The following is a 56,893-nucleotide window of genomic DNA, read 5'->3' as shown; positions in this document are numbered from 1 at the left end:
GATCGTCCCACCCGTCGACGCCGAGATCGCCCAGGCCATCGACGCCGTCGCCGCGGGCGACATCCGTGACCTCGCCCGCAGCGATGCCTACGCGATCCAGGGCACCGAGGTCGTCGACGCGTACGTCGCCGCCACCGCCGGTCTCGTCGACGCACCCGCCCTGCCGCCGCAGGAGCAGCCGCGCGTCGTCTACACGGCCATGCACGGCGTCGGCTGGGCCACCGCCCGCCAGGTGTTCGCGGCTGCCGGGTTCGCCGAGCCCGACGTCGTCCCCGAGCAGATCGAGCCCGACGGGGCATTCCCCACCGTGGCCTTCCCGAACCCGGAGGAGCCGGGGGCCATGGACCTGGCGCTGGCGCGCGGTGTCGAGCTCGACGCCGATCTCGTCGTCGCCAACGACCCGGACGCCGACCGCCTGGCGCTCGCGATCCCCGTTCCCGCCGACGACGGCTCCCGGTCCTTCCGGCGGCTCTCGGGCAACGAGGTCGGATGGCTGCTCGGCTGGCGTGCGGCGGAGCAGGCTGCTCAGGGTCGAGCTGGGCGGGCGACGGGTGACGCCGTGGACGAGGGCACCAGGCCGACCCTCGCCGCCAGCATCGTGAGCTCCCCCGCACTCCGGCACGTGGCGGAGCGGTACGGCCTGGACTACCGCGACACCCTGACCGGCTTCAAGTGGGTCTCCAGGGTCCCGGGCCTCGTCTTCGGGTACGAGGAAGCCCTCGGGTACCTCGTCGACCCGCAGGTCATCCGCGACAAGGACGGCATCTCGGCGGCGGTCGTGCTCCTGGGTCTGGCCACCGAACTCGCCGCTCACGGCCGTACCATCGCCGACCGGTTGCAGGAGTTCGCCGACACGTTCGGTGCCGCTGGCTCGGGGCAGGTGTCCGTCCGTGTCGACGACCTCGACCGCATCGGACAGGTGATGTCCGCGCTCCGGGAGACACCGCCGGCCGATCTCGACGGCATCGGTGTCCTCGAGGTCACGGACTTCCGCGACGGCGTGGAGGGTTTCCCGCCGTCCGACATCCTGCGCTGGGACCTCGACGGCGGCGCACGGGTGATCGTGCGGCCGAGCGGTACGGAGCCGAAGGTGAAGGTCTACATCGACACGGTGTCCTCCGAGGGCCCGGACGCCGCGGCGGTCCTCGTGCAGCGGATCGCGGACGCGGTGCGCCCCCTCGTCTCCTAGTCCCCCGGACTCTCCACAACCGACGGTCCGAGGGACGGTGCTGCACCGTGCTTCCTGCACCATGGCCGCATGCACGAGCTGTCCGTCATCGCGACCCCGTCCGACCCCGAGCTCGGCCGACAACTGCGACGAGCGACGGAGCGAGGTGCGCTGACACGCCTCGCTCCCGGTCGCTTCGTCCGGACCGACCACTGGGATGCCGCGAGCGCCGACGTGCGACACCGTGCTCGGATCCGCGCCGTCTTGCCGACCACGGCGCCGGGGAATGTGGTGTCTCACTCCTCAGCGGTCGCCGTGCACGGTCTCCCCTGGCTCGGTGCGTTCCCGTCGATCGTCACGGTCACCGATCCGAAGCGCGTCAACGGTCAACGGCGGAGCACGATCCGGAAGCTCGGCGGAGCGACGCGGTTCATCACGGTGACGCGCTGGCGTCGGTCCCTCGTCACGACCCCGGCTGCCACGGGCGTCGACATCGCACTCGCCGAGGATCGACGGCACGCCATCGTCGTCCTCGATGCGCTGCTGCGGTCGGGAGTCCGGCGGCCAGAACTCACGCGAGAACTCCGCATGCGTCCGGCGTCACGCGCCCGTCGCCGTGCTGCAGACCTGATCGCCCTCGCGAGCGGGGACAGCGGGTCCCCGGGCGAGAGCGTCACGCGCCTGCTCATGCACGATCTCGGTGCGCCGATGCCGGTCCTGCAAGCACCCTTCCACGACGCCGACGGTCTCATCGGACGTGTCGACTTCTGGTTCCCGACCAGTGGCGTCATCGTCGAGTTCGACGGCGCGGTGAAGTACCGGTCGCGAGCGATGCGGCACGGTCGCTCCAGCGAGCGCGTCGTGATGGACGAGAAGCGGCGCGAGGACCGGCTCCGGAGCGTTCCGGGCGTCCGGACGGTGCTCCGTCTCGTGTGGGCCGACATCCAACCCGGCGGCACAGCACCGGAGCAACTCGCTCGGGTCGGTCTCCTCGCGCACGTGGCATGAGCTGACTGAGGTCGAACCGGGCCGCAGCGGGTTGAGCCGCGCGATGGCCCGCTCGTTGTCCACTCGGCGGTTCACAGCGGCGCAACGAACGGGAGCGACCCGGCCGCGGTCAGCCGAGCGCTCGCTCGACCGCGGCCGAGATCTCCTGCTGGTCGAAGTGGTTCCGGATGACGATGACCTCGGCGTAGGTCCGTCCGATGGCCTCCACGAACTCCTCGCTCGTCAGGATGACCTGCGCGTCAGCCGCGACGTCCCGCACCGAGGCGACGTCGGCCGCGACGACGTCGGCGTCGAGCCCGAGGTCGGCGAGCGCCCGCTCCGCGTTGACCTTGAGGATCCCGCTCGAACCGATACCCGCACCGCAGATCGTCACGATCTTCATGCCGTCACCCCCATGATCTGCCGGACCTCGTCCGGGCTCTGCGCCGCCGCCAACCGATCGGTCACGGAGGCGTCGTTGAACAGGTTCGCCAGGGCGCCGATGGAGTCGAGATGCCCTCCGACGGACGCCACGGCGAGCCCGAGCACGACCCGAACGGGGTCGTTGTGCGGATGCCCGAAGACCACCGGTGCAGCCAGGGTCACCACGGCGAGACCGTCGCGGTGCACCTCGGGACCCGGTCGGGCGTGCGCCAACGCCAGCCCGGGCGAGATCACGATGTACGGGCCGTGCTCCTCGACCATGGCGACCATCGACCGGCCGTAGGAGGGGTCCGTCGCTCCCGATGCGGCGAGCGCTCCGCCCGCGAGACCGATGGCCGCGCGCCAGTCCGCCGCCGTCTCGTGGATCACGACGGCGCTGTCAGGGAGCGGCGGGAGCGTGGCGGTCATGCCTCGGCGTGACCCGTGGTGATCGTCGCGATGATCTCCTCGCGGTCCTCGAGGGGCAGGAACGCTCCGAGCGCGGCGTTGATCTGGAACGCCGCGAGGTCGTCGAGGTCGTACCCGAACGTCGCGGCGAGGAGCGCGAGCTCCTTCGACAACGACGTGTCGCTCATCAGCCGGTTGTCGGTGTTGACCGTGACCCGGAACCCGAGCTGGTACAGCGTGTCGAACGGGTGGTCCGCCAGGTCGTCGCCCCAGGCCGCGATCGCCCCGGTCTGCAGGTTCGACGACGGCGACACCTCGAGCGGGATCTCACGGTCCCGCACCCACGACGCGATCTCGCCCAGGGCCGCGAGGGCCGAGCCGTCCGTGTCGGCGTCGGTGATCTCGACGTCCTCGAACACGCGGACGCCGTGCCCGAGCCGCAGCGCACGACCGTCGAGCAGCGCCGATCGGATGGAGTCGAGCCCCGCCGCCTCGCCGGCGTGCACGGTGACGGGCATGAACTGCGCCGCCAGGTAGTCGAACGCCGCACGGTGCCGCGATGCGGGGAAGCCGTCCTCGGCGCCCGCGATGTCGAAGCCGACGACCCCGTGGTCACGGTGCCGCACGGCGAGTTCCGCGATCTCGAGCCCGCGGTCGGCGTGGCGCATCGCGGTCACGAGCTGGCCGACGCGGATCCGCCCGCCAGCGGCGTCCACGGCTTCCTCGATGCCCTGCTGCACCGCCTCGACGGTCTGGTCGAGCGTCAGACCGCCCTGGAGGTGCTGCTCGGGCGCCCAGCGCACCTCGCCGTACACGACACCGTCAGCCACGAGGTCCTCGACGAAGTCCCGCGCGACACGCGTCAGTCCCTCGCGGCTCTGCATGACGGCGGTCGTGACGTCGAACGTCTTGAGGTACTCGACGAGCGACCCGGAGTTCGACTGGTCCGCGAACCAGCGCCCGAGGTCGTCCGGGTCGGTCGTCGGCAGGGACACCCCGGCCGCGTCGGCGAGCTCGACGATGGTCGTCGGGCGGAGGCCGCCGTCGAGGTGATCGTGCAGGGACACCTTGGGCAGGTCGTTGATCACCGCCCCGCCGTCCGGGAGCCGGTAGGTCTGGTCGGGGGCGCTCATGCCCCAAGGCTACCGGCCGATGCGCTCCCGCACGATCGAACCGCGCTCCGGCGCGGTGTCCCCGATCCCCCAGGCGCCCTCGAGCGCATCGAGGGCCCGGTCGAAGCGCGCGGGCTCGTCGGTGTGCAGCGTGAACAGGGGCTGCCCCGCGGTCACGGCGTCGCCCGGCTTCGCGTGCAGCTCGATCCCGGCGCCCGCCTGCACCGGGTCCTGCGCGCGCGCACGCCCCGCACCGAGCCTCCAGGCCGCGATGCCGAACGGCAGCGCCTGCTGCTCGCTGAGCATGCCCGAGCGCGGCGCGGTGATGACGTGGGTCTCGCGAGCCGTCGGGAGTGGCGCGGACGGTTCGCCGCCCTGCGCGGCGATCATCCGACGCCAGGTGTCCATCGCTCGTCCGTCTGCGAGCGCGGCGGCCGGGTCGGCGTCGGGCAGGCCGGCGAGCTGCAGCATCTCGGTCGCGAGCGCGAGCGTCAGCTCGACGAGGTCGGCCGGACCGCCGCCGGCGAGGACCTCGACGGACTCACGGACCTCGAGCGCGTTGCCGATGGTCCGGCCGAGGGGGACGTCCATGTCCGTGAGCAGCGCCGTGGTGGCGACGCCGGCGTCCTGCCCGAGTTCGACCATCGTGCGGGCGAGGGCCCGGGACTGCTCGATGTCCTGCAGGAACGCGCCGGACCCGAACTTGACGTCGAGGACGAGCGCGCCCGTCCCCTCGGCGATCTTCTTGCTCATGATGCTCGACGCGATGAGCGGGATGCACTCGACCGTGCCGGTGACGTCGCGGAGCGCGTACAGCTTCTTGTCCGCCGGCGCGAGTCCGGACCCGGCCGCACACACGACCGCGCCGACGTCGGCGAGGACCTCACGCATCCGGGCGTTCGACAGCGAGGCCTGCCAGCCGGGGATCGACTCGAGCTTGTCGAGGGTGCCACCGGTGTGCCCGAGTCCACGGCCGGACAGCTGCGGCACGGCGACGCCGAACGACGCGACGAGCGGGGCGAGCGGCAGGGTGGTCTTGTCGCCGACGCCACCGGTCGAGTGCTTGTCCACCGTGACCTTGCCGAGTCCGTCGAACGACATGCGTTCGCCGGACGCGATCATCGCCAGGGTGAGGTCGCGCACCTCGCGTCGGTCCATGCCGTTGAGGAAGATCGCCATGGCGAGCGCCGCCATCTGCTCGTCGGCGACGTACCCGCGGGTGTAGGCGTCGACGAGCCAGTCGATCTCGGCGGTCGACAGCGTGCCGCGGCCCCGCTTCGTGCGGATGAGGTCGACGGTGTCGAACGGCTCCACGGCGGTCACTGGTGCTCCGCCCGGTAGGTCGCGAGGGTCCGCGGCCCGAACGCGTCCGGCAGGACCTCGTCCATCGTGCGGACGCCCGACACGGTCTCGAGCAGCATCCCGTCCGCGGAGTGCTCGAAGAGCAGCTGCCGGCAGCGCCCGCAGGGCATGAGCACGGAGCCGCTGCCGTCGACGCAGGTGAACGCGACGAGCCGGCCACCGCCCGTCATGTGGAGCTGGGACACGAGCGAGCACTCGGCGCAGAGCGTCACACCGTACGAGGCGTTCTCGACGTTGCAGCCGGCGACGACGCGGCCGTCCTCGGTGATCGCGGCGGCCCCGACGGGGAACGACGAGTAGGGCACGTACGCGTGGCCCATCGCCTCGGTCGCGGCCACCCGCAGGGCGTCCCAGTCCACGTCGGCCGGGAGGGACGGGGCCGCCTCCGCCGCATGCGCGGACTGGGTGGCGGGGTCGGTTGCGGACATGGGGCGTGCCTCCCGGCGGAGCAGGTCGCGGCCGATCGCTCCCCCTGGGGGCGGCCGCGGTGGATCAGGACTTGATGTACGGCTTGCCGGACGCGGCTGGACCGCGGGACTGCCCGACGAGTCCGGCGACGGCGAAGATCGTCACGACGTACGGCAGCATGAGCAGGAACTGCGTCGGCACCGGCGAGTGGATCGCCGCGAGCAGGTTCTGCAGATTCGAGGCGAACCCGAAGAGCAGCGCGGCGAGCGTCGCCTTGATCGGGTCCCAGCGACCGAAGATGACGGCGGCGAGGGCGATGTACCCGGCGCCGGCCGTCATGTCCTTCGCGAACGGGCCCGCGTTCCCGAGGGTGAAGTACGCACCGCCGAGACCGGCGATCGCGCCCGCGAGCGAGACGTTCCAGAACCGGGTGCTGGTGACGTTGATGCCCACGGTGTCGGCCGCCTGCGGGTGCTCGCCGACGGCCCGGAGCCGGAGGCCCCAGCGAGTGGTGAACAGGCCGATCGTGACCGCGGCGACCGCGATGTACATGAGGTACACGATCACCGACTGGTGGAAGAACACCGGGCCGATGATCGGGATCGCGGAGAGTCCGGGGATCTCGATCGCCGGGAACCGCACGCCGACGTTGAGCGCCGTGTCGGTCGCGAGGACCTTGGAGTAGAGGAACCCGGTGAGGCCCGAGACGAACGCGTTGATGACGACGCCGACGATCACCTGGTCGACCAGGTACTTGATGCTGAACGCCGCGAGGATGAACGACACGAGCACCCCGGCGATCACCGCGGCGACGAGTCCGACCCACGCCGAACCGGTGATGCTCGCGACGACGGCGGACGCGAACGCACCGGCGAGGAACTGCCCCTCGATCGCGATGTTCACGACACCGACGCGCTCGGAGATGACACCGCCGAGCGAGCCGAAGATGAGCGGGGCGGACAGGCCGAGCGCGCCGACGAGCAGACCCGGGACGGGGATCGTCGAACCGGGCGAGGCCCACGTGAGGAACGCGATGACGAAGGCGATCGCGAACAGCACGGTCACCCAGGTCTGCACCTTCCGCGACCGTGCTGCCCGCCACGTGGCGTAGGCGGTCCCGATGGCGAGGAGGACGATGACGACGATGCCGGTCCCGGTCGCGGGGAGCGGCACGGCGGGCAGCTGCACGAGGTCGTGCGCCGACGCGAGCTCGAACGTGGACGTGCCGGGCTTGTGGAACACGCCGAACAGCACGAGTGCGAACAGCGTGAACACGCCGTACCCGATCGGTGCCTTCCAGCTCCGGACGGCCGTCACCGGACGGTCCGCGGCGGACGCGGCCGGCGCGGTGGCGTTGGGGGCGAGGACGCTCACGCGGCGACCGCCTTCCGCTTGGTGCGGCGAGCACCCGGCTGCGGGATCCGGAAGATCGCGCGGACGAGCGGCGGGGCCGCGATGAACAGGACGATGAGCGCCTGGATGACGCTGACGATGTCGATGGGGATGTTCTGGCTGGCCTGCACGTAGCTGCCGCCGGCCTTGAGCGCACCGAACAGCAGACCGGCCCAGAAGACGCCCCACGGCTTCGAGCGACCGAGCAGCGCGACCGTGATGGCGTCGAACCCGATGCCCGCGTCGATGCCCTGGTCGTACCCGCTGGTGACCGCGGCCTGCACCTGGTAGGCCCCGGCGATGCCGACGAGGGCCCCGGAGATCACCATGGCCCAGATCGTGATGCTGCCGACGTCCATGCCGGCGACGCGCGCCGCACGGGGGTTCTCGCCCACGGTGCGGAAGCGGAACCCCAGCGTCGACCGGCTCATGAGCCACCACGTGAACACGACGGCCGCGATGGCGATGAGGATCCCGATGTCGACACCGGTCCCCTGGCCACCGATGAGCGTCGGGAGGACCGCGGACGGCAGCGTCGGCGACGACTGCGGGTTCGCGCTCCCGGGCGCCTGGAGCAGCCCCTTCGTGCCGAGGCCGTACTCGAGCAGGTACAGCGCCACGTAGTTGAGCATGATCGTGACGATCACTTCGTGCGCGCCCGTGCGGGACTTCAGCACGCCCACGATCCCGCCCCAGATCGCACCGCCGACGATGCCCGCGACGACCGTCAGCGGGATGTGCACGATCGCCGGCATGTGGAACGAGTACCCGAACCAGGCGGCGGAGGCGGCGCCGACGAGGATCTGCCCCTGGCCGCCGATGTTGAACAGTCCGGAGCGGAACGACACCGCGACCCCGAGGCCCGCGACGATGAGCGGCGTGGCGAAGTCGATCGTCGTCCAGAGCGACGCGATGCCCGACGAGAAGGTCGACTGGCCCGGGTCGTACACCGCGCCGTCGAACATGCTGAGGAACGCGCCGCCCACGCTGTGCCCGATCGCCACGAAGGTGTCGGAGGGACGGGCGAAGAAGTAGCCCATCGCCGTCGTGACCGTCTTGTCCGTGATCGCGATGAGGATGCCGCTGGCGACGAGCGCCAGGACCACGGCCAACACCGTGACGAGGACCGAGCCGCCCAGGATCCCGCGCAGCGCCGCCGACCAGCGGTCCCCGCCGCCGCCGCCGCCGTCGGCGGTCTCGGTGGTCAGCGACGTGCCCGCCTCGAGGTCCTGCAGTCGGTCGTCGGTCTGGAGGTCCGGTTCGGCCGCCGTCGTCGGCGTCCGGGAGTCGTCGGTCATGCGGCGAGTTCCGTCCCGGCGGGGAGTTCCCCCGCCATCATGAGGCCGAGCACGTCACGCGGGGTGTCCGCCGGGACGATGCCGATGATGGTGCCGCGGTACATCACGGCGATGCGGTCGGCGAGCGCGACGACCTCGTCGAGCTCGGTCGAGACGACGATGACGGGGACGCCCTGGTCACGCGCGGCGACGATGCGCTTGTGCACGAACTCGATCGACCCGACGTCGATGCCGCGGGTGGGCTGCGCGGCGACGAACAACCGGAGGTCGCGGCTCAGCTCGCGCGCGATGACGACCTTCTGCTGGTTCCCGCCCGACAGGCGTCCGACGGCGGTGGTCCGGCTCGGCGTCCGGACGTCGAACTCGGCGATCTTGTCGTCGGCGAAACGGTCGCGCTCGGCGGACCGGATCGTGCCCGCGCTGGCGAACTCGGACGAGGACGTGCGGTCGAGGATGAGGTTGTCGGCGATCGAGAACTCGGCGACGAGGCCGTCCTCTTGTCGGTCCTCGGGGACGAAGCCCACCCCGGCGTCGAGCACCTTCTTGACGCTCGCGTCGGTGATGTCGCGGCCGTCCAGGGTGATGGTGCCCGCGTGCACGGTCTCGAGCCCGAGGATGGCCTCGGTCAGCTCGGTCTGGCCGTTGCCCTGGACGCCCGCGATCGCCAGGATCTCGCCACGTCGGACCGAGAACGACAGGTCGTCGACGAGGACGTGGCCCGCTGCGTCGGTCACCGTGAGGTCGCGGACCACGAGGGCGTCCGCCCCGGGCGTGGCCGGGGCCTTGTCGACGACGAGCTCGACGCTGCGGCCGACCATGAGCGCGGCGAGCTCGGCGTTCGACGCGGTGGGCGAGGCCTCGCCGACGACGCGACCGAGCCGCACGACCGTGATGCGGTCGGCGACCTCGCGGACCTCGCGGAGCTTGTGGGTGATGAACACGATCGCCGTGCCGGCCTCGCGCAGCTGCCGCATGATCGACATGAGCTCGTCGGTCTCCTGCGGGGTGAGGACCGCGGTCGGCTCGTCGAACACGAGTACCGAGGCGTCGCGCGACAGGGCCTTGATGATCTCGACCCGCTGCTGGACGCCGACCGGCAGGTCCTCGACCTTGGCGTCGGGGTCGACGTCGAACCCGAAGCGCTCGGAGATCTCGCGGACGCGCTTGCGGGCGCCCGCGAGGTCGAGACGGCCGCCGAAGGTCGTGGGCTCGTGTCCGAGCATGACGTTCTCGGCGACGGTGAACACCGGCACGAGCATGAAGTGCTGATGGACCATCCCGATGCCGGCGCGCATCGCGTCGCCCGGGCCGTCGAAGTGCTGCACCGTGTCGTCGAGGAGGATCTCGCCCTCGTCCGCCTGGTACAGGCCGTAGAGGACGTTCATGAGCGTGGACTTGCCCGCGCCGTTCTCACCGAGCAAGCAGTGGATCTCGCCCGGCTCGACGGTGAGCGAGATGTGGTCGTTCGCGACGAGGGCGCCGAAGCGCTTGGTGATGCCGCGGAGCTCGAGCTTCATGGGCCGGATTCTATTTCTCTCGGGAGTCGCGCAGGGGTGGGCGCGGGTCCGCTGGTGGAGGGCGGCGCCGCCGCGGTGGTCCCGTGGTGGGCGCACGAACGCGGGCGGACGGCCGGAGCCGCCCGCCCGCGACGGGGTGTTACTTGACGTTCGACTGGGTCGCGACCTTGATCTTGCCGCTGATGATCCCGGCCTTGATCGTCTTCAGCTCGCCGGCGAGCGAGGAGTCGACCTTGGACGAGTAGTCGTGGAACGGGGCGAGCCCGACGCCGTCGTTCTTCAGCGTGCCGACGTACGGGGCGTTCGAGTACTTGCCCTTGCCCGCGGTCTCGACGACCGAGGTCGTGGCCTGTCGGATGCCCTTGAGGACGCTCGTCAGGGCGATGCTCTTGTAGCGCGGGTCCGCGGTGTAGAGGTCGCTGTCGGCGCCGATGAGGACGCTGCCGTTCTTGGCGTCGTTGATCGCCTCGGCCGCGGACTGGTAGATCGGGCCACCGACGGGGAAGATCACGTCGGCGTTCTGGTCGAGGAGCGACTGCGCCACCGACTTGGCCTGCGTTCCGGCCGAGAAGCCACCCGTGAACGAACCCTGCTGCGTCTTCTCGTTCCAGCCGACGACCTTGACGTCCTTGCCGTGCTGCTGGTTGTAGTACTGGACGCCGTCGTAGAAGCCGTCCATGTAGATGGTCACGGTCGGGAGCTTCTGGCCGCCGAAGGTGCCGACCACGCCGGTCTTCGAGTAGCTGGCCGCCGCGTACCCGCCGAGGAACGCCGCCTGCGAGGTGTCGAACGTGATCGGCTTGATGTTCTTCGACTGCAGGGTGTCGTCGATGATCGCGAAGTTCGTCTTGGCGTTCGACGCGGCGTTCGACTTCGTCGCGGCCTCGAGGTTGAAGCCGACCGTCACGATCAGGCTGCACTTCTGGCTGAGGAGGGTGCGGATGTTCGGGTTGTAGTCGTTCGAGTCGGTCGACTGCACCGTCTTCGGGGTGACGCCGAGCGACTTTGCCGCGTCCTGCAGGCCGTCGTAGCCGAGCTGGTTGAACGAGTGGTCGTCGAAGCCGCCGTTGTCCGAGACCATGCACGGCAGGAAGTCCGACTTCGAGCCCGACGCACTGGACGACGACGGGGCGGCCGAACAGCCGGCGAGCATCGTCACGGTGCCCAGCAGGGCCAGGCCGCCGAGCGCGAGCTTACGGGTGCTGAATGTCACGGGGTGTCCTCCACAGGGGTGCAGCCCGGCTCTGCACACCGGGCGATCGGAAGGACAGTACACGACGGTCCGGCCGGTGCAGGACCGCTCCGGCCGGGGGCTGGGCACCGTTGCCCGATCGCGACGAACCTGTAACGCGCTCGTAACGCTGGTACCCCGGACGCGGGCACCGGGGTACCAGCGCGGACTCCGACGCGGCGTGGCTACAGCACGTCGTCGCGGCCGCTGATCTTGAGCGCGTCGACGACGCCCTTGACCCGCTGCGCGTTGGCGCTCGTCGTGACGAGCAGCGCGTCCGGGGTGTCCACGACCACGATGTCGTCGACGCCGATGAGCGAGATGAGCCGGTCGCTGTGGCTGACCACGATGCCGCTCGACGAGTCCGCGAGGATGCGGGCGTTGTCCCCGAGGACGGCGAGGTTGTGCGGTCGGCCGCCGGACTGCAGCTTGGCGAGCGAGGCGAAGTCGCCGACGTCGTCCCAGTCGAAGTCCCCGGGCACGACCGCCATGCGCCCGGCCGCCGCGGCGGGCTCGGCGACGGTGTAGTCGATCGCGATCTTCTTGAGTCGCGGCCACACCTGGTCGACGACGGCCCCGCGCGAGGACGTGTCCCACGCGGCGGCGAGCTCCTCGATCCCGGCGAGGAGTTCCGGTTCGCTCCGCCCGATCTCCTCGAGCAGTCGGTCCGCCCGGGCGATGAACATCCCCGCGTTCCACATGTAGGAGCCGTCTGCGACGTACGCGGTCGCCGTCTCGAGGTCGGGCTTCTCGACGAACGACTGGACGGCGTGGACGTCCTTCGCCGAGTCGACGTGGATCCGCTCCCCCGCGTGGATGTAGCCGAAGCCGATCGCCGGCTCGGTCGGGGTGATGCCGATCGTCGTGATGTACCCGGCCTCGGCCGCGACCACGGCCTCCCGGACGGATCGGCGGAACCCGCGGACGTCACCGATCACGTGGTCGGCCGCGAACGAGCCGATGACGACGTCGGGCTCGCGGCGGCGCAGGATCGCGGCGGCGAGGCCGATCGCGGCGGTCGAGTCCTTCGGTTCGCTCTCGAGCACGACGTTGTGGTCGGCGAGACCGGGGAGCTGGCGTTCGACGGCGGCGCGGTGCGCACGGCCGGTGACGACCATGATGCGTTGGTCACCGCTCAGCGGGGCGAGGCGGTCCCAGGTCGACCGGAGCAGGGACGCGCCCGTGCCGGTCAGGTCGTGGAGGAACTTCGGCGCGTCCGCCCGGGACAACGGCCAGAGTCGGGAGCCGATGCCACCGGCGGGGATGATGGCGTAGAAGCGCTCGAGGTCGTCGGTCATCCGGTCACCATATCGGCGGGGGCGGCACGAGCGGCAGGGGCACCGGCCGCCGGTCCGGGAGGCGCGGCCCCCGTCCCCGGATCGCCACGGCCCGTTCACGTGGTCACCCCCGGACGGCATGGCACGAGGAGGTCGGTGCCCGGCCGTAGGATGGTCCGTGTTCCACACGAACACGAACGGCAACGGCCGCCGATCGGCGGCCGAGCATCCCACGGGAGGGCGCGCTCATGGCCGAGCAGACCGCTGTGCACGACGAACCCGGTGGCGCGACGGCAGTCGCGGCGCCGGTCGGTCCCACGTCGGCACCGACACCGCGACCACCGCGGGCCCCGTCGGGCACGCTCTACCGCGGCGGCGCCGGCATGTGGTCGTGGGTGCTGCACCGCATCACGGGCGTCGCGATCTACTTCTTCCTGCTCGTGCACATCCTGGACACGGCCCTCGTCCGACTCTCGCCCGCCGCGTACGACGCCGTCATCGGCACGTACAAGACGCCGATCATGAACCTCGGCGAGACCGGCCTCGTGATGGCGATCGTCTTCCACGCGATCAACGGCCTGCGCATCGTCGCGGTCGACTTCTGGAGCAAGGGACCGCAGTACCAGCGGCTCATGTTCTGGATCGTGGTCGGGATCTGGGTGGTGCTGATCGCGGGCTTCCTGCCGACCCAGATCATGAACCTCGTGGCCGACCTGCACTGAGCGGAGGAGATCCGATGACCACCGAGACCGTCGAGGCCCCGCGTTCCGCCCCGGCCGCCCGCCGCACCACCAACTGGGAGAAATGGGGCTGGATCTACATGCGCGCGTCGGGGATCGTCCTCGTCGTGCTCATCTTCGGGCACCTGTTCATCAACATGGTCGCCGGGGGTGGCGTCAAGCAGATCGACTTCGCCTTCGTCGCCGGCAAGTGGGCGAGTCCGCTCTGGCAGGTGTGGGACACGCTCATGCTGTGGCTCGCGCTCATCCACGGCTCGAACGGCATGCGCACGATCATCAACGACTACGTCGGGCGACCGGCCGTGCGGCGCACCCTGCTCGGCGCCGTGCTCGTCGCGTGCGTCGTGCTGATCGCGCTCGGCACGCTCGTCTGCTGGACGTTCGACCCGTGCCCCGCGGGTGCCGCGGCCGCCGACCTGCCGTCGTTCTGCCCCGCGCACTGAGCTCCGCCCTCCTGACCACACTCGAGAGAAGTCCGTGACCGACACCACCGCTGCACCCACGAGCTCCGTCGTCGACGGGGTCCACCACCACCAGTTCGACATCGTCATCATCGGCGCGGGAGGCGCCGGCATGCGAGCGGCGATCGAGGCCGGCCCGCAGGCGAACACGGCCGTGATCTCGAAGCTGTACCCGACGCGATCCCACACGGGCGCGGCGCAGGGCGGCATGGCAGCGGCGCTCGCCAACGTGGAAGAGGACTCCTGGGAGTGGCACACGTTCGACACGATCAAGGGCGGTGACTACCTGGTCGACCAGGACGCCGCCGAGATCCTGGCGAAGGAGGCCATCGACGCGGTCATCGACCTCGAGAACATGGGGCTGCCCTTCAACCGGACGCCCGAGGGCAAGATCGACCAGCGTCGGTTCGGCGGCCACACGCGCGACCACGGCAAGGCGCCGGTGCGCCGCGCCTGCTACGCGGCGGACCGCACGGGCCACATGATCCTGCAGACGCTGTTCCAGAACTGCGTCAAGCTGGGCGTCAACTTCTTCAACGAGTTCTACGCCCTCGACCTCGTCATGGCCGAGGTCACGGGCGATGACGGCGTCACCCGCGAGCAGCCGGTCGGCGTCGTCGCGTTCGAGCTCGCGACGGGCGAGCTCCACGTGTTCCACGCCAAGGCGTTGATCTTCGCGACCGGCGGGTTCGGCAAGATCTACAAGACGACCTCGAACGCCCACACCCTCACCGGCGACGGTGTCGGCATCGTGTGGCGTTCCGGCCTGCCGCTCGAGGACATGGAGTTCTTCCAGTTCCACCCGACGGGCCTGGCGGGCCTCGGCATCCTGCTCACGGAGGGCGCCCGCGGTGAGGGCGCGATCCTCCGCAACGCCTCCGGCGAGCGTTTCATGGAGCGCTACGCACCGACCATCAAGGACCTCGCGCCCCGCGACATCGTCGCAAGGTGCATGGTGCAAGAGGTCGCGGAGGGCCGCGGAGCCGGCCCGAACAAGGACTACGTCCTGCTCGACTGCACGCACCTGGGGGCCGAGGTCCTCGAGACCAAGCTCCCGGACATCACCGAGTTCGCGCGCACGTACCTCGGTGTCGACCCGGTGACGGAGCCCGTGCCGGTGATGCCGACCGCGCACTACGCCATGGGGGGCATCCCGACGAACACGAACGCCGAGGTCCTGCGGGACAACGACACCGTGGTGCCGGGCCTCTACGCCGCCGGCGAGTGTGCCTGCGTGTCCGTGCACGGGTCGAACCGGCTCGGCACGAACTCGTTGCTCGACATCAACGTGTTCGGCAAGCGGAGCGGCAACAACGCGGCGGCGTACGTGCAGACCGCGGAGTTCGTCCCGCTCCCCGAGGACCCGGCGGGCAACGTGCGCCGCATGCTCGAGCAGCTGCGGGCCTCCACGGGCACCGAGCGCGTGGCGAGCCTCCGCAAGGAGTTGCAGGACGAGATGGACAAGAACGCCCAGGTGTTCCGCACGGACGAGTCGCTCGCCAAGGTGACGGCGACCATCCACGAGCTGCGCGAGCGGTACCTGCAGGTCTCCGTCCAGGACAAGGGCAAGCGGTTCAACACCGACCTGCTCGAGGCCGTCGAGCTCGGGTTCCTGCTCGACCTCGCCGAGGTCGTCGTGTTCTCCGCCCGGAACCGCAAGGAGTCCCGTGGCGGCCACATGCGCGACGACTACCCGAAGCGCGACGACGAGAACTACATGCAGCACACCATGGCGTACCTGACGGGCGATCCGCACTCCTCGCTCGCCGACGACCACATCACACTCGACTGGAAGCCCGTGGTCATCACCCGGTACCAGCCGATGGAGAGGAAGTACTGAGATGACCGACACGCTGGTCAGCGACGCCCCCGCGAGCCGCACCGAGGACCGCACCGCGCCTCCCGGCTCGTTCCCGGTGACCCTCATGGTCCGCCGGTTCGACCCGGACGTCGACACCGAGCCGCACTGGCAGGAGTTCGGCGTGATGATGCTGCCGACGGACCGGATCCTCGACGCCCTGCATCAGGTGAAGTGGGAGCAGGACGGTTCGCTGACCTTCCGCCGGTCGTGTGCACACGGTGTCTGCGGCTCGGACGCCATGCGCATCAACGGCCGGAACCGGCTCGCCTGCAAGACGCTGATCAAGGACCTCGACGTGTCGAAGCCGATCTACGTCGAGGCGATCAAGGGCCTGCCGCTCGAGAAGGACCTCGTCGTCGACATGGAGCCGTTCTTCGCCTCCTACCGCGAGGTCCAGCCGTTCCTGCAGTCGAAGTCCGCCCCGCAGAAGGGCAAGGAGCGCGTGCAGTCCGTCGCCGAGCGTGAGCGCTTCGACGACACGACGAAGTGCATCCTGTGCGCGGCGTGCACGTCCTCGTGCCCGGTGTTCTGGACCGACGGGCAGTACTTCGGTCCGGCCGCGATCGTCAACGCGCACCGGTTCATCTTCGACTCCCGCGACGACGAGGCGAAGGTCCGTCTCGACATCCTCAACGACAAGGAGGGCGTGTGGCGCTGCCGCACGACCTTCAACTGCACCGACGCCTGCCCGCGGGGCATCCAGGTCACCAAGGCGATCGCAGAGGTCAAGCAGGCACTCGTCCGAGGCCGCGCCTAGGACCGCTCGGTAGGCTCCGACCATGACCTTCGCGGACGTCCGCCCCACGCTCGATCAGCTCGGCTACACCGACCGGTACGTGGTGCTCCCCGGGGAGCACCCGCTCGACGAGCCGGTCGAGGGAGCCCTGCGGATCGTGCCGGTCGACGCCGCGTCGGCGCACGGGCAGGACTGGGCCCTCGAGGTCGTCGACTACGGCAACCCCCGCCGATTGGCCGTGGCCCGCAGTGAGGACGACGCGGTCGAGATGCTCCGGCGGTTCCTCAACCGTCCGTTCCCGCCGGCCCGCGACGTCCGGCAGTCCGAACTCGACGCCCTCCGCGATCGTGCGGGCGCCACGTACCCGCAGCTCGCCGCGCAGGCGCACGGCGCGGGCAACGCGGGCCTGACGATCCAGATCCCAGCCGGGATCCCCGTCGACCGCGTCGGCGGTCCCGACGGTTACCTGCTGCACCCCCTGGACACACCGCTCCCCGCTCGGTCACTGCCGCCGCACGCGATGCAGCGCCCGGACGTGCACCGCTACGTGACGGACCGGCCGTTCCTCGTGAACGTCCGGCTCGTGCAGCCCTGGTTCGACCAGCCCGGCGGTGCGTTGCGGTTCGCGATCGCCGATCCCGGGGTGACGGTGCGCGACCTCGTGGTCGATGGTTCGCTCGTCCGACTCCGGGTCGTCTGACCGCGACCGCCCCGCCGACCGCACCGAGGCGACCTGCTCAGGGGACGAGTGCGAGCTTGCCGCCCGGGTGGCCTTCCTGCAGGAACCGCAGCGCCTCGACGGCGTCGGCGAGCGGCCATGTCCGGGCGACCGGCACGACGAGCTCCCCCGACGCCGCCATGTCCACGAGCTGCTGCCGCACCGAGTCCCGGAAGGCGGCACTCTCGGGCTGCGCACCGCCCACGGCCCGGAAGCCGTCCTGCTGGGCACGACCGTGCGCCGCGATGGTCACGATGCGGTCGCGGTCGGCCACGAGCTCGAGCGACACGTCGACCGCCTCGTCGGTGCCGACACAGTCGATGGCCGCCGCGACACCCTCCGGTGCGAGCGCGCGCACCCGGTCGGCCAACCCCTCGCCGTACGCCACGGGCTCGCCGCCGAACCGCCGTACCGTCTCGGCGTTCGCCTCCGACGCGGTGCCGATCAGGCGGACGCCCCGCTGTCGCGCCTGCTGGAGCACGCTGACCCCGACCGCTCCGGACGCACCGTGCACGAGCACCGTGTCGCCCTCGCCCGGGTGGACGACCCGCAGCACGTCGGCCGCCGTCGTCCCGGCGAGGAACAGGTTCGCCGCCGCGGCATCGTCGAGGGTGTCCGGCGCCGCGAACACATCGTGCGCCGGGACGGTGATGTCCGTCGCGTAGCCGCCGTCGACCCGGAACGCGATGACGCGGTCGCCGGTGCTCCCACCGCCGGACGCGATCGTCGTCCCCGGTCCGATGGCGCTGATGACGCCCGCGACCTCGTACCCGATCCCCATCGGCAACTGGGAGCGGTCGGCGTTCGGACCGCCCTGGGTGTGCTTGTAGTCGGCGGGGTTGACGCCGGCAGCCCGGACGCTGATCGTCACCTCACCCGCGCGGGGCTCCGGCACGGTCGTCTCCACGAACTCGAACACCTCGACGCCGCCGAACTCCGGCGCGATCCACCGCTTGGCCATCCCGGTCCACTCCCGTCCGGTGTCGTCCGTCGGCACCGTCCGCGCCATCCAACGCCCGACGGCTGCACGGCACCCCGGAGCCGGCCTGGAAGCGGGGCGGTCGGCGACCGCCACGGCGCGCTGGGCGCAGACGACACGACGGCCGCCGGCCCGGGAGGGACGGCGGCCGTCGAGCTGGCTCGGTGCGGGCCTGCGTCGGTGCGGGATACGGCTCCGCGTCAGGCGCGGACCGCGGCCACGCGGTCGGTGAACGGTGCGAGGAACGGGTGTCCGGCCTCCAGACCGGTGATCTGCTGCGCGGCGTCCGTGTCCGAGGCATCCGATCGGAGCAGGGCCTGGAGTTCGACACTCTGCTCGTCGTCCGGGACGTCGAAGCGGAGCGCGGCGCCCATGGCGTCGAGCAGCGCGGTCGGCTCGACGCCCTCCTCGGCGAGGGCAGCCCCGGGCGACACGAAGCGCTCGTCGCGCGAGAGCTTGCGGAGCGGCTGCCGCCCGACCCGCGTCACCGTGTCGGGCAGGTGCGGGTTCTCGAAGCGGGCGATGATGGCCGTCACGTAGGCGCGGTGCACCTCGGGGTCGAGCTCGTGCCGACGGACGAGCAGGTCGCTCGTCTCGCCGAGCACGGACTCGAGGGCCGACCGGACCGCGGGGATCGCGATCGCGTCCGAGATCTTGTCCGCACCGGCGAGGTACCCGTGGTAGGCCACGGTCGCGTGCCCGGTGTTGACGGTGAAGAGCTTCCGCTCGATCGACGCGGCGAGCCCGTCGACGTAGTGCGCTCCGGGGATCGTGGGCTCCGTGCCGGCGAACGGCGTGCGGTCGATCGCCCACTCGAAGTAGGTCTCGACGGTGACGTCGAGGCCCGCGTCGGCCGGCTGTGCCGGGACGATGCGGTCGACGGCGGTGTTCGCGAACACCGCCTTGGCGAGCGCCGCGTCCCGCTCGCCCTCGGGCAGTGCGTCGACGATGAACTCGCGGAGGCGGTCGGTCGCGTTGATCGCGTTCTCGCACGCCATCACGGCGAGCGGCGCTGCCTCCGGGTCGCGCTCGACGAGGCCGCGCGCGATGACCGGGGCGATGAACCGGAGCACGGTGGGCCCGACGGCGCAGGTGACGACGTCGGCCGCGGCCACCTCGGCGACCACGCCGGCCTCGTCCTGAGCGCTGTTCACCGCGCGGAAGCCCGTCACGACGTGGTCCTGCGCACCGGCGCCGACCTCGTGCACCGTGTACGAGTCGGCGGCCGCGAGCGCGTCGATGAGCGGCGCGGCGACGTCGGCGAAGACGACCTCGTACCCGGCCTCGTGGAGCAGGAGCCCGACGAAGCCGCGCCCGATGTTGCCGGCACCGAAGTGGAGGGCGACGCTCACTCGTTCACCTCGCCGAGGATCGCCATGATCGCCCCGGCGTCGGGTGCCTCGGTGAGCGCCTGCACCTGGTCCTCGTCCGAGAACACGATCGCGATCTTCGACAGGATGTCGAGGTGCTCGTTGTTGACGCCGGCGATGCCGACGACGAATCGCACCTCGTTGCCGTCCCAGTCGATGGGCGACGCGTAGCGGATGAACGACAGCGCGGACGTCTTGATGGCGTCCTTCGCCTCGTTCGTGCCGTGCGGGATCGCCAGGAAGTTGCCCATGTAGGTGGACACGCTCTTCTCGCGCTCGAGCATGGCGGGGTAGTAGTCCCCCGTGACCGCACCGGCGGCCTCGAGGATGTCGGCCGCCTCCTTCATCGCCTCCGTCTTGGTCGGAGCGGTGTCCTCGGTGTGGATCCGGATCTGGCTCTCCTGCAGGACGGGCATCGGTGGTTCTCCTTGTTCGTGGCTGTGGGGCGGGGGAACGCGTCGTCCGCGTTCCCCCGCCCCGTGGGTGTGGTGCCGTGTGGTGCGGTTACTGCTGCTTCAGCTGGTCGACGACCTGGTCGTACTGGGGCGCGTTCATGAAGTTACCGACCGACACGTGCTGCGCGTTCGGGTTCTTCTGCTTCGCCCGGTCGGTGAGCTCCTCCTGGGTGATGATGAGGTCCTCGTCACCCGAGAGGTTCGCGATCGCCTTGTTGACGACCGTGACGCCCTCGATACCGGCCTTCTTGATCTTGTTCCGCAGGACACTCGCGCCCATGGCACTCGAGCCCATGCCGGCGTCGCAGGCGAACACGACGTTCTGGACGCGCGTGGCGGTGGCGGTGCCCGTCGCGGAACCGACGCCGCCGAAGGACGACTCGGTCTCCTCCTCGTTCGCCGGGGCGTTCGAGCCGAAGATGCCCGCGGTCGCCGCGTTGACGTCGCGGCCCTTGTTCGCCTGCATGCGGGCGAGGGCGTCGCTCATGTCGCCACCACCGGCGGCCAGGTCCCGCTTGCGGGTCGAGATGAGGAAGAAGGACGCGACGGCGCCGGACACGAGCGCCGACAGGACGACGGAGAGGATGACGCCGACGTAGCTGTCCCGCGAGGTGTTGAAGAGCACCGCGAGGATCGAACCGGGCGAGGCCGGGGCGACGAGACCGGACCCGAACGTGACGTTCGTGGCGACACCGGTCGCACCACCGAGGATGACGGCGATGAACAGGATCGGCTTCTGCAGCACGTACGGGAAGTAGATCTCGTGGATGCCACCGAAGAACTGGATGAGGATCGCGCCGGGAGCCGTCGACCGCGCGACGCCGACACCGAAGAAGGTGAAGGCGAGGAGGATGCCGAGACCGGGGCCGGGGTTCGCCTCGAGGAGGAACAGGATCGACTTGCCGGACTGCTGGACCTGCTGCGCGCCGAGCTGGTCGAGCACGCCGTGGTTGATCGCGTTGTTGAGGAAGAAGACCTTCGCCGGCTCGATGATGACGCTCGCGAGCGGCAGCAGGTGCGCGTGCACCAGCCACTCGACGGCGGCACCGAGGCCGTCCGCGATGCGGAGGAAGATCCAGGACAGCCAGAAGAAGCCGACCATGAACAACCCGAAGCCGAGGATGCCGGCCGCGTAGTTGTTCACGAGCATCTCGAAGCCCGGCTTGATCTTGCCGTCCCAGATGCGGTCCACCTGCTTGATGAGGTACGCGCCGAGCGGGCCGCAGATCATCGCGCCGAGGATCATCGTCGTGCCCGACGCGCCGAGGATGACGCCCATGGTGAAGATCGAGCCGACGACCGCACCGCGGATGTCGTAGACCATCCGGCCACCCTGGATCGCGATCGCGAGCGGGATGAGGTAGGTGAGGATCGGGCCGACCACGCCGACGTTCGCGACGCCGTGCGTGGTGCCGAAGCCGCCGAGGACGCCGACGGGAGTCCAGCCGGTCTGGATGAAGAAGGCGGTGATGATGCCCCACGCGATGAAGATCGCGATGTTCGGCATCACCATGCCGGAGAGGAAGGCGCCGAACTTCTGGACGGCGACCCGACCGCCGCCCCGCTTCTGTGCGGGGGCGCCGGTCGCTGCGACGGACGTCGTTGTCATGTGCGTTCTTTCTGGTGTGGGTTCGTGGGAACGGATCGGAGGGAACGGGACGGGGAGGTCAGGCGACGTGCGCCGACGTCGCAGCGGCACGTGCGGCCGCGGCGGACGGGGCGGCGAGCGCGGCCCGGGCCATCTCGCGCGCCTGCTCGAGGGTGTGCTGGCCGAGTTCGGCGCGCACGTCCGCGAGGGCGGCGGGGGTCATGGAGAGCGTGGTGGCGCCGAGACCGACGAGGACGACGGCGAGCAGCGGGTCGGCCGCGGCCTCGCCGCAGATCCCCACGGCCTTGCCCGCGTCGCGCCCGGCAGCACCGAGCTGGGCGACGAGGCGCAACACCGCGGGGTGCCACGGGTCCTGGTAGGAGGCGACGGACCCGAGCAGACGGTCCGCGGCGAGCGTGTACTGCGTCAGGTCGTTCGTGCCGATGGAGACGAAGTCCGCCTGCTGGAACACCTGCTCGGCGAGGAGCGCGAGCGACGGCACCTCGGCCATGACACCCGCGGTCCGGACACCGAGCTCGCGGGCCAGGGACACGAAGTACGCGGTCTCCTCGGCGTCCGCCACCATCGGCGCCATCACCCAGAGGTCCGCCTCGGTCTCGGCGTCGGCCTGGACGAGCGCGGTGAGCTGGTCACGGAGGACCGCCTCGTGGTGTCGCAGCGCCCGGAGGCCACGGCGACCGAGCGCGGGGTTCTCCTCGTCCTGGTCGGTCAGGAACGACAGCGGCTTGTCCGCCCCCGCGTCGAGCGCGCGGACGACGACCTTCTTGCCGGGGAACGCGGACAGCAGCTGCACGTAGGCCTGACGCTGCGCCTCCACGGTCGGTGCGGTCGGCGAGTCGAGGAACAGGAACTCGGTGCGGAACAGGCCGACGCCCTCGGCACCGAGCGCGACGGCGCCCGCGGCATCGGCGGGGTTGCCGAGGTTCGCCAGGAGCGGCACGAGCGTGCCGTCGGCGAGCGCGCCGGGGGTGACCGGTCGGTCGGCCGCGGCGAGACGCTCGGCGATCCGGGCCTCCGTCGCGGTGACGAGGTCGGGATCGGGGTCGGTGACGACCACGCCGGCGGCGGCGTCGACGACGACCGTCTGGCCGTCGACGAGGTCCGCGGCGCCCTCGACGCCGACGATCGCCGTGATGCCCTTCGCCCGGGCGAGGATCGCGGTGTGCGAGGTGGGGCCGCCGTCGCTCGTGACGAGCGCGAGCACCTTGTCGAGGTCGAGCAGGGCGGTGTCCGCCGGGGCGAGGTCGCGCGCGACCAGGACGAACGGGGTGTCCGAGTCGGGCACGCCCGGTGCGGGCACCCCACGGAGCTTCGCGATGATGCGCTGGGACACGTCGCCGAGGTCGGCCGCCCGCTCCCCCATGTAGCCGCCCATCGCGGCGAGGATGTCCTGGAACGCGGCGAACGCGTCGTGCACGGCGCGCTCCGCGTTCGCGCCACCGCTGATCCGGGTGTGGACGTCGTCGAGCAGCGTCGGGTCCTGCGCCATGAGCGCCTGGGCCTCGAGCACGGCCTGGGCGTCGCCACCGGCGAGCGCGCCGCGCTTCGTCAGGTCGTCGGCGACCGCGGCCACGGCCTCGTGCACGGCGGCGTCCGCGGCCTCGACCGGACCGTCGAGCGGTGCCGACGACGGAGCGCCGAGGGGCTCGGGCATGCGCAGCACGGGTCCGAGCGCGACGCCGCGGCCCACCCCGGTTCCGGGCAGTTCGGACATTCGAGACTCCTTCATCTCATCGCGCAGATCAGGCGGTGCGGTGGGGCTGGACGACGGCGCACGGGCGGCGCGCTGCGACGACCATACATCGATTCGGATTGACAAACAAACAAATCCGGGGATAAAAATGCAGAAACAGATGCCCGTTTGCGTCTGACTCCCCCCGCCCCGGCCAACCGGGCCCCGGGGACGTCGGTCGATGCCCGTTTCGCCCACTCCGAGGTCCGATGTACGCACCAGAACGTCACCAGCGCATCGTCGAGCAGGCGCGCGCGCAGGGGCGGGTCGACGTCAAGGACCTCGCCGAACTCCTCGCGGTCACGCCCGAGACGATCCGCCGCGACCTCACGAGCCTCGAACGGCGCGGCCTCGTCCGGCGCGCGCACGGCGGCGCGATCCCGGTCGAGCGGATCACGATCCACGCGGGCGTGGGCGACCGCGGCGGCATCAACACGGCCGAGAAGATGGTGATCGCCGAGGCCGCGCTCGACGAACTGCCCGAGGGCGGCTCGATCATCATCGACGCGGGCACCTCGACCATCTGCCTCGCCGAGATGCTGCCGACCGACCGCGGGCTCACCGTCGTGACGCACTCGCTGCCGGTGGCGATGGCGGTCGCCAACCGGCCCGGGATCGACCTGCACTTCCTCGGCGGGAACATCCGGAGCGACTCCCTCGCGGGCGTCGGCACGTGGACCCACCAGCTCGTCGGCATGGTGAGCGTCGACGTCGCCTTCCTCAGCATCAACGGCATCACACCCGAGCGGGGCCTGACGACGCACAACATGGCGGAGGCCGCCGTGAAGACCGCGCTCATCAAGGCCGCGCGGCGGAGCATCCTGCTCGCCGACCACTCGAAGTTCGGCCGCGAGGAGTTCGGGCGCGTGGCACCGCTCGCCGCGATCGACACGATCATCACCGACCCCGCGGTCAACCTCGACCTCGTGCGCGAGGTCGAGGCCGCCGGCACCGAGGTCTTCTGGCCCGGACGGGACTGACCCGTCGGCCGCGACCGTCCACGGCCACACCGGCCGCGCTCGCTACCATGAGGGCGCATCCACCCGGACCACGCGTCCGATCGAGACAGGAGTTCCGATGTCCGAAGCCACCCGCACCGTCACCGTCGCCAGCGGATCGGGGCTGCACGCGCGGCCCGCTTCGCTGTTCGTGCAGAACGTCACGGCGTCCGGTCACCAGGTCACGATCGCCAAGGGCGACAAGTCGGCCAACGCGGGCAGCATCCTCGGTCTCCTCGGGCTCGGCGTCGAGAACGGCGACGAGGTCACGCTCACGGTCACGGGCGACGACGCCGACGCGACCGCCGACGCACTCGTGACCTTCCTGCAGACCGACCACGACGCGGCCTGACCGCGGCCGCGCGGGCCGCGTCGCGCCACCTGCCGGCCGGGAGGCCCGTGGTGGCGCCGCCACGGACCTCCCGGCAGGGGCGCGCGTCCGGGACGGGCCCCGTCGGAGGCCGCCGCTAGGGTTGGACGCATGACCCGCCTGCGTCTCGCGACCGTCAACGTCAACGGCATCCGCGCCGCGTTCCGCAAGGGCATGGGCGACTGGCTGCAGGGGCGGGACGTCGACGTGCTCGCCCTGCAAGAGGTCCGTGCGTCCACCGACGACCTCCAGGAGCTCCTCGGCGAGGACTGGAACGTCGTGCACGACCCCGCGACGGCGAAGGGCCGCGCGGGCGTGGCGATCGCCTCGCGCGACCGGGCCCGGATCCACCGTGTCGAGCTCGGCCCGGACGACTTCGACTCGGCGGGCCGGTGGCTCGAGGCCGACTACGAGGTCGGCGACGCGGTCGTCACGGTGGTGAGCACCTACGTGCACTCCGGCGAGGCCGACACCCCCAAGCAGGACGAGAAGTGGCGCTTCCTCGACGCGATGGAGCAGCGCCTCCCGGCCCTGCAGCGGCACAACGAGCTCGCGGTCGTCGTCGGCGACCTCAACGTCGGGCACGACGAGCGCGACATCAAGAACTGGAAGGGCAACGTGAAGCGGGCCGGCTTCCTGCCCCGCGAGCGCGCCTACTTCGACCGCTTCCTCGGCGCCGCCGGCGAGCAGGTGGACTGCGTCGACGGCACCACCGGCACCGGGCTCGGATGGGTCGACGTCGGACGGGAGCAGGCCGGCGACGTCCCCGGCCCCTACACGTGGTGGTCGTGGCGCGGCCAGGCGTTCGACAACGACTCCGGTTGGCGCATCGACTACCAGATGGCGACGCCCGCGCTCGCGGCGAAGGTCACGGCGTACGCGGTGGACCGCGCGGCCGCGTACGACCAGCGATGGTCCGACCACACCCCCGTGGTCGTCGACTACGAGGTCTGACCCCCGACTCCCCGGCCCCTCGGCCGCCCACGCAAGGACACCTGCACCATGACGAAGACCCGCTTGTTCTCCGGCATCCAGCCGTCCGCCGGATCGCTCCACCTCGGCAACTACATCGGCGCGCTCATGCAGTGGCGGGACCTGCAGACCACGTACGACGCCATCTACTGCGTCGTCGACATGCACGCGATCACCTCGCCCCAGGACCCGGCCGCCCTGCGCGAGAACACCCGTCGCACGGCCGCGCAGTACATCGCGGCCGGGATCGACCCCGAGCAGTCCACGCTGTTCGTGCAGTCGCACGTCCCCGCGCACGCCGAACTCGCCTGGGTGCTCAACACCATCACCGGCTTCGGCGAGGCGAGCCGGATGACCCAGTTCAAGGACAAGGCCGCACGGCAGGGCACCGAGTCGGCGTCCGTCGGCCTGTTCACGTACCCGATGCTCATGGCCGCCGACATCCTGCTCTACGGGTCCGCGATCGTGCCGGTCGGCGACGACCAGCGCCAGCACGTCGAGCTGACGCGGGACCTCGCGGGCCGCTTCAACTCGCGCTTCGGCGACACGTTCGTCGTGCCCGAGGCCCACATCCTGGCCGAGACCGCACGGATCTACGACCTGCAGACGCCGACGAGCAAGATGAGCAAGTCGGCGGCGACCGACGCGGGTCTCATCCAGTTGCTCGACGACCCGAAGCGCACCGCCAAGAAGATCCGATCGGCCGTCACGGACACCGAGCGCGACGTCCGCGCCGACCGCGAGCACAAGCCGGGCGTGACCAACCTGCTCACGATCCTGTCGGCGTTCACGCGGACCCCGGTCCCGGAGCTCGAGCAGGCCTTCGTGGGCAAGGGTTACGGCGATCTCAAGGGCTCCGTGGCGGACGCCGTCGTGGCCGAGCTCGAGCCGGTCCGCGCGCGGACCCTCGAGCTGCTCGACGACCCGGCCGAGCTCGACCGTCTCCTCGCCGTCGGGGCGGACCGGGCGGAGTCGATCGCCGAGACCACGCTCGCCACCGTCTACGACCGCGTCGGCTTCGTGCCGCGGCACCGCTGACCCGTCCCCGCCGGACGTGCTCCCCGTCACGCTGCGGTCCCCCGTCGCCCGCCTCGACATGCCGACGCGGGCGGACGCACCCGCGATCACCGAGGCATGCCAGGACGCCGAGATCGCGCGCTGGACGACGATCCCGATGCCGTACGGGCCGCGTGACGCCCATGCCTTCGTCGACGCCCTGGTCGGCCCGGGCTGGGCGTCCGACCGCGAGTACACGTGGGCGATCCGCCGGCCGTCGAGCACGTGGCTCGAGGGCGTCGTGGCGTTCCGGCCCGCGCACCGCGACATCGGCTTCTGGCTCGCGCCCTCGGCGCGCGGGCACGGACTCATGGCCGAGGCCGTGCGGCTCGTGACCGGGTGGGCGTTCGAGCAGGGCCACGAGGACGTGTACTGGGAGTGCTTCGTCGGCAACCGGGCGTCGGCCGCGGTGGCGCGACGGGCGGGGTTCGCCTACACCGGGACCGGTCCCGGGCTCATCCCCGGCCGTGACGGCACCCCCGTGACCTGCTGGAAGGGACTGCTCCGAGCGGACGGCCGATCGGCCTCGGACCTGCCATGGCCCGCGGCCGCGCTCGACGCCTGACGCCCGGCCGGCGGCCGGGAGCCTCGCTATGCTCGACCGGGTGAGCACCGCGCCCTCCGGACCCGTCTCCCCGGCCGAGGAGCGGGCCATGCGCCGCGCGCTCGAACTCGCGGCCGAGGGCCCGCGCGTCGGCGACCACGCGCGCGTCGGCGCCGTCGTCCTGGCGCCGGACGGCTCCGTGCTCGCCGAGGGACACCACCGTGGTGCGGGCACGCCCCACGCCGAGGTCGACGCACTGTCGGCGCTCCCGCCGGGCGCGGCCCGTGGTGCGACGATGGTGGTCACGCTCGAGCCGTGCGACCACGTCGGCCGCACCGGACCGTGCTCGGTCGCTCTGCTCGACGCCGGGGTGACCCGCGTCGTGTACGCGATCGACGACCCGGGCGAGCACGCGCACGGCGGTGCCGCGCGCCTCCGCGCCGCGGGCGTCGACGTCGTGTCCGGGCTCCTCGCGGACGAGGCCGAGTCGTTCCTCGAGCGCTGGCTGCTCTCGGTCCGACTCGGCCGGCCCTGGGTGACGGTGAAGTGGGCCATGAGCCTCGACGGCCGAGCCGCGGCGGCGGACGGCTCGAGCAAGTGGATCACCGGGGCGGCCGCGCGGCAGCACGTCCACGAGCAGCGTGCGGACCACGATGCGCTGCTCGTCGGTACCGGTACCGTGCTCGCCGACGATCCGAGCCTCACCGCGCGGGGCGACGCGGGCGAGCTCATGCCGGTGCAGCCCCTGCCCGTCGTGGTCGGTGACCGCGCGGTGCCGGACGACGCCGCACTGCGTCGCCATCCCCGCGGCTTCCGCGCGGTTCCGGGCCACGACCTCGAGGCAGTGCTGCGCTCCCTCCGCCCCCTCGGGGTGCACACCGTCTTCGCGGAGGGCGGTCCGACGGTCGCGAGCGCCCTCATCCGGCACGGCCTCGCCGACGAACTGCTGGTGTACACGGCGCCGGTCCTGCTCGGCGGTCCACGGACGGCCCTCGACGACCTCGGCGTGGGAAGCATGGACGACCGCCTGCGGTTGACCATCGCATCGTCCACGGAACTCGGCCCGGACCTGCTGTTCCGGGCCCGCATCGACCGGAGCACCACATGAGCGACGCGCTGACCTCCCCCACACCGGGCAGTCCCGTGCGGTTCGAGGTCGCCACCACCGTCCCGACCGTCCACGGCCGGTTCGAGATGCGCGCGTACCGGGACCTCGTGACCGGGGCAGACCACGTCGCCGTCATCGCGCGCGACCGCACCGGGAACGCCCCGACCGACGGAGCGCTCGTTCGGGTGCACTCGGAGTGCCTGACCGGCGAGGCCTTCGGGTCGCTCAAGTGCGAGTGCGGCCCGCAGCTCGACGCCGCGCTCGACACCATCGCCGCCGAGGGCGGGGTCGTGGTCTACCTGCGGGGGCAGGAGGGCCGCGGCATCGGGCTCATCGACAAGCTCCGCGCCTACCGGCTGCAGGAGGACGGGCTCGACACGCTCGACGCGAACCTCGCGCTCGGCCTGCCCGCGGACGCGCGTGAGTACGGCGGGGCCGCGGGGATCCTCACGGACCTCGGGATCACCCACATCCGGCTGCTGTCGAACAACCCCGAGAAGCGCCGGCAGCTCGAGGAGCACGGGATCGTCGTCGACGAGCTCGTGCCGCTCGTGGTCGGTGTCTCGGCCGAGAACGCCGGCTACCTCGACACGAAGCGCGACCGGATGGGACACGCCCTCCCCGCGCATCTCGAGGCGGACCTCCCCGGCTGATCGGTCGGGCGGCGGAGCGCCATCCGGCGCCGCGGCGTTGGTATCCCACGCTCTGGGCGGATTCGCAGGTTCGACGACGAGCACGTAGACTGTGTGGACCGTCACGAGCGGTACCTCGACGAACGCATCCGACCGGTGTCCGCGCCCACCTGCGCGAACCGGTCGTCGACCCGACGTTCGTGTCCGCACCGCACCCGTCCCGGGTGCTCCCCTCGGAGTCCGACGCGCAACCATGTCCGCACCCGCTCCGGCGACGTCCGTCGCCGCACCCACCACCAACCCGCGCTCCCGTGTGGTGATCGCCAGCCTCGTCGGCACGTCGATCGAGTTCTACGACTTCTACGTCTACGCGACCGCCGCGGTCCTCGTGTTCCCCAGCCTGTTCTTCCCGAACGAGAGCGCGGTCGCCTCGCAGCTGTCGTCGTTCGTGACGTTCGCGCTGGCGTTCTTCGCACGCCCGGTCGGATCGATCATCTTCGGCCACTTCGGTGACCGCATCGGCCGGAAGACCACGCTGGTCGCCTCCCTCCTCGTGATGGGGAGCGCGACGTTCCTCATCGGCGTCCTGCCGACGTTCGCGCAGATCGGTGTCTGGGCGCCGGTCCTCCTCGCCGTCATGCGGTTCTGCCAGGGTGTCGGCCTCGGGGGCGAGTGGAGCGGGGCGGCGCTCCTGGCGACCGAGAACGCGCCGTCGGGCCGCCGGGGCGTCTTCGGGTCGCTCCCCCAGCTCGGCGCGCCGATCGGGTTCCTCATCGCCAACGGCGTCTTCATCGTGCTCAACGCGCTCATGCCGGCCGCGGCGGGACAGGCGGCGTCGCCCGCGTTCCAGTCCTTCGGCTGGCGGATCCCGTTCCTCCTCAGCGCCGTGCTCGTGGTCATCGGACTCTACGTCCGGTTCAAGCTCATCGAGTCGCCGGTGTTCACGGGGGTCGTGGAATCGGGCGCGGTCGCCAAGGTGCCGCTCGGCCGTGTGTTCCGCACGTCCTGGCGTGCGGTCGTCGTCGGGACGTTCGGGATGGTCGCGACGTACGTGCTGTTCTACTTCATGACGACGTTCACGCTGACGTACGGCACGGCGCCGTCCACCGTGACCGCCGGTGCGAAGATCGGGCTCGGGTACCCGCGGGGCGAGTTCCTCGGCCTCCTCATGATCGGCGTCGTCTTCTTCGGGATCTTCACGCCGATCGCCGGCATGCTCGCGGACCGCTTCGGGCGCCGCCCGACGCTCATCCTGACGACGATCGGTATCGTGCTGTTCGGCCTGACGTTCCAGTTCTGGTTCGCGTCCGCGCACGGGCCGCTCGGCACGGTGACGTTCCTCGTCGTCGGACTCTCGCTCATGGGCCTGACGTTCGGTCCGATGGGTGCGCTCCTGCCCGAGCTGTTCCCCGCGAACGTCCGGTACACGGGCTCGGCCGTCGCCTACAACGTCGCGAGCATCCTCGGCGCCTCACTCGCCCCGACCGTCGCGATCGCCCTGTGGAGCGCCAAGGGGAACATCTTCCTCGTCGGGCTCTACCTGACGGGAGCGGCGGTGGTCACGCTCGTCGCGCTGTTCTTCGTCCGCGAGACCCGCGGGAGCGACTTCGACCGCACGGACGGCACCGTCGGCGCCGGCACGACAGAGGGGACCACCAGCGCGGGGAGCCTCGCTCCCTGACGCGGGCCACCGCCAGCACGACGGGCGCTCGCCGACCGACCGGGAGGACCGGCACCGGTCGACGGGCGCCCGTCGCCGTGGCGCGGACGGGCGCCTCCGTCAACGCGGGTTGACATGCTGCGAGTGTCAATGTAGGTTGACACCCATGGACAGCGGCACGATCACCGCGCTCGCGGCCGACGCCGGCGACGACGACCCGTTCACGGCCCTCGGTGCCGTGCGGGACCTCCGTCGCGAGGTCGACCGGGTCGAGGCGATCGCCGCCCGTCGCGCACGCAACGCCGGAGCCTCGTGGCAGGAGATCGCCACGCTCCTCGGCGTGAGCCGTCAGGCCGTGCACAAGAAGTACGGCCGCTGCTGACGCGACCTCCGTCACGGGCATGCGCCCGGCACCATCCGAGAAGGAACCGATGAGCAATCCCCTGGCCCGACGCGGCCGCAAGCAGCCGGACGGACCCCGCGCGACCTTCCGTTCGCTGCTCCCGTACCTGTTCGAGAACCGCCCGGTGATGGTGTTCATCGTCGTGCTCAGCGTGCTCGGCTCGGCTGCGTCGCTCGCACAGCCCCTGCTCGTGAACCAGGTGATCCAGGCCGTCGAGGCGGGGCACACCCTGACCCTGCTCGTCGTCGCGCTCGCGGCGATGGTCGTCGTCGCGGGGCTCATCAACGGTTTCCAGCACTTCATGCTCCAGCGGGCGGGCGAGGGCGTCGTGCTGTCGAGCCGGCGGCGCCTCGTCGCGCGGATCCTGTCCCTCCCGATCTCCGAGTTCGACGTCCGCCGCACGGGTGACCTCGTGTCCCGCGTCGGCAGCGACACGACGCTCCTCCGCGCGGTCCTGACCCAGGGACTCGTCGAAGCGATCGGGGGCGCCCTGACCTTCATCGGCGCCGTCGTGGGCATGGCGATCATCGACCCGCTCCTGCTCGGACTCACCGCCATCGTGATCGCCGTCTCGATCGTCGTCGTCGGCGTGCTGTCGCGCCGGATCCGCGCCGCGAGCAAGGCCGCGCAGGAGAAGGTGGGCGACCTGACGGCCGCGGTGGAGCGCGGCATCAGCGCCGTCCGCACGATCCGAGCCGCGGGTGCCACCGAACGCGAGGTCACGGAGATCGACGGCCACGCCTCGGAGGCCTACCGCCGCGGTCTGGACATCGCGCGGATGTCGGCGTTCGTCGTCCCGGTCGCGAGCATCGCCATGCAGCTCTCGTTCATCGTCGTGATCGGCGTCGGCGGAGGACAGGTCGCCGCGGGCAGCATCCAGGTCGCCACCCTCGTGACGTTCATCCTGCTGCTGTTCATGATGATCATGCCGCTCGGTCAGGCGTTCGGTGCGGCGGTCGCGGTCAATCAAGCCCTCGGGGCCCTCGGCCGCATCCAGGAGATCCTCGACCTGCCCACCGAGGACCAGGACGACCACGCCGCCCTCCCGGCCCCCGCGGTCGCCACGGACGACGCCATCACCTTCGAGCACGTGTCCTTCCACTACCGCGAGGCCGCCGTCCGCGCGGTGACGGAGGCGGACGGCACGGTCCCGGGAACCGCTGCCGCCGTGGCGGTCCCCGCGGTCGACGGGGCGAACGCGCGGGGCCTGCCGGGCGCGCGCACCGCCTCCCGGCCGGACGGCGACACGACCGGCACGGCCAGTGACCCGACCGTCCTGCACGACGTGTCGTTCGGCGTACGGCGCGGCACGCGCGTCGCGCTCGTCGGGCCCTCCGGTGCCGGCAAGAGCACGACGCTCGCCCTCATCGAGCGCTTCTACGACCCGACCGACGGCGTCGTCCGGCTCGGCGGGATCGACGTCCGCGGGCTCGACCGTGCCGAGCTCCGCAGCCAGATCGGGTACGTCGAACAGGACGCCCCCGTGCTCGCGGGGACGATCCGGGCGAACCTGCTGCTCGGCAAGCCCGAGGCGACCGAAGCCGAGTGCGTGCGCGTCCTCGAGGCCGTCAACCTGTCCGACGTGCTCGAGCGCGACGAACGCGGGCTCGACGCCCAGGTCGGCGAGGACGGCGTCATGCTGTCCGGCGGCGAACGCCAGCGGCTCGCGATCGCCCGCGCGCTCCTCGCCGCACCGCCGATCCTGCTGCTCGACGAGTCGACGTCGAGCCTCGACGGCATCAACGAGCAGCGGATGCGGGCCGCGATCGACGCGGTGGCCGAGGACCGCACGCTCCTCGTGATCGCGCACCGGCTCTCCACCGTCGTCGACTCCGACCACATCGTCGTGCTCGAGCAGGGCCGCGTCGTCGGTCAGGGCACCCACTCGGAACTCGTGCAGACGACGCCGCTCTACCGGGACCTGGCGAAGCACCAGCTCCTGGTCTGAGGGGTTCCCGGACGGTCAGGGCGCGGCGAACGGATCCGGCGTCAGGACGTACACGGTCTCGAGGTACTCCTCGAGACCGTCGTGGGCACCCTCACGCCCGAGCCCCGACGCCTTGACACCACCGAACGGTGCCGCCGCGTTCGAGACGACACCCGTGTTCAACCCGACCATGCCCGACTCGAGCCGCTCCGCCATGCGCTGGCCGCGCGCGAGGTCCTTCGTGAACACGTACGAGACGAGACCGTACTCGGTGTCGTTCGCCAGCCGGACGGCCTCGGCCTCGGTGTCGAACCGGGTGATCGCCACGACCGGCCCGAAGATCTCGGTCGACAGGATCGCGGACCCGGGCTGGACCGTGTCGAGCACCGTCGGGGCGTAGTAGGTCCCCGGACGGTCCACGCGCTCCCCGCCGAGCACGAGGGTCGCCCCGCGATCGACGGCGTCCGCGACGAGTCGCGCCGCCTTGTCGACCGAGCGCTCGTCGATGAGCGGCCCCATGGTCGTGCCGTCCTCGGTCCCGCGGCCGATGCGGAACCCGCGGACGCGGTCGGTGAGCGCCGTGACGAAGGCATCGGCGATCCCGGCCTGCACGAAGAAGCGGTTCGCCGCCGTGCAGGCCTCGCCCACGTTGCGGAACTTCGCTGCCATCGCCGCGGACACGGCGGTCTCGAGGTCCGCGTCGTCGAACACCACGAGTGGCGCGTTGCCGCCGAGCTCCATGCTCGTCCGGAGCACGTTGTCCGCCGCCAGCTTGAGCAGTGCCGAGCCGACGGGCGTGGACCCGGTGAACGTGAGCTTCCGGAGTCGCGGATCGGCGATGAGCGGCCCCGACTGCGCCGGGGCGTCCGACGTCGGCACGACACCGAGCACCCCGGCAGGCAGCCCGGCCTCGGCGAACAGCCGCGCGAGGTACAGGGTCGTCAGGGGTGTGAGGTCAGCGGGTTTGACGACGATCGTGCAGCCCGCCGCGAGCGCCGGCCCGATCTTCCGCGTCGCCATCGCCAGGGGGAAGTTCCACGGCGTGATCGCGTAGACCGGGCCGACCGGGCGCTTCAGGACGATCGCGCGACCCGTGCCCTCCGGGTTCGTGCCGTAGGAGCCACCGATGCGCACGGCCTCCTCGCTGAACCACCGGAGGAACTCGGCGCCGTACACGACCTCGCCGCGCGCCTCGGCCAGGGGTTTGCCCATCTCGAGCGACATCAGCCGCGCGAGGTCCTCGGCGTGCTCGTGCACCAGGTCGAACGTGCGACGGAGCACGTCGGAGCGCCCCCGGGGCGAGGTCGCAGCCCAGGCGTCCTGCGCGACCACCGCGGCGTCGAGGGCCGCCATCGCGTCCTCGGGGGTGGCATCGGCCACTGCGGCGATGACGGCGCCCGTCGACGGGTCGCGGACGTCGAAGGTCCGGCCGGACGACGAGGCACGCCATCCGCCCGCGATGAACAGGCCCGTCGGCACGTCCGTCACCCGGACGACGCCGTCGTCGATCGTGGTCGTGGGGGCGGTCGTGGCCGTGGTCGTGCGCGCGGTCGTGGCCGTGCCGTCGCTCATGCTCGTCTCCTCGGGGTCGCGTCAGATCTGGGCACCGTCGGTGCGCTCGAGTCCCTCCCCGACGTCGCTCCGACCGACGTGCCCACCGGCCGCGCGGATCTCGTCGAGCGCGGCCGCGCTCGGTCCGGACGCGACCCCGGCGATGAGGTCCTCGAACACGAAGACGTCGAGGCCGGCTCGGGCACCGTCGAGGGCGGTCGCTCGGACGCAGTGATCCGTCGCGATGCCGACGACGTCGAGCGCGTGCACCTTCCGGTCGTACAGCAGGTCGACGAGCCCCCGGCCCTGGTCGTCGACGCCCTCGAACGCGGAGTACGCCGGCTCCCCCATGCCCTTCCGCACGTGGATGTCGACCGGTGCGGTGTCGAGGTCCGGGTGGTACTCGGCCCCGAAGGTGTCCGCCACGCAGTGCACCGGCCACGTCGTGACGTAGTCCGGATCCCCCGACGCGAAGTGACCGCCGTTGTCGTCGTCGCCGTGGTGCCAGTCGCGCGAGGCGACGATGACGTCGTAGTCGCCCGCGTGTCGCCCGAGGAAGGTCGTGATGCGCGCGGCCGTCGCAGCACCCCCGTCCACACCGAGGGCGCCGCCCTCGGTGAAGTCGTTCTGGACGTCCACGATCACGAGCGCTCTGGTCATGCGTCCATCCTGTCCCCTGCCGCCGTCTGCGGCCGCACACGGTCAGGTGTTCGCGAGCTTGCCGCCGCATCGGTAGACCGCAGCGGTGATCGCGTCGAGCGCCGGCAACGCGGCGGCCCGCGACGACCCGAGCGCGTAGAACGCGAAGGTCAGCCGCGTGCCGTCCGCGGCGTCCATGTACCCGCCGAGTGTGTTCGCGGTGTCGATCCATCCCGTCTTGGCGTGCACCTTGCCGGCGGCGACCGCGTTCGCCCCCGTGAAGCGGCCGGCGAGCGTCCCGGTCCGACCGGCGATCGGCAGCGACTGCGCCAGCACGCCGAGGCCCTTCTGCCCGCCCGCGACCTGCACCATGAGCTTCGCGACGAGCGCTGGTGCGACGGCGTTCGAGGCGCTCTCGCCCGAGCCGTCCCTGATCGTGATCGCCGAGGCGTCGATGCCGTAGGTCGACAGGGCCGCGCGGTACACGCCGGTCAGCGATGCCGCTGAGCCGTTCGACCCCGACACCTTCGACGAGATCCGGGCGAGCATCTCGGCGAGCGTGTTGTCGGAGTTCGGGATCATCTGCCCGATCAGGGTCGACACCGGCTGCGACTGCACCTCGGCGATGGTCGTCGTGCCCGTGGTGGCACGCTTCGTGATCGTCGCCGACGCCGCACCGACCACGCCCGCGTTCGCCAGGGCGGTGCGGAACATCGCGCCAGCGCGGCCGACGGGATCGGTCGACCGGGGGGAGGTCGCGAGACCGGGACTGGCGCGGTCACCGTCCACCATGAGCGCGGTGATCTCCGGCTGGTAACCGATGGTCCGCTCGGTGACCGGCCACGTCGGGTCCCACGCGTCCGCGTCGTTCCAGTACGTGTCGTCGGTGACGATCGTCGTCACGGGCGTGCTGCCGAGCGTCGTCTTGACCTGTTGCGCCAACTGCGCGAGCGTCGGGGCCCCCGGGTAGACGGTGGCCCCGCCCGCCGAGAGGGTCGGGTCACCGTGGCCGACGATCGCGACGGTGCCGCCACCCTCGGAGACCACCGTGGTCGGGATGCGGTAGCCCGCTCCGAGGTCGGCGAGCGCCGTCGCGGTCGTGAGCGTCTTCATGACGCTCCCCGTCCGTGCGGGCGTGCCGCCGCTCCGGTCGAACAGGGTCTCGCCCGTCGCGGCGTCGACGACGACGCCCTCGAACTGACCGAGACCAGCGGCGGAGGCCGCCCCTGCGACCGAGCACGTCCCGATCGCCGTCGGACCGGCGGGGTCGGTCGGCACCGGTCGGGCGGCCACCGTCGGCGTCGGCGTCGGTGTCGCCGACCGCGTCGCCGGAGGCCCGGACCGGGAGGCGCCACTCGCCGCCGTCACGCCGGTCACGGGCCTCCCGGCGCCGGGTGTCGTCGCCGCCGCGATCGCGGCGGCGCCACCGGACCCGAGCACGAGGACCGCGACGAAGGCGCCGACCGCCCACGGCATCGGGCGTCGCGCGACCGCACCGCGGAGGCGCGTCAAGGCCGCGCGCCCACCGTGCGGGGCGTCGGCGGCGGGGACGTGGTCGGCGTGGTTCGGCGCGTCGAGGTCGTCGGACATCGCCGACGATTCTACGGGTGGGTCGGCTCCGCGCCAGTGTCGGTGGCGTCGTCCGTCTCGCCCGGGTAGCGCACGCCGACCTGCCGACGCGCCTCGTCCATGACCTCCATGATCGCGACGGTCTGCTCGATCGGCATCGGTCCGCCCTCGTGGTCACCCGACGCGATCATCTCCTCGAACGCCCGCGCCTCGTGGTGGTAGCCGACGCGGTCCTCACGCCCGTCGAACTCCTCGAGCACGTGGCCGTCCCGATCGCGCAGCCGGTAGGTCGTCGGGCCGATCCACGACGGGTCGAGGTCGATCCGCCCTTCGTCCCCGATGATCGACGCCGCGTTCGGGCTGCGCAGGTCGAGCGCGAAGTGCAGCACCGACTGCGCGCCGTCCGGGTGCCCGAGCACGAGCCCCATCTGCGTGTCCACACCTTGATCGCTCAAGGACCCCACCGCCGCGACCGTCTCCGGCACGCCGAGCGCGTCGACCGCGAACGCCAGCGGGTAGACGCCGAGATCGAGCAGCGCACCGCCGGCCAGCGCCGGGTCGTTCAGCCGGTGCCGCGGGTCCGTCGGCAGGGCCTGGTGGTGCGTCGCCTCGACGAGACGAGGCCGTCCGATGCGACCCTCGTGCACGAGCTGGCGGATCCGGCTCGCCTGCGGCAGGAACCGCGTCCACATCGCCTCGACGACGAGGACCCCGGCGGCTCGTGCCGCGTCCACCACCCGTCGCGCCTCCGCCGCGTTCACCGTGAACGCCTTCTCCACCAGCACGTGCTTGCCCGCCTCGATCGCCCGCAGGGCGTCCTCGGCGTGTGCCGAGTGCGGGGTCGCGACGTACACCGCGTCGACGGTGTCGTCGGCGACCAGGGCGTCGTAGTCGCCGTGGGCGTGCTCGATGCCGTACTCGTCCGCGAACGCCTGCGCTCGGTCCCGCGTCCGCGACCCCACCGCGGTGAAGCGCACCCCGAGCGCCGCGCCGTCCTCCACGAAGGAGCGAGCGATGCCGCCCGTCCCGATCACGCCCCAGCGAACCGTCATGGTCCCTGTCTACCGGGACCGCGACGGACGTGTGCGCAGCGCGCCGCGGACCACCGCTCACGACGAAGAGGCCCACACCCCGACGTGGGGATGTGGGCCTCGATCGAGCCGCCTGTCGGAATCGAACCGACGACCTATTCATTACGAGTGAATCGCTCTGCCGACTGAGCTAAGGCGGCGGACGCTCCGGATCCGGAGCGGCACGGGTGTCAACTGTAGCGGATCAGGCGGGTGTGCGCGAAACGAGCACGGCGAGGTCCGCGAACGCGGTCTCGATGCTGTCCACCAGGGTCGCGTCCTCGTCCGCCGACCACTGCGACCACGCCTGCCGCACCGCCGCGAGTGCGACGAACGCCACGAGCGTCGAGCGCCGAGCGAGCACGACCGGGTCGCCATCGGGGTGGTCACGCAGGAGCCGTCGTTCCACGACCGCCGAGAGCTGCGCCTGGAACTCCTTCATCGACGCCATGCGCTGACTGAAGAGCTGGGGGTGCTCCTTGAACAGGCGCTGCCGCTCCGGCAGCAGCTCGCGGTCGGCGATGAGTTCCTGCGTCGAGTGGATCAGGAGCGAGCCGACGTCCGACAGCAACGAGCCGGTCGGACCGCCAGCCGCGAACTCAACCAGGATCGCATCGTCGGGTAATGAGGGATCGTCACCCTGGAGCGCTTGCTCCTTGTTCGGGAAGTAGTTGAAGAACGTGCGTGGCGAGACGTCCGCGCGCCGCGAGATCTCGTCGACGGTCACCGCGGCGAGGCCCTGCTCGAGCGCGATCCGGATCGCCGCCTGCTGGATGGCCAGATGGGTCGCCCGACGCTTGCGTTCGCGCAGGCCCGGCTCGGTGTCGCTCATCGTCTGATCATCCCAGAGGCGGTGCGGTCGGCGACGGTCGTCCGCCGAGGGCGTCCGTGCATCAGCGGACGGCCCGCGCGATCGTCACCATGAGCGCCTCCAGCGCCAGGAGCGCCGCCACGTTCGCGGCGATGCGGTCTCGGGCGAGGGCGACCGCGTCGAGCACCTCGAGCGCGGACGCGGGAGGCACCGATGCGAGCGCACGATCGAGGTCCGCCTGCATCGACGCGTTCACGGGCTCGACGGGCGCGCCGAGACCGAGCAACAACAGGTCGCGGTACAGGGACATGACGTCGACGAGGATGCGGTCGAGGCCGTCGCGGAGGCTCCGGGTGGCGCGCCGCTTCTGGTCCTCCTCGAGCCCACGCAGCTGTCCGCGGAGCGCCGGCGGCACCGTCCCGCCCGGCTCCACGCCGAGCGACCGGAGCGCCGCGTCACGCTCCTCGGCGTCCTTCTCCTGCGTGATGGCCTTGGCGTCCTCGTCCGCCACGGCGAGCAGGTCGGCCGCGGCGACCACCGCGTCCCCGACACTCCGGACGGCGAGCACGGTCTCGAGGGTGCGGCGACGGCGGTCCCGCGCCTCGGCGCTCGTGGCCAGACGCTGCGCCATCCCGATGTGGCTCTGCGCTTGCCGGGCCGCGTCGACCGCGAGGGTGCGGTCGACGCCGGTGCGGGCGACGATGAGGTCGGCCACCGACGCGACGTCCGGGACCCGGAGGCGCACGGACCGCACCCGCGAGCGGATGGTCGGGATGAGGTCGGCCTCACTCGGGGCGCAGAGGATCCAGACCGTCCGCTCCGGGGGCTCCTCGAGCGCCTTGAGCAGGAGGTTCGAGGTGCGCTCGGTCATCCGGTCGGCGTCCTCGACGATCACGACGCGGTGCCGACCCACCGACGGCGCGTAGTGCGACCCCGTCACGAGCGAGCGGATCTCGTCGATGGTGATGATCACCCGTTGCGTCGACAGGACCGCGACGTCCGGGTGCGTCCGGGCGGTGACCTGCATCAGTGCTCGGTCGTCGTCGGGGCCGTCACCCACGAGCGCCGCGGCGAACGCGAGCGCCACGTTCGACCGCCCGGAGCCGGGAGGCCCGGTGATGAGCCACGAGTGCGTCATGCTCCCGCTGCCTTCGGGGGCCTCGGCCGCCGCTCGGAGCGCGGCGACCGCGTCCGCCTGGCCGGTCAGCCCGTCCCACACGCTCACCGGGACACGCTCTCATCGGCCACCGACAGCGCGGAGCGATCGCGGGAGGTCACGCCGCCGCTCCGAGCACCTGCGCGACCCGAGCGCGCACCGCCCCCGCCAGTTCCTCCACGGGGCGTGTGGCGTCGAGCACGAGGAACCGGTCCGGCTCGGCTCGGGCCATGGCGAGGAAGGCGTCGCGCACCGCGGTGTGGAACGCGGTCGCCTCCGACTCGAGTCGGTCCAGCGTCCCCCGTGCGGCGGCCACCCGACGGCGGCCGACGACGGGGTCGAGGTCGAGCAGCACCGTCAGGTCCGGGGTCAGGCCGTCCGCGGCCCAGTCCGAGACCGCTCGGACCCGGTCGGCGCCGAGCGATCGCGCGACGCCCTGGTAGGCCACCGACGAGTCGATGTAGCGGTCCTGCACCACGACGTCGCCCCGGGCGAGCGCCGGCCGGACGACGGTCTCGACGTGGTGTGCCCGGTCGGCGGCGTAGAGCAGCGCCTCGGCCCGCGGGGCGACGTGCCCACGCTCGTGCAGGACCATCTCGCGGATGCGCTCGCCCAGCGCGGTGCCGCCCGGCTCGCGGGTGCGCACGACGGTCCGGCCACCCTCGGTCAGCCAGTCCTCGAGGAGGGCCGCCTGCGTGCTCTTGCCCGCGCCGTCGCCGCCCTCGAGGGTGATGAACCGTCCGCGGCCGGTCCGGCCCGACGCGCTCACTTCTTCTTGGTGGCGGGCTTCCGGGTGGCCTTGGCGCGGGGCTTCGCCGGGCCCTTCGCGCGCTTGTCCGCGAGCAGCTGGACCGCCCGGTCGAAGTCGACCGCCTCGACGTCCTCGCCGCGGGGGATGGTCGCGTTCGTCTCGCCGTCGGTGACGTACGGCCCGAAGCGGCCGTCCTTGACCCTGATCGGCTTGCCGCTCACCGGGTCCGCCTCGAACTCCTTGAGCGCGCTCGACGCTCGACGCGCGCCGTACTTCGGCTGTGCGAAGAGCTCGAGGGCCCCGGGCAGGTCGATGTCGAAGATGGCGTCCTCGCTCGGGAGCGTCCGCGTGTCGGCGGCCTTCTTGAGGTAGGGGCCGTAGCGGCCGTTCTGCGCCGTGATCTCCTCGCCCGACTCCGGATCCGTCCCGACCACGCGCGGGAGGTCGAGCAGCTTGAGGGCGGTCTCGAGGTCGATGGTCTGCGGGTCCATCGACTTGAACAGCGAGGCCGTGCGCTCCTTCGGGGGCGCTGCCTTCTTCGTGGTGCGCTTCGGCGCCGTCGCGGTCGTCGTCGTGCCCTCGGCAGCGTCTGCTGCCGTCGACGCCCGGACCTCGCCGGTGGCCTGGTCGACCTCGGCCTCGGGTTCCGGCGTCCGCTCGGTCACGTAGGGCCCGAACCGGCCGTCCTTCGCCAGGACCTCCTTGCCGGTCGCGGGGTTGATGCCGACCACGCGGTCCCCCACGACGGGCGCCTCGATCAGCTCGCGCGCCTTCTCGGCCGTCAGCTCGTCGGGTGCGAGCTCCTCGGGCACGTTCACACGACGGGGCTGCTCGGGGTCGTCACTCGGCGCCTCGATGTAGGGGCCGTACTTGCCGATCCGCAGCGTCAGGTCGGGCGCGAGCTGGACGGAGTTGATCTCGCGCGCGTCGATCTCGCCGAGGTTGTCGATGACACCACGGAGGCCACGCTGGGCGTCGGTGCCGAAGTAGAAGCCGTTGAGCCAATCGACCCGGTCGGCCTCACCGTCCGCGATCCGGTCGAGATCGCCCTCCATCTCGGCGGTGAAGTCGTACTCGACGAGGTCGTGGAAGTACTCCTCGAGCAGCCGGACGACGCTGAAGGCGATCCAGCTGGGAACGAGCGCACTGCCGCGCGGCGTGACGTACCCGCGGTCGACGATCGTCGACAGGATCGCGGCGTACGTGGACGGACGGCCGATGCCGAGCTCCTCGAGCGCCTTGACGAGGCTCGCCTCGGTGTACCGCGGCGGCGCCGACGTGTCGTGGCCCTTGGCCTCGATGCCCTCGACGCCGAGGTGGTCGCGCTCCGCCACCTGCGGGAGCGACGTGTCGGCCGCGTCGCTCGCGTCGTGCCGGTCCTCGTCACGACCCTCCTCGTAGGCGTTGAGGAACCCGCGGAAGGTGATGACCGTGCCCGACGCGGTGAACTCGGCGTCCGTCCCGCCCTGCGTGACCGCCAGCCCCTCGACGGCCTCGGGTGCGGCGATCCCGATCACCACGGAGGCCGTGGAGCCCTTGGCGTCGGCCATCTGCGATGCGACCGTCCGCTTCCAGATGAGGTCGTAGAGCTTCCAGTCGTTGCCGCGGAGCACGCCCTCCATCTGGCTGGGCGTCCGGAACGTGTCGCCCGCCGGCCGGATGGCCTCGTGGGCCTCTTGGGCGTTCTTGCTCTTGCCCGCGTACGTGCGTGGCTTGTCCGGGACGGTGTCCGAACCGTAGAGCTCGGCCGCCTGCTTGCGCGCGGCGGTGACGGCCTGCTGCGAGAGCGACGCGGAGTCGGTCCGCATGTAGGTGATGTGCCCGTTCTCGTACAGCGACTGCGCGACGCTCATGGTCTGCCGCGCGCTGAACCGCAGCTTGCGGGCTGCCTCTTGCTGGAGGGTCGACGTCGTGAAGGGCGCCGCGGGACGACGTGTGTACGGCTTGGACTCGACGCTGCGGACGACCGCATCGCCGGCCTGCTGGAGCACCGACGCGAGGCCGTTCGCCGAGGCCTCGTCGAGCCGGACGGCGTCCGAGGTGGCGTTGCCGCGGTCGTCGAAGTCACGGCCAGCGGCGACGCGGGTGCCGTTGAGCCGCGCGAGGCGGGCCGGGAACACCGACGCGTCCTTCGCGAACCGCGCGGTGAGATCCCAGTAGTTCACCGACACGAAGGCGAGCCGTTCGCGCTCGCGGTCGACCACGAGCCGGGTGGCCGCCGACTGCACGCGGCCGGCGGACAGGCCCGGGCCGACCTTGCGCCACAGGACCGGGGAGACCTCGTACCCGTACAGGCGGTCCAGGATCCGGCGGGTCTCCTGCGCGTCGACGAGCGCGGTGTCGAGGTCTCGGGTGGCCTCCTTCGCGCGCTGGATGGCCTCCTTCGTGATCTCGTGGAACACCATGCGCTTGACGGGGACCTTCGGCTTGAGGACCTCGAGCAGGTGCCAGGCGATCGCTTCACCCTCGCGGTCCTCATCAGTGGCGAGGTAGAGCTCGTCGGCGTCCTTCAACGCGCGCTTGAGCTCGGTGACCGTCTTCTTCTTCGCGTCGGAGACGACGTAGTAGGGCTCGAACCCGTTCTCGACGTCGACGGAGAACTTGCCGAGCGAGCCCTTCTTCTTGTCGGCCGGGAGGTTCTTGGGCTCCACGAGGTCACGGATGTGACCGACGGATGCCTGGACCTCGTACCCGTCGCCGAGGTACTGGGCGATCGTCTTCGCCTTCGCGGGGCTCTCGACGATCACGAGCTTCTTCGTGCCTGGCACGTGACTCCTTGATCGAATGCTGCGGGCGGTCGTCGCGCGACGAGCGGCGCTCGAAGGACCGTGGGTGTCGGTGGGTGGCGGACCGACAGGCACACCATACACACACGACCGGCGGCTTCCGCCGCTCGCGTGCGCCGCTGTGTGGTGAGGCCGGGGTGCTGCCCGGGCGTCGTCCGGGGACGGCGGCGGGACCCGCACGTGCCGTCGCCGCCGTCGGGACGAGCGGTCCGACGGCCCGGAGGCGGACCGTCACCGTCGCGCCGTCGACGTCGCACCGTTCGACGTCCGTGCCCTCGACGCGGGCGACGTTCGACACCGCGTCGCAGGGCGGTCCCGGAACGAGTCCGACGGCGGCGGCCGCGCCGGCGACCGCCGCCGAGTCCGCCGCGGTCGCGACGTGGAGGGCGTCCACGCCGCGCCGGATCCCGGCGAGCACCGCGGTCGACAGGAGGACCGTGGCGAGCACCGTGGCGACCAGCACGATCGTCACCGCGCCGCGGTCGTCCCGGGCGTCGGGATGCGCCGCTCGCGCCCGGGGTGGCCCGGTCATCGCCCGCCCGCTGCGGCACACCCGCGCGCCGACACCGCCACCGCGGGCATCGGTCCCATCCGACGATCCGCTCGGAGCACCGCGCACACGAGTCCGGACGGGAACTCGAACCGGACCGCGGCGCCTGGAGCGAGGGCACCGGCCGCGCCTGCAGCCGCCGCACCGTCCCCACGAGCCGCGGCGCGCGCCGCCACGGCCGCGGCGACCTGCATCCGGGCCTGCTCGCCGGCCAGCACCACGCCGCCGAGCACGAGCCCCAGCACGACCGTGACGACGGGGAGCGCGACGGCGAACTCGACCGTCACCGATCCGCGCTCCCCACCGGGCGGGGACGTCACAGCGAGAGCGCGTCGCTGATGATGCCACTGAGGAGGGACTGGACGGCCCCCGACCGCACCACTGCCACGAGCACCCCTGCGAACGCCACCGCCGCCAGCACCACCACCGCGTACTCCGCCGTGGCCGAGCCTCGCTCCCCGGCCGCCCGAGACCACCACCGCCCCCACCGCGTCGTCCGCCGGGCCCGAGCCCGCCGTGCGTCCCGCCGTGTCCGTCCCCCGTCGACCACCATCGTCGTTCCTCTCTGTCATGCACACATCGGTCATCCGGCACCCGGGCGGCCGTGTCGTCCGCCCGGGTCGACCGCGGGCCCCCGCCCGCGGTGTCGGCTCTGATCATCGCGGCCCAGCGTCGTCGCCCACGTCGCCGTCGCCCGGCTTGTGGACGATCACGTGACGGCGGCGATGGTGGACGACGCGATGCCGACGACGACCGGGACGACGCCGACGAGGACGAACGCCGGCAGGACACACAGCCCCAGCGGCACGACGAGCTGGGCGTTCAACCGCTCCGCCGCAGCCAGACGGTCGGCGACCACGCGACGTCGGACGTCCAGTGCGCTCGTGCGGAGCAGTGCCGCCGCGGGCACGCCCGCCTCCGCAGCGACGGCCAGGGTCTCGGCGGCCGCGCGGGCCTCGGCGTCCGGAGGCGGCACGACCGACTCGGCGACCACCCGTTCGGCGGTCGACCACGCCGCACCGCCCGAGACCGCGATCGCCCAGGTCTCGAGGACGAGCCCCGGCACGGGCCCGTCCGGCCGGGCCCGACGGACGAGGGCGCCAGTCCAGGCCCTCGCGAGCGCCACCAGCCCGACGGCGACGACGATCGACGCCCAACCGAGCGGTGTCAGGAGGAGGAAGCGCAACGCATCCGCACCCGAGAGGAGCCCGAAGAGCACGCCCACCAGCGGCAGCGCGAGGACGACACGAGCACTCGCGCGTGGACCCGCGAGCGCCACCTCCACGGCACGTTCGCCCTCGGCGACGTCGCGGAACGCCGCGGCGGCCGCGGCGAGCGCCGGACCGGCGGGCGCGCCGATGCGCTCGGCGACCCGCCACATCGCGGCCACCTGCGCCCAGGCAGGACCGGGCAGCCTGGCGATCGCCGCGACGAGGTCCTCGCCGGCGTCGCACGCGACGACGAGCGGTGCGATCGCGGGTTCCCGCGCCGCCACGATGCGCCAGGCACGGCGCGGTGCGAGCCCGCCGCCCACCAACGCCGCGACCCGTTCGAGCACGCGCGCCGTGGCGGTGGCGACCTCCGCGGGACGGTCGGGCGGACGGGCCTCCCGGGCCAGACGCGAGGGGGCGACGCCGGAGGTCGTCGTCGCGTCGTGCGGGCCGGTCACGGCGCCGCCGCCGTCGGCACCGTCTGACGGACGACCAGTCGGCCGCTTCCGTCGAGCGCCAGGGACGCGACCGCCTCGAGCCGCCGGGTCCCGGCGGTCCGTCCGACGTGGAACACACGCTCGAACGCGCTGACGGCCTGCCGCGCGAGCGCGTCCGATCCGAGCCCGGCGAGTGCGCCGAGGGCCTCGAGCCGCGCGGGGACGTCCGCCACACCGTTCGCGTGCAGCGTGCCCGCGCCGCCGTCGTGTCCGGTGTTGAGGGCGCTCATGAGTTCCCGGACCTCGGCTCCGCGACACTCGCCGACGACGATCCGGTCCGGCCGCATCCGCAGGGCCTCGCGGATCAACCGGTCGAGCCCGATCGCGCCCGCACCCTCCGCGTTCGCCTGCCGGGCCTGCAGCGCGACGACGTGTGGGTGAGCGACGCGGAGTTCGGCGACGTCCTCGACCGTGAGGATGCGTTCGTGGTGCGGGACGAGTGCGAGCATCGCGCCGAGCAGGGTGGTCTTGCCGCTGCCGGTCGCTCCGCTGACGAGCACGTTCCGGCGCGCGCGCACGGCGTCCTCGACCTCGGTCCGGGCGACGCTGGCGAAGAACCCGGCCGCTTCGAGGTCCGACAGCCCGAGCTGCTCGGTGCTCGGCAGCCGGATGCTGATCGCGGTCCCGTGGTGGGCGACCGGACGGAGCACGACGTGCACGCGGATGCCGCCGACGTGGTGGACGTCCGCGCAGGGCGTGGACTCGTCGACGTGGCGACCGCCCAGCGCCACCAAGCGGACGGCGAGTTCCCGCGTGCGGGCCTCCGGGAGCACCATCCCCACCACGGATCGGAGTCGGATCCCGTCGTCGACCCAGACTCCGCGGCCACCGATCACCAGCACGTCGGTGATGTGCGGATCGGCGACGAGCGGGTAGAGCTCGTCGAAGTCGACGAGCCGGTCCGGACGGGGCCGGGAGTCGAGCAGCGGCGGTCCGTCGCTCGTCGTGGACGGAACGAACGGTGTCACGTCCTGCGTCCAGGCCACCCCGGGCGGACGCGGCGTCTCGGTGTCGTGCATGCCGCGGAACGGTACGCAGGCGCCGAGGGCGCCGATCGCTCGACAGCACCCGCGGTGGATGACTCCGAGGCGGCGCGACCTGTGGAGGAGGTATGTGACGAGCGCACCGACGGGACGCGATCTGTACCCCGTTGTGCGGGTGCGGTCCGCGCCCGCGGTCGTCGCGGCCCGGGTCGGGCGTACGGTGCCGCGAGGCACGACGAGCAGCGTCGACGACCGCTGTCGGTGCGAGGGTCAGCCGCTCGGCTCGGACGGGGATGGACCGCTGCGGCGACGTCCGCCGAGCCCCCAGACCGACCGTTCTGTGTACAGCGCGGCGATCGGGAGGCGTCCCGAGGGCACACGGTCGCCCTCGACCGCGTCGACCCTCACCAGGAAGAGAAAGGGGCGGCACCAGTTGGGGGGAACGGGTGCCGCCAGACAACGGAGGATTGGGGGGAATCCCGACCGCTGCCCCCGGAAACGAGTCCGGTACCACCAGTGTACCCCACGACAACACCGTCGTGGGCGCACCGCGACCGTTCCGAGGGCAGTCTGTCCGCACCGACAGGATCGGACGCGTGACGGTCGTCGTCCGCGGTAGTGTCCCGAACAGCCACAACCCGTCGCGACGATGCGAAAGGACGCCGATGCCCACTCCCGCCGAGTCCCCGGTCACGCCCCACGACGGGTTCCCCCCGTCACCGGAGTTCTCCGCGACCGCGATCGCGCAGCCCGACGTGTACGACGCAGCACGAGAGGACCCGGCGGCGTTCTGGGCCCGACAGGCACACGAGCTCCTCACCTGGCGGACTCCGTTCGCGCGGACCGTCGACACCTCGGACGCACCGTTCGTCCGCTGGTTCGAGGACGGCACGCTCAACGTCGCCGAGAACTGCCTCGACCGGCACGTACGGGACGGGCACGGCGAGCGGGTCGCGATCCACTTCGAGGGCGAGCCGGGCGACCGACGGGACATCACCTACGCGGAACTGACCGACGAGGTCCGCCGCGCCGCGAACGCCCTCGAGTCCCTCGGCGTCGGGGTCGGCGACCGGGTCGTCGTGTACATGCCGCTCGTCCCCGAGGCCGTGGTGACGATGCTCGCGGTCGCCAGGATCGGCGCCGTGCACTCGGTGGTGTTCGGCGGCTTCAGCGCCGAGAGCCTCCGCGCCCGGATCGAGGACGCCGGCGCGAAGGTCGTCGTGACGGCCGACGGCGGCTGGCGGAAGGGCGCGGTCGCCCCGCTCAAGCCCGCGGTCGACGAAGCCCTCGCCGGGCCGGGGACCGGATCGGTCGAGCACGTCGTCGTGGTCCGCCGCGGCGGGAACGCGGTCGGGTGGCAGGACGATCGCGACCTGTGGTGGCACGACCTCGTGCCGGCCGCCTCCCCGGAGCACGAGGCCCGGGCGTTCCCCGCGGAGCAGCCGCTGTTCATCCTGTACACGTCGGGCACCACGGGGCGCCCGAAGGGGATCGTCCACACGTCGGGCGGCTACCTGACCCAGGCGGCCTGGACGCACCGGAACGTGTTCGACATCCACGCTGACCGCGACGTCTACTGGTGCACGGCGGACATCGGCTGGATCACCGGCCACAGCTACGTCGTGTACGGCCCCCTGGCGAACGGCGTCACCCAGGTGCTGTACGAAGGCACCCCGGACGAACCGCGCCCCGGGCGCTGGTGGGACGTCGTCGACCGGTACCGGGTCACCGTCCTCTACACGGCACCCACCGCCGTCCGCGCGGCGATGAAGGCCGGGCGTGCGATCCCCGACGAGCGCGATCTCGGCTCGTTGCGGCTCCTCGGCTCGGTCGGCGAACCCATCAACCCGGAGGCCTGGCACTGGTTCCGGCAGGTCATCGGGCACGACCGCACGCCGGTCGTCGACACCTGGTGGCAGACGGAGACGGGCGCGATCATGGTGTCCGCCCTCCCCGGCGTCACGCGGTTGAAGCCCGGAGCCGCGCAGACGCCGATCCCCGGGATCAGCGCCGAGGTCGTCGACGAGGACGGAGCGGTCGTGCCGCGAGGCGGGAGCGGCTACCTCACGATCACGGAGCCGTGGCCGTCGATGGCGCGGGGCATCTGGAACGACCCGGAGCGGTTCGTCACGACCTACTGGTCGCGGTTCCCCGGCCGCTACTTCGCCGGTGACGGCGCACGGCTCGACGGCGAGGGCGACCTCTGGCTGCTGGGCCGGGTGGACGACGTCATGAACGTGTCGGGGCATCGCCTCTCCACCGCCGAGATCGAGTCGGCGCTCGTCGAGCACCAGGCGGTCGCCGAGGCGGCCGTGGTCGGCGCCACCGACCCGACCACCGGACAGGCGATCGTCGCCTTCGTCATCCTGCGGGCGTCCGCCGACGATGTCGACCGGGAGGCCGTGGCCGCGGAACTCCGCACCTTCGTCGCCACGCGGATCGGCGCGATCGCCCGCCCGCGTCAGGTCGTCGTCGTGCCGGAACTGCCGAAGACCCGGTCGGGCAAGATCATGCGGCGGCTGCTCCGCGACCTCGCGGAAGGACGGGGCGTCGGGGACACGACGACGCTGGCGGACGCCGACGTGATGCGACGGATCACGGAGTTGCTCTGACGGACCGGTCGAGCCGGCCCGCGGAACGGGCACGGACCTCCCTGCTGCGGCGGGACCGCGAAGCGCACGCGTTGTCCGATCAACGACCGGATGGTGACGACGCGGCGCCCGCGCGGACGACGCTCTGACGGGCGGTCACCGCACCTGCGGCGATGCGCGGCGCCGTGGCCGGTCTCCCCCAACACACCGACCGGTCACGGCGTACCCGGCGTCGGTTCGCGGCGTCCCGGGCGGTGTCAGGCCGCGAGCTCGAGGACGAGCTCGATCTCGACGGGCGCGTCGAGCGGCAGCACCGCCACCCCGACGGCGCTGCGCGCGTGCACGCCGACGTCGCCGAACACCGCGCCGAGGAGGTCCGACGCGCCGTTGACGACGCCGGGCTGCCCGGTGAAGGACGGGTCGGAGGCGACGAACCCCGTCACCTTGACCACGCGAGCCACGCGGTCGAGCGACCCGATCGCGGCACGCGCCGCGGCGAGGGCGTTGAGGGCGCACTGGCGTGCCTGGTCCCGGGCGACGTCCGCGGTGACCTGCGCGCCGACCTTGCCGCTGACCGGGAGCGCTCCGTCGACGAACGGCAGCTGCCCGGAGGTGTACACGAAGCCCTGGGCCACGACGGCGGGGACGTAGGACGCGACCGGGGCGGCGACCTCCGGCAGGGTGATGCCGAGTTCGGCCAGCCGCGCGTCGACGTTCACGCCGACGTCAGCGGACGCTTGAGGTACGCCACGAGCCCGCCCTCGGGACCCTGCACCACCTGCACCAACTCCCAGCCGTCCTGGCCGAAGTTGTTCAGGATCGCCGTCGTGTTGTGGATGATCAACGGGGTGGTGAGGTACTCCCAGCGGGGCATGCGGCTCCTTGTCAGCTGGACGGTCGGGGGCATCATCTAGGCTGCATCCTATGTCTGCCCAGAGGACGAAGCCCGTCTCCGCCGTCGGCGCCCTGGTCGGTTTCGTCGGCTTCAGCGTGCTCGCCGGACTGCTCGTGACGATCGGGGTGACCCCCGCCATCGCCGTCGCGGGCGTCACGACGACGTCCACGATCGGCGTCTTCGAGTCGCTGCCGGAGTACATCGAGATCGGTGCGCTGCCTCAGCGGAACGAACTCTACGCGTACCAGGGCGGCAAGTCCGTGCAGTTCGCGACCGTGTACGACCAGAACCGCGAGGAACTGACGTACGATCAGATCTCCCCGATGCTCAAGGACGCCGCGGTCGACGGTGAGGACCGCCGCTTCTGGAGCCACGGCGGCGTCGACGTCGCGTCGTTGGTCCGCGCGGGTGTGGGCAGCATCGCCGGTGGCAGCCTCGGTGACTCCGGTGGGGCGTCGACGCTGACGATGCAGCTCGTCCGGAACATCAAGATGCAGCAGGCGCTCGAGAAGCCGACCAAGGCCGAGCAGCTGAAGGCCTACAACCAGGCCGTCGAACAGACGATCCCGCGCAAGCTCGAGGAGATGAAGCTCGCCATCGGTCTGGCGAAGAAGTACACGAAGAAGCAGATCCTCACCGCGTACCTCAACATCGCGTACTTCGGCGACAACACGTACGGGGTGCAGGCGGCAGCGCAGCACTACTTCAACAAGAGCGCCACGAACCTCTCGCCGGTCGAGGCCGCGTCGATCCTGGCGGTCGTGCAGTCGCCGAACACGCGGAACCTCTCGGACCCGAAGTACTACGACGCCAACCAGGCCCGCCGCGACGTCATCCTCAAGGCGATGTTCGCCGAGCACGACATCTCGAAGGCGGACCTCGACAGCGCCCTCGCGACGAAGCCCGCGGACTACGTCCACCTGACTCCGGCCACGCAGGGGTGCCAGGCGGCCGGTGGGACCGGCGCGCAGTTCTTCTGCGACTACGCCGTCAAGGTCGTCAAGGAGATGGACCAGCTCGGCGGGACCCAGGAGGAACGCGACGCCGCGTGGCGGACCGGCGGGTACAAGATCCAGACCACGCTCGACCTCGACCTCAACGGGCAGCAGAAGACCTTGCTCGACACGTACGACGACAAGGGCTCGACAGCGCTCTCGCTCGGGTCGACCTTCGACTCCGTCGAGACGTCCACGGGGCGGATCCTGACGATGGCGCAGAACAAGGACTACGACCAGTCCCCGACCTCGCCCCCGTCGTCCACGAGCATCAACTACAGCGTCGACCACAAGTACGGCAACTCGATCGGGTTCCAGACCGGGTCGACGTACAAGCTGTTCACGCTCCTCGACTGGCTCGAGAACGGGCACGGCTTGTACGAGAGCGTCAACGGGACGCCCCACACCGTGAGCGCATGGCAGCACTGCGGGAGCACGCTGTACACCCCCTGGAACCCGAAGAACGACTCGCTCGGCGAACGCGGGTACTACTCCGTCGTCAACGCCACCGCCGAGTCGGTCAACGCGGCCTTCGAGTCCATGGCGGCCAAGCTCGACCTCTGCGACATCCGCGACGTGGCGCAGAAGCTCGGCGTGCACGACGCTGACGGCAAGGCGCTGAAGACCGTGCCCTCGTCCGTGCTCGGTGTGAACAACATCGCGCCCCTCACGATGGCGTCGGCGTACGCCACCGTCGCGAACAACGGCGTGTACTGCGCTCCGATCGCGATCGACGGCATCACGGACGCGAACGGCACGTCGCTCGGCGGCCAGACGAAGCAGTGCAAGCAGGTCATCGACCCGGGCGTGGCGCAGGCCGCGGTCTACGCGATGAAGCGCACGATCTCGAGCGGCACCGCGGTGGGCGCGCAGACGTACGACGGAGCCCAGCTCTTCGGCAAGACGGGGACCACCGACAACGCCGACCAGATCTGGCTCGTCGGCGGGAGCACCAAGGTCGTCACGGCCTACTGGCAGGGCAACACGGACGGCAAGCGGACCAGTCTTCGGCACGTGTACTCGCCCGCGAGCGGGACCACCCTCGCGTCGCAGCGCGCGTCCGTCTGGCGGCAGGCGCAGACGCCGGTCAACCAGCAGTACGCACCCGGCGTGTTCACGGACCCCACGTCGTCCGCGATCAACGGGTCGTCCGTGAGCGTGCCGGACCTCAGCGGGAAGACGACGGCCGACGCCCAGACGACGCTCGCCGCGGACGGCTTCACGTTCGTCGACGGTGGCACACAGGCGGGGTCCGCCGCCGCGGGCACGGTGTCCTCGACCTCCCCCACCGCGGGCACGATGCTCTCGAAGGGATCGAGCGTCACGGTGTTCACCAGCGACGGGTCCCAGGCGAAGGTCCCCGACGTCAAGGGCAGGACGTCGTCGGACGCCAAGGCGACCCTCGGCGATCAGGGCTTCACGTCCGTGACCGTGAGCGGCACCTTCCAGAAGGGCACGAACGGCCAGGCCTGCAAGGTCGCGTCGACGGACCCGGCCGCCGGGACCGCCGCGACGAAGTCGGCCCAGGTGACGCTCACCCTGTACGGGACGCCGGACGGCAAGGACCCGGGGAACTGCAAGTGACGCGCGGTCGCGGCGGCTCGGCCGCGCTCGGCGTCCTCGCGGTCGGCGCGGCCGTCGGCGTCGGGAGTGCGGCGTGGGGCACGCTCGTGGAGCGTCGGCGGTTCTCGATCCGGTGGGAGACCGTCCCGGTCCTGCCGCCGGGATCACGGGACCTGACCGTGCTGCACCTGTCCGACATCCACATGGCGCCATGGCAGTCCGACAAGCAGCAGTGGCTCCGTGACCTGAGCCTCGTCGAGCCGGACTTCATCGTGAACACGGGCGACAACGTGAGCCACCCGATGGCGAACGCCGCGGTGGAGTACGCACTCGAACCGTTCCGCGGCGTGCCCGGCGTCTTCGTCGACGGCTCGAACGACCACTTCGGGCCGAGCCCGCGCAACCCGCTCAAGTACTTCGGCGGCCCCAGCCAGCTCCGCAAGGACGTCGAGCCGGTGCGCCTCGACGTCACTCGACAGCACGCGTTCTTCGAGTCCCTGGGCTGGCTCGACCTGAACAACCGGGCACATGCCGTCGAACTCCGCGGCTCACGCCTCGAACTGTTCGGGACCGGCGACGCGCACCGCGGTTGGGACCGCCTCGATCTCCTGCCGAACACCGTCGACGAGCTCCGCGAGAACGTCCCGTGGACGGACGAGCCGGGACCGGAGCCCGTGTCGATCGGCGTGACGCACGCGCCCTACCGCCGCGTGCTCGACGCGTTCGTCGCCCAGGGCGCGGACATCGTGTTCGCCGGACACACGCACGGCGGCCAGGTCGCGGTCCCCGGGTACGGCGCGCTCGTCACGAACTCGGACCTCCCCCGGCGCTACGCGAGCGGTCTGCACCGGTGGGAGAACCGGACGCACTGGTCCTGGCTCGAGGTCTCGGCGGGGATCGGGACGTCGATCTACGCGCCCGTGCGGTTCGCGGTCCGACCCGAGGCGGTCGTCGTCACGCTCACGGCGCGCACGGTCTGACCATCCGACGCGTGGTCTCGAACACCCCCGATCATCCGGTAGACTTCTGGGGTTGCTCCGATTTGGACAACCGCACCGCGGGGTGTGGCGCAGCTTGGTAGCGCGCCTCGTTCGGGACGAGGAGGTCGCAGGTTCAAATCCTGTCACCCCGACCACCACGAAGGGCCCGGCTCATGTGAGCCGGGCCCTTCGTCCTTCCGAAGGCAGGACCGCCGCTCGCGAGCGGCCAGCCCCAGTCCGTCGGCCGCTCGCGGACGCGCGTCCGACGGCGGACGCGTCAGAGGGCGGGAGCAGCAGCCGAGGCGGTCCGGGTGATCCGGCCCTCCCGGTGCAGCCGCATGACGGTCTCGAGCGCCTGGTGCCGGTACGGGGCCTGCGCGGCACCCGGCGCGATGATCAGGCCGTCGGCACCCGTCGAGTCGAGCAGGGACGACAGCTTGTCAGCGACCTCGTCGGCGGAGCCGTACGCCTGGCGGGCGATCCGCGCGGCGATGAACCGGCGCTCGAGCTCGTCGAACTGATAGGCCCGGGCCTCGTCCATGCTCACGGGCTGCGGCTTCGCACCCTGACGCATCCGGATGAACGAGATCATGCCCGGCGCGGACTGCTCGTCGACGACTCGGGGGTCCTCATCGGTGACGACCTGGACGCCGATCATCGACCGCGGTTCGGACAGGAACCGCGACGGACGGAACGAGGACCGGTAGAGCTCCAGCGCCGCCTCGGTGTTGTCCGCGGCGAAGTGGTGCGCGAACGCGAACGAGACGCCGAGCACGCCGGCGACCTGGGCGCTGTAGCCGGACGACCCGAGCAGCCAGAACTCCGGCACGTCGCCGTATCCCGGGACCGCCTGGATGCGCGCGAGGGGGTTCGTGGGCTCCATGCCCGTGAAGAACCCGATGAGGTCGGCGAGGCGGTCGGGGAAGTCGTCGACGTCGAGCCGGTCGGTCCGACGGAGGGCCATCGCCGTCGCCCCGTCGGTACCCGGAGCGCGTCCGAGCCCGAGGTCGACGCGGTCGCCGTAGAGGGCACGGAGCGTGCCGAACTGCTCGGCGACGACGAGTGGGGCGTGGTTCGGCAGCATGACACCGCCGCTGCCGATACGGATCGTGGACGTGGCCGCGCCCACGGCGGAGAGCAGCACCGCCGGTGCGGACGAGGTGATGCCGGGCATGCCGTGGTGCTCCGCGACCCAGAACCGCTCGTACCCGAGCCGCTCCGCGACGGTCGCGGTCTCCACGCTCCCCCGGAGCGCGTCACCGTTCGACTGCCCGTACTCCCGCGTCGCCAGGTCGAGGACGGACAGGTGCACGCTGGTGTCGGTCATGCCCACTGCAACGCCTCGTGGCGCCGCCGGATTCCCGGAGGCACGGCACGGTGCGGTCGGACCGGCACCGCGCCTCCCGACCGACGTCAGTCGCCGTCGAGGACGCCGCCGGACTCGGTGAGGTAGCAGGTGGCGCAGAGCGACTCGTACGTCACGTCGGCGCCGTCGATCGCCACCTGCGACCCGGCGAAGACGAACACGCCGTCGACCTTGCGCGCGTTGAACACGGCCTTCCGGCCGCATCGGCAGATGGTCTTCAGCTCCTCGAGGGAGTGGGCGACCTCGAGGAGACGGCGGCTGCCCGGGAACGCCTCGGTCCGGAAGTCGGTGCGGATGCCGTAGGCGAGCACCGGGACCTCGTCGAGGACGGCGATGCGGAGCAGGTCGTCGACCTGCCGGGGCGTGAGGAACTGGGCCTCGTCGACGAGGACGCAGCTCACCGGCCGCACCATGCCGTCGAGGGACGACGACATCGGGTCGGTCCCGCTCGCCGTGGCCACCGCGGCGCGCACGTCGTCCGACCCACCGACGACGAGGTCGACGGGACGGGTCACGCCGAGACGCGAGACGATGTGCCGGTCGCCCTTCGTGTCCACCGAGGGCTTCGCGAGGAGCACCCGCTGGCCCCGCTCCTCGTAGTTGAACGCCGCCTGGAGCAGCGCGGTGCTCTTGCCGCTGTTCATGGCCCCGTAGCGGAAGTACAGCTTCGCCACTACTGGAGGAACCCGTCCTCCGCCGCGCGCCGGATGAGATCGGACTTCTTCGATGCCGGCCGACCGACCTTGCCGTACTTCTCCCGCACGCGACGCAGGTACGTCTTGGCGGTCTCGTACTGCACGTTCATCTGCGCGGCGACCTCGTTCGTCGAGAACCCCGACACGTACAACCGGAGCGCTTCTTCCTCACCGTGGCTCAGCTTCGGCCGCTGGTGCGCGTTCGCACCGGTCGGCAGTGGACGCCAGTCGCGCTGCGGAGCGGCCTCACGAGCGACGCCCATGATGTCGCGGGCGATGTCCATGACCTCGCGCATCGGCAGCGACTTCGACAGGAACGCCGCGGCACCGGCCTGTAGTGCACGGTCGCGGGACTCCCGCGTGTCGACGCTCGACAACACCACGACCTTCGCGCCGGCAGCACGGCAGGTCCGGACCCGGGCCTCGATCGAGACGGGTTCCTTGAGCTGGAAGTCGAGGAACACGAGGTCCGTCGGGAAGCTGTCGCTGTGCACCATCTCGAGCCAGCTGTGCGCGGTGAGCGCGAGATCGAAGTCGTAGGCGTTCACCGAGATCCAGCTCGACAGGCTGTCGAGGAGGACCTCGTGGTCGTCGAGGATCGCGAGCCGGACGCGCCGTGCGCCCTGCCCTGCTCCTTGACCCGGTGCCCCCTGAGCGGCGCGGGCATCGCGCGCGGTGGCCGGCACGGACGTCGCTCCGGCGGGCCGGGCGTCGGTGGCAGGGAACCGCGCCGACTGCCCGTTGGTCAGCCTGTTCGGGTCAGTGCTGGTCATAAGAGAACCTTAGTGCGAGGGCGGAAGGACGGACCTCGACGTCGAGGTCCGGGAACGTCACGCGGAGGACGGCGAGGTACGGATTGAAGGCGCGGTGGATGGCGAGGTCCGTGGCTGCGACCGCGGCCTCGAGCGTGAAGCGGACGCGGCCGTCGTGGTGCGGGTCCGGCTCGATCCGGATCCGGACGCCCGCCGGGTCGACGGTGGACGCCCGGAGCACCGCGCGGACCGCCGTGCGGACGACCGTCCGCTGGTCGACGTCCATGCTGCGGATGAGGGCACCCGGATCATCGACGTGCGCGGCCTCGGCGCCGTCCGCCATGAGCGCCTGCTCGAGCCATGTGCGATCGGCCTCGGCGACCATGACGCGGCGGATGCCGTCGGCGATGGAGCGCGCGCGGGCACGGTCGGCGTCGGTGATCGCCTCGTGCCTCCGGAGCTGTTCGAAGAACGGGATGACGTCGCGCGCGAGGATGGTCACCCGGTCCTGCTGGACGCTGCGGGCGATGCCGTCCCGCTCCGCGCGCTCGACCGAGTACGAGGCCGC

The 56,893-nt window shown here is 71.6% G+C and carries 52 protein-coding genes, 2 tRNA genes and 1 pseudogene (2 of these 55 cut by a window edge); 21 read left to right on the top strand and 34 right to left on the bottom strand.

The features are described 5' to 3' along the window. Both DEI81_RS05545 and DEI81_RS05540 read left to right on the top strand, forming a co-directional pair. Positions 1–1,189 carry the 3' portion of a phospho-sugar mutase gene (locus tag DEI81_RS05545; RefSeq protein ID WP_375334760.1) on the top strand. It extends 557 nt beyond the left edge of the window, so only the last 1,189 of its 1,746 coding nucleotides appear in the window; its start codon lies off the left edge, out of view; it ends in the stop codon at positions 1,187–1,189. A 69-nt stretch (positions 1,190–1,258) separates the two neighbouring features. Further along, positions 1,259–2,176 (top strand): hypothetical protein, encoded by a 918-nt coding sequence (locus tag DEI81_RS05540; RefSeq protein WP_111009517.1) that lies wholly within the window; start codon positions 1,259–1,261, stop codon positions 2,174–2,176. A gap of 109 nt (positions 2,177–2,285) precedes the next feature. Here DEI81_RS05540 and DEI81_RS05535 read toward each other — a convergent pair whose 3' ends face one another. From DEI81_RS05535 to DEI81_RS05490, 10 genes are all read right to left on the bottom strand, one after another. Further along, entirely contained in the window at positions 2,286–2,558 is a 273-nt protein-coding gene (locus DEI81_RS05535; RefSeq protein WP_111009516.1) for a PTS sugar transporter subunit IIB, read from the bottom strand. Continuing rightward, complete coding sequence (locus DEI81_RS05530) at positions 2,555–3,007, bottom strand: PTS sugar transporter subunit IIA (RefSeq protein ID WP_111009515.1); 453 nt, start codon at positions 3,005–3,007, stop codon at positions 2,555–2,557. Before DEI81_RS05530 ends, DEI81_RS05535 begins: the two co-directional genes overlap by 4 nt. Beyond that, a complete protein-coding gene (locus DEI81_RS05525) occupies positions 3,004–4,119 on the bottom strand; it encodes an adenosine deaminase (protein WP_111009514.1) in 1,116 nt (371 codons plus the stop codon). Before DEI81_RS05525 ends, DEI81_RS05530 begins: the two co-directional genes overlap by 4 nt. A 9-nt stretch (positions 4,120–4,128) precedes the next feature. Continuing rightward, the gene (locus DEI81_RS05520) at positions 4,129–5,421 is read right to left on the bottom strand and encodes a thymidine phosphorylase (protein ID WP_111009513.1); all 1,293 of its coding nucleotides are present in this window, start codon (positions 5,419–5,421) and stop codon (positions 4,129–4,131) included. Continuing rightward, positions 5,418–5,888, bottom strand: a complete 471-nt coding sequence (locus DEI81_RS05515) for a cytidine deaminase (RefSeq protein WP_111009512.1) — start codon at positions 5,886–5,888, stop codon at positions 5,418–5,420. Before DEI81_RS05515 ends, DEI81_RS05520 begins: the two co-directional genes overlap by 4 nt. Before the next feature lie 64 nt (positions 5,889–5,952). Beyond that, on the bottom strand, positions 5,953–7,242 hold the full coding sequence (locus DEI81_RS05510) for an ABC transporter permease (protein WP_111009511.1): 1,290 nt from the start codon (positions 7,240–7,242) through the stop codon (positions 5,953–5,955). Further along, positions 7,239–8,558 (bottom strand): ABC transporter permease, encoded by a 1,320-nt coding sequence (locus DEI81_RS05505; protein ID WP_111009510.1) that lies wholly within the window; start codon positions 8,556–8,558, stop codon positions 7,239–7,241. Before DEI81_RS05505 ends, DEI81_RS05510 begins: the two co-directional genes overlap by 4 nt. Beyond that, positions 8,555–10,075, bottom strand: a complete 1,521-nt coding sequence (locus DEI81_RS05500; RefSeq protein ID WP_111009509.1) for an ABC transporter ATP-binding protein — start codon at positions 10,073–10,075, stop codon at positions 8,555–8,557. The genes DEI81_RS05505 and DEI81_RS05500 overlap by 4 nt, the downstream gene beginning before the upstream one ends. A gap of 139 nt (positions 10,076–10,214) precedes the next feature. Beyond that, positions 10,215–11,288: a BMP family protein gene (locus DEI81_RS05495; protein ID WP_111009508.1), complete on the bottom strand. Its 1,074-nt coding sequence runs from the start codon at positions 11,286–11,288 to the stop codon at positions 10,215–10,217. Positions 11,289–11,491: 203 nt separating this feature from the next. Beyond that, entirely contained in the window at positions 11,492–12,604 is a 1,113-nt protein-coding gene (locus DEI81_RS05490) for a mannose-1-phosphate guanylyltransferase (protein ID WP_111009507.1), read from the bottom strand. A 227-nt stretch (positions 12,605–12,831) separates the two neighbouring features. On the opposite strand from DEI81_RS05490, the gene sdhC reads away from it, so the two are divergent. From sdhC to DEI81_RS05465, 5 genes are read left to right on the top strand one after another with little or no spacing between them, the layout of a single operon-like run. Beyond that, the gene (gene sdhC / locus DEI81_RS05485) at positions 12,832–13,305 is read left to right on the top strand and encodes a succinate dehydrogenase, cytochrome b556 subunit (protein WP_111009506.1); all 474 of its coding nucleotides are present in this window, start codon (positions 12,832–12,834) and stop codon (positions 13,303–13,305) included. A 14-nt stretch (positions 13,306–13,319) separates the two neighbouring features. After that, complete coding sequence (sdhD, locus tag DEI81_RS05480) at positions 13,320–13,766, top strand: succinate dehydrogenase, hydrophobic membrane anchor protein (RefSeq protein WP_111009505.1); 447 nt, start codon at positions 13,320–13,322, stop codon at positions 13,764–13,766. Positions 13,767–13,800: 34 nt separating this feature from the next. Then, positions 13,801–15,624, top strand: a complete 1,824-nt coding sequence (sdhA, locus tag DEI81_RS05475) for a succinate dehydrogenase flavoprotein subunit (protein ID WP_111009504.1) — start codon at positions 13,801–13,803, stop codon at positions 15,622–15,624. Position 15,625: 1 nt separating this feature from the next. Further along, entirely contained in the window at positions 15,626–16,402 is a 777-nt protein-coding gene (locus DEI81_RS05470; protein ID WP_111009503.1) for a succinate dehydrogenase iron-sulfur subunit, read from the top strand. Between the two features lie 22 nt (positions 16,403–16,424). Then, positions 16,425–17,081 carry a TNT domain-containing protein gene (locus DEI81_RS05465; protein WP_111009502.1) on the top strand — a complete coding sequence of 219 codons (657 nt, stop codon included), beginning with the start codon at positions 16,425–16,427 and terminating at the stop codon, positions 17,079–17,081. Between the two features lie 37 nt (positions 17,082–17,118). On the opposite strand, the gene DEI81_RS05460 is transcribed toward DEI81_RS05465, so the two are convergent. From DEI81_RS05460 to ptsP, 5 genes are all read right to left on the bottom strand, one after another. Next, positions 17,119–18,060: an NADP-dependent oxidoreductase gene (locus tag DEI81_RS05460; protein WP_111009626.1), complete on the bottom strand. Its 942-nt coding sequence runs from the start codon at positions 18,058–18,060 to the stop codon at positions 17,119–17,121. 218 nt (positions 18,061–18,278) lie between these two features. Next, the gene (locus tag DEI81_RS05455) at positions 18,279–19,430 is read right to left on the bottom strand and encodes a mannitol-1-phosphate 5-dehydrogenase (protein ID WP_111009501.1); all 1,152 of its coding nucleotides are present in this window, start codon (positions 19,428–19,430) and stop codon (positions 18,279–18,281) included. Then, positions 19,427–19,864 (bottom strand): PTS sugar transporter subunit IIA, encoded by a 438-nt coding sequence (locus tag DEI81_RS05450; protein ID WP_111009500.1) that lies wholly within the window; start codon positions 19,862–19,864, stop codon positions 19,427–19,429. Before DEI81_RS05450 ends, DEI81_RS05455 begins: the two co-directional genes overlap by 4 nt. Positions 19,865–19,952: 88 nt before the next feature. Beyond that, the gene (locus tag DEI81_RS05445) at positions 19,953–21,512 is read right to left on the bottom strand and encodes a PTS mannitol transporter subunit IICB (protein WP_181435330.1); all 1,560 of its coding nucleotides are present in this window, start codon (positions 21,510–21,512) and stop codon (positions 19,953–19,955) included. 58 nt (positions 21,513–21,570) lie between these two features. Further along, positions 21,571–23,226, bottom strand: coding sequence for a phosphoenolpyruvate--protein phosphotransferase (gene ptsP, locus DEI81_RS05440; RefSeq protein WP_111009499.1), 1,656 nt, complete (start codon positions 23,224–23,226; stop codon positions 21,571–21,573). Positions 23,227–23,453: 227 nt separating this feature from the next. On the opposite strand from ptsP, the gene DEI81_RS05435 reads away from it, so the two are divergent. From DEI81_RS05435 to DEI81_RS05390, 10 genes and pseudogenes are all read left to right on the top strand, one after another. Next, on the top strand, positions 23,454–24,224 hold the full coding sequence (locus DEI81_RS05435; RefSeq protein WP_111009498.1) for a DeoR/GlpR family DNA-binding transcription regulator: 771 nt from the start codon (positions 23,454–23,456) through the stop codon (positions 24,222–24,224). A 97-nt stretch (positions 24,225–24,321) separates the two neighbouring features. Beyond that, positions 24,322–24,594 (top strand): HPr family phosphocarrier protein, encoded by a 273-nt coding sequence (locus DEI81_RS05430; protein WP_111009497.1) that lies wholly within the window; start codon positions 24,322–24,324, stop codon positions 24,592–24,594. Between the two features lie 129 nt (positions 24,595–24,723). Beyond that, positions 24,724–25,566, top strand: a complete 843-nt coding sequence (locus DEI81_RS05425) for an exodeoxyribonuclease III (RefSeq protein ID WP_111009496.1) — start codon at positions 24,724–24,726, stop codon at positions 25,564–25,566. Between the two features lie 48 nt (positions 25,567–25,614). Continuing rightward, on the top strand, positions 25,615–26,622 hold the full coding sequence (gene trpS, locus DEI81_RS05420) for a tryptophan--tRNA ligase (protein WP_111009495.1): 1,008 nt from the start codon (positions 25,615–25,617) through the stop codon (positions 26,620–26,622). 16 nt (positions 26,623–26,638) lie between these two features. Continuing rightward, entirely contained in the window at positions 26,639–27,205 is a 567-nt protein-coding gene (locus DEI81_RS05415; protein WP_111009494.1) for a GNAT family N-acetyltransferase, read from the top strand. An 88-nt stretch (positions 27,206–27,293) separates the two neighbouring features. Beyond that, on the top strand, positions 27,294–28,292 hold the full coding sequence (gene ribD / locus DEI81_RS05410; protein ID WP_111009624.1) for a bifunctional diaminohydroxyphosphoribosylaminopyrimidine deaminase/5-amino-6-(5-phosphoribosylamino)uracil reductase RibD: 999 nt from the start codon (positions 27,294–27,296) through the stop codon (positions 28,290–28,292). A 29-nt stretch (positions 28,293–28,321) separates the two neighbouring features. Further along, positions 28,322–28,945: pseudogene (gene ribA, locus DEI81_RS05405) on the top strand (GTP cyclohydrolase II); the annotation flags it as partial. Positions 28,946–29,177: 232 nt separating this feature from the next. After that, the gene (locus tag DEI81_RS05400; RefSeq protein WP_111009492.1) at positions 29,178–30,605 is read left to right on the top strand and encodes an MFS transporter; all 1,428 of its coding nucleotides are present in this window, start codon (positions 29,178–29,180) and stop codon (positions 30,603–30,605) included. A gap of 145 nt (positions 30,606–30,750) precedes the next feature. Next, positions 30,751–30,966 (top strand): helix-turn-helix domain-containing protein, encoded by a 216-nt coding sequence (locus DEI81_RS05395; RefSeq protein WP_111009491.1) that lies wholly within the window; start codon positions 30,751–30,753, stop codon positions 30,964–30,966. Between the two features lie 49 nt (positions 30,967–31,015). Then, complete coding sequence (locus DEI81_RS05390; protein ID WP_111009490.1) at positions 31,016–32,935, top strand: ABC transporter ATP-binding protein; 1,920 nt, start codon at positions 31,016–31,018, stop codon at positions 32,933–32,935. Between the two features lie 15 nt (positions 32,936–32,950). On the opposite strand, the gene DEI81_RS05385 is transcribed toward DEI81_RS05390, so the two are convergent. The 13 genes from DEI81_RS05385 to DEI81_RS05325 form a co-directional block, all read right to left on the bottom strand. Further along, positions 32,951–34,486, bottom strand: a complete 1,536-nt coding sequence (locus DEI81_RS05385) for an NAD-dependent succinate-semialdehyde dehydrogenase (RefSeq protein ID WP_111009489.1) — start codon at positions 34,484–34,486, stop codon at positions 32,951–32,953. Between the two features lie 21 nt (positions 34,487–34,507). Continuing rightward, on the bottom strand, positions 34,508–35,125 hold the full coding sequence (locus DEI81_RS05380; protein ID WP_111009488.1) for an isochorismatase family protein: 618 nt from the start codon (positions 35,123–35,125) through the stop codon (positions 34,508–34,510). 42 nt (positions 35,126–35,167) lie between these two features. Then, entirely contained in the window at positions 35,168–36,694 is a 1,527-nt protein-coding gene (gene dacB / locus DEI81_RS05375) for a D-alanyl-D-alanine carboxypeptidase/D-alanyl-D-alanine-endopeptidase (RefSeq protein WP_258368515.1), read from the bottom strand. A gap of 11 nt (positions 36,695–36,705) precedes the next feature. Next, entirely contained in the window at positions 36,706–37,725 is a 1,020-nt protein-coding gene (locus DEI81_RS05370; protein WP_111009487.1) for a Gfo/Idh/MocA family protein, read from the bottom strand. 106 nt (positions 37,726–37,831) lie between these two features. Beyond that, a tRNA-Thr gene (locus DEI81_RS05365) sits at positions 37,832–37,904 on the bottom strand. Positions 37,905–37,948: 44 nt separating this feature from the next. Then, positions 37,949–38,575 (bottom strand): TetR family transcriptional regulator, encoded by a 627-nt coding sequence (locus DEI81_RS05360; RefSeq protein WP_111009486.1) that lies wholly within the window; start codon positions 38,573–38,575, stop codon positions 37,949–37,951. Positions 38,576–38,636: 61 nt separating this feature from the next. Next, positions 38,637–39,779, bottom strand: a complete 1,143-nt coding sequence (locus DEI81_RS05355) for a DNA polymerase III subunit delta' (RefSeq protein WP_111009485.1) — start codon at positions 39,777–39,779, stop codon at positions 38,637–38,639. 49 nt (positions 39,780–39,828) lie between these two features. After that, on the bottom strand, positions 39,829–40,479 hold the full coding sequence (gene tmk / locus DEI81_RS05350; RefSeq protein WP_111009484.1) for a dTMP kinase: 651 nt from the start codon (positions 40,477–40,479) through the stop codon (positions 39,829–39,831). After that, positions 40,476–43,229: a type I DNA topoisomerase gene (gene topA, locus DEI81_RS05345; RefSeq protein WP_111009483.1), complete on the bottom strand. Its 2,754-nt coding sequence runs from the start codon at positions 43,227–43,229 to the stop codon at positions 40,476–40,478. The genes tmk and topA overlap by 4 nt, the downstream gene beginning before the upstream one ends. Positions 43,230–43,775: 546 nt before the next feature. Beyond that, the gene (locus tag DEI81_RS05340; protein WP_111009482.1) at positions 43,776–44,117 is read right to left on the bottom strand and encodes a TadE family type IV pilus minor pilin; all 342 of its coding nucleotides are present in this window, start codon (positions 44,115–44,117) and stop codon (positions 43,776–43,778) included. Continuing rightward, positions 44,114–44,350: a DUF4244 domain-containing protein gene (locus DEI81_RS05335; protein ID WP_111009481.1), complete on the bottom strand. Its 237-nt coding sequence runs from the start codon at positions 44,348–44,350 to the stop codon at positions 44,114–44,116. Before DEI81_RS05335 ends, DEI81_RS05340 begins: the two co-directional genes overlap by 4 nt. A gap of 156 nt (positions 44,351–44,506) precedes the next feature. Further along, positions 44,507–45,466, bottom strand: a complete 960-nt coding sequence (locus DEI81_RS05330) for a type II secretion system F family protein (protein ID WP_111009480.1) — start codon at positions 45,464–45,466, stop codon at positions 44,507–44,509. Continuing rightward, positions 45,463–46,524 carry a CpaF family protein gene (locus DEI81_RS05325; RefSeq protein ID WP_111009479.1) on the bottom strand — a complete coding sequence of 354 codons (1,062 nt, stop codon included), beginning with the start codon at positions 46,522–46,524 and terminating at the stop codon, positions 45,463–45,465. The genes DEI81_RS05330 and DEI81_RS05325 overlap by 4 nt, the downstream gene beginning before the upstream one ends. Before the next feature lie 629 nt (positions 46,525–47,153). On the opposite strand from DEI81_RS05325, the gene acs reads away from it, so the two are divergent. Continuing rightward, positions 47,154–49,100 carry an acetate--CoA ligase gene (gene acs, locus DEI81_RS05320; RefSeq protein WP_111009478.1) on the top strand — a complete coding sequence of 649 codons (1,947 nt, stop codon included), beginning with the start codon at positions 47,154–47,156 and terminating at the stop codon, positions 49,098–49,100. 236 nt (positions 49,101–49,336) lie between these two features. Here the strand turns inward: acs and DEI81_RS16505 are convergent, their stop codons facing one another. Further along, positions 49,337–49,798 (bottom strand): RidA family protein, encoded by a 462-nt coding sequence (locus DEI81_RS16505; protein WP_258368514.1) that lies wholly within the window; start codon positions 49,796–49,798, stop codon positions 49,337–49,339. Next, on the bottom strand, positions 49,795–49,953 hold the full coding sequence (locus DEI81_RS16500) for a DUF4177 domain-containing protein (protein ID WP_258368513.1): 159 nt from the start codon (positions 49,951–49,953) through the stop codon (positions 49,795–49,797). Before DEI81_RS16500 ends, DEI81_RS16505 begins: the two co-directional genes overlap by 4 nt. Before the next feature lie 50 nt (positions 49,954–50,003). On the opposite strand from DEI81_RS16500, the gene DEI81_RS05310 reads away from it, so the two are divergent. The 3 genes from DEI81_RS05310 to DEI81_RS05300 all read left to right on the top strand — a co-directional run bounded on the left by DEI81_RS05310 (position 50,004) and on the right by DEI81_RS05300 (position 53,667). Next, positions 50,004–52,553, top strand: coding sequence for a transglycosylase domain-containing protein (locus DEI81_RS05310; RefSeq protein WP_111009477.1), 2,550 nt, complete (start codon positions 50,004–50,006; stop codon positions 52,551–52,553). Then, positions 52,550–53,512, top strand: coding sequence for a metallophosphoesterase (locus tag DEI81_RS05305; RefSeq protein ID WP_111009476.1), 963 nt, complete (start codon positions 52,550–52,552; stop codon positions 53,510–53,512). Before DEI81_RS05310 ends, DEI81_RS05305 begins: the two co-directional genes overlap by 4 nt. A 78-nt stretch (positions 53,513–53,590) precedes the next feature. Further along, positions 53,591–53,667 (top strand) — tRNA-Pro (locus tag DEI81_RS05300). Between the two features lie 122 nt (positions 53,668–53,789). On the opposite strand, the gene DEI81_RS05295 is transcribed toward DEI81_RS05300, so the two are convergent. The 4 genes from DEI81_RS05295 to DEI81_RS05280 form a co-directional block, all read right to left on the bottom strand. After that, positions 53,790–54,839, bottom strand: a complete 1,050-nt coding sequence (locus DEI81_RS05295) for an LLM class flavin-dependent oxidoreductase (protein WP_111009621.1) — start codon at positions 54,837–54,839, stop codon at positions 53,790–53,792. A gap of 86 nt (positions 54,840–54,925) precedes the next feature. Beyond that, complete coding sequence (locus tag DEI81_RS05290) at positions 54,926–55,552, bottom strand: thymidine kinase (RefSeq protein ID WP_111009475.1); 627 nt, start codon at positions 55,550–55,552, stop codon at positions 54,926–54,928. Further along, entirely contained in the window at positions 55,552–56,346 is a 795-nt protein-coding gene (locus DEI81_RS05285; RefSeq protein WP_258368512.1) for a response regulator, read from the bottom strand. Before DEI81_RS05285 ends, DEI81_RS05290 begins: the two co-directional genes overlap by 1 nt. Further along, positions 56,333–56,893, bottom strand: partial view of a hypothetical protein gene (locus DEI81_RS05280; protein WP_111009474.1) — the 3' portion only. The gene runs 585 nt beyond the window's last position; only the last 561 of its 1,146 coding nucleotides appear in the window; its start codon lies beyond the right edge, outside the window; it ends in the stop codon at positions 56,333–56,335. Before DEI81_RS05280 ends, DEI81_RS05285 begins: the two co-directional genes overlap by 14 nt.

The sequence above is a fragment of the Curtobacterium sp. MCBD17_013 genome, from assembly GCF_003234565.1.
Lineage (GTDB): Bacteria > Actinomycetota > Actinomycetes > Actinomycetales > Microbacteriaceae > Curtobacterium.
This window is presented reverse-complemented; position numbering and strand designations above follow the sequence as displayed.

Excerpts from the sequence above, each read along its gene's own strand:
- DEI81_RS05540 (WP_111009517.1), top strand. The coding sequence starts at position 1,259 with ATGCACGAGCTGTCCGTCATCGCGACCCCGTCCGACCCCGAGCTCGGC.
- DEI81_RS05535 (WP_111009516.1), bottom strand. The coding sequence starts at position 2,558 with ATGAAGATCGTGACGATCTGCGGTGCGGGTATCGGTTCGAGCGGGATC.
- DEI81_RS05530 (WP_111009515.1), bottom strand. The coding sequence starts at position 3,007 with ATGACCGCCACGCTCCCGCCGCTCCCTGACAGCGCCGTCGTGATCCAC.
- DEI81_RS05525 (WP_111009514.1), bottom strand. The coding sequence starts at position 4,119 with ATGAGCGCCCCCGACCAGACCTACCGGCTCCCGGACGGCGGGGCGGTG.
- DEI81_RS05515 (WP_111009512.1), bottom strand. The coding sequence starts at position 5,888 with ATGTCCGCAACCGACCCCGCCACCCAGTCCGCGCATGCGGCGGAGGCG.
- DEI81_RS05505 (WP_111009510.1), bottom strand. The coding sequence starts at position 8,558 with ATGACCGACGACTCCCGGACGCCGACGACGGCGGCCGAACCGGACCTC.
- DEI81_RS05500 (WP_111009509.1), bottom strand. The coding sequence starts at position 10,075 with ATGAAGCTCGAGCTCCGCGGCATCACCAAGCGCTTCGGCGCCCTCGTC.
- DEI81_RS05490 (WP_111009507.1), bottom strand. The coding sequence starts at position 12,604 with ATGACCGACGACCTCGAGCGCTTCTACGCCATCATCCCCGCCGGTGGC.
- sdhC (WP_111009506.1), top strand. The coding sequence starts at position 12,832 with ATGGCCGAGCAGACCGCTGTGCACGACGAACCCGGTGGCGCGACGGCA.
- sdhD (WP_111009505.1), top strand. The coding sequence starts at position 13,320 with ATGACCACCGAGACCGTCGAGGCCCCGCGTTCCGCCCCGGCCGCCCGC.
- DEI81_RS05470 (WP_111009503.1), top strand. The coding sequence starts at position 15,626 with ATGACCGACACGCTGGTCAGCGACGCCCCCGCGAGCCGCACCGAGGAC.
- DEI81_RS05465 (WP_111009502.1), top strand. The coding sequence starts at position 16,425 with ATGACCTTCGCGGACGTCCGCCCCACGCTCGATCAGCTCGGCTACACC.
- DEI81_RS05460 (WP_111009626.1), bottom strand. The coding sequence starts at position 18,060 with ATGGCCAAGCGGTGGATCGCGCCGGAGTTCGGCGGCGTCGAGGTGTTC.
- DEI81_RS05450 (WP_111009500.1), bottom strand. The coding sequence starts at position 19,864 with ATGCCCGTCCTGCAGGAGAGCCAGATCCGGATCCACACCGAGGACACC.
- DEI81_RS05445 (WP_181435330.1), bottom strand. The coding sequence starts at position 21,512 with ATGACAACGACGTCCGTCGCAGCGACCGGCGCCCCCGCACAGAAGCGG.
- ptsP (WP_111009499.1), bottom strand. The coding sequence starts at position 23,226 with ATGTCCGAACTGCCCGGAACCGGGGTGGGCCGCGGCGTCGCGCTCGGA.
- DEI81_RS05435 (WP_111009498.1), top strand. The coding sequence starts at position 23,454 with ATGTACGCACCAGAACGTCACCAGCGCATCGTCGAGCAGGCGCGCGCG.
- DEI81_RS05430 (WP_111009497.1), top strand. The coding sequence starts at position 24,322 with ATGTCCGAAGCCACCCGCACCGTCACCGTCGCCAGCGGATCGGGGCTG.
- DEI81_RS05425 (WP_111009496.1), top strand. The coding sequence starts at position 24,724 with ATGACCCGCCTGCGTCTCGCGACCGTCAACGTCAACGGCATCCGCGCC.
- trpS (WP_111009495.1), top strand. The coding sequence starts at position 25,615 with ATGACGAAGACCCGCTTGTTCTCCGGCATCCAGCCGTCCGCCGGATCG.
- ribD (WP_111009624.1), top strand. The coding sequence starts at position 27,294 with ATGCGCCGCGCGCTCGAACTCGCGGCCGAGGGCCCGCGCGTCGGCGAC.
- DEI81_RS05400 (WP_111009492.1), top strand. The coding sequence starts at position 29,178 with ATGTCCGCACCCGCTCCGGCGACGTCCGTCGCCGCACCCACCACCAAC.
- DEI81_RS05395 (WP_111009491.1), top strand. The coding sequence starts at position 30,751 with ATGGACAGCGGCACGATCACCGCGCTCGCGGCCGACGCCGGCGACGAC.
- DEI81_RS05390 (WP_111009490.1), top strand. The coding sequence starts at position 31,016 with ATGAGCAATCCCCTGGCCCGACGCGGCCGCAAGCAGCCGGACGGACCC.
- DEI81_RS05385 (WP_111009489.1), bottom strand. The coding sequence starts at position 34,486 with ATGAGCGACGGCACGGCCACGACCGCGCGCACGACCACGGCCACGACC.
- DEI81_RS05380 (WP_111009488.1), bottom strand. The coding sequence starts at position 35,125 with ATGACCAGAGCGCTCGTGATCGTGGACGTCCAGAACGACTTCACCGAG.
- dacB (WP_258368515.1), bottom strand. The coding sequence starts at position 36,694 with ATGTCCGACGACCTCGACGCGCCGAACCACGCCGACCACGTCCCCGCC.
- DEI81_RS05370 (WP_111009487.1), bottom strand. The coding sequence starts at position 37,725 with ATGACGGTTCGCTGGGGCGTGATCGGGACGGGCGGCATCGCTCGCTCC.
- DEI81_RS05360 (WP_111009486.1), bottom strand. The coding sequence starts at position 38,575 with ATGAGCGACACCGAGCCGGGCCTGCGCGAACGCAAGCGTCGGGCGACC.
- DEI81_RS05335 (WP_111009481.1), bottom strand. The coding sequence starts at position 44,350 with ATGGTGGTCGACGGGGGACGGACACGGCGGGACGCACGGCGGGCTCGG.
- DEI81_RS05325 (WP_111009479.1), bottom strand. The coding sequence starts at position 46,524 with ATGCACGACACCGAGACGCCGCGTCCGCCCGGGGTGGCCTGGACGCAG.
- acs (WP_111009478.1), top strand. The coding sequence starts at position 47,154 with ATGCCCACTCCCGCCGAGTCCCCGGTCACGCCCCACGACGGGTTCCCC.
- DEI81_RS16500 (WP_258368513.1), bottom strand. The coding sequence starts at position 49,953 with ATGCCCCGCTGGGAGTACCTCACCACCCCGTTGATCATCCACAACACG.
- DEI81_RS05310 (WP_111009477.1), top strand. The coding sequence starts at position 50,004 with ATGTCTGCCCAGAGGACGAAGCCCGTCTCCGCCGTCGGCGCCCTGGTC.
- DEI81_RS05295 (WP_111009621.1), bottom strand. The coding sequence starts at position 54,839 with ATGACCGACACCAGCGTGCACCTGTCCGTCCTCGACCTGGCGACGCGG.
- DEI81_RS05285 (WP_258368512.1), bottom strand. The coding sequence starts at position 56,346 with ATGACCAGCACTGACCCGAACAGGCTGACCAACGGGCAGTCGGCGCGG.